The following is a 57,671-nucleotide window of genomic DNA, read 5'->3' as shown; positions in this document are numbered from 1 at the left end:
GGGTTCTCCCCGGGGGACGTCGACGGCGTGTACGGCGAGATGACACAGCGTGCCGTCCGGCGCCTGCAGACGAAGGACGGACTGGTCGTCGACGGTGTGGTCGGCCCCGACACCTGGAGAGCACTGCGGGGATGACCGGTGCCGATCTGCCACCCGAAGCCGCGCGGCTCGCGGAGGGACTGCGTGAGGTGAGGAGCCGCTCGGGCCTGAGCCTGGCCGCGCTCGCCGCCAAGACCACCTACAGCAAGTCCTCGTGGGATCGGTACCTGAACGGCAAGTCCCTGCCGCCCCGCAAGGCGATCGAGGAGCTGTGCGCCCTGAGCGGCACATCCCCGCGGCGCCTCCTGGTCCTGCGGAGCCTCACCGCCCGACACGACGGGAACGCCTCACCGGCCGCGCCGCCCGACGACTCGGAACCCCCGCCCCGCCCGACCATACGGACACTCCTGGGCCGCGGGGCACTGCCGGCGGGCATCGTCCTCGGCTGCCTGGCGGCGGCCGGAGGCCTGACCATCGCGCTCTGGCCCACCTCGGCCCCACCCCGTCCGGGCGTGGGCTGCCACGCCACGTCCTGTGAGGGAAAGAGCGCGGGCAGCACCTTCTGCGCCCGTCATCTCACCACCCTCGATTCCCGGCACGCCCCTTCCGGCGAGCAGGTGGACATCCGCTACAGCCGCCCGTGCGGGGCCGTATGGGTACGGCTGAGCCGCTCGCACGTGGGCGACCGGGTCACGCTGACCACCGGCAACGGCCCGGCACAGCGGGTCCGCGTCATGGACACCTATGACGCGCAGGGCTACCTCTCCACCCCCATGGCCGCCGTCACCGCCGGCCACACCGTCCACGCCTGCGTACACCCCGCCACCGGCCGCACCACGTGCTTCACCGCGCGTGTCCGCTGAGGGCGCGGTGGCCACGGCCGCCTGGCCGGCACGGCGGCCGGCGGGCGCCGTGGGGCGTGCGTCACGGGGCGTGCCTCACGACCGGGCGTGCCTCACGGGGCGTGCCTCACGACCGGGCGTGCGTCACGGCAGGGTGGTGCGTTCGACGGGCCGTGCGTCACGACCGGCTCCGTAGGAATCGGCGACACGGGGACGGACGGATGTGTGGACGGATTGAGGTCGGCACGCTTGTTGCCGTTCGCTTCACTCGTTAACTTCCTTCTCGTATGTGGCACGCGTTCGGCTATCTGAACAACTCCCATCCTGAGGAAGGCACTTCACACATGAAGAAGCCCTTGAGCCGCCGCACCTTCCACCAACTCTCCGCCGCTCCACTGCTCGCCGCGCCGGCCGCGGCCCTCGCAGCGGCTCCCGCGCGGGCCGCGTCGCCGGCTTCGACGCGGTCGGCACGCTCCGCCTCTGTGGAGGCCATGCGCCGAGCGGCCGTCCACATGGACCGGGTCGTCTCCTACCGCGGGGCGTACGTGTGGAACTACCTCCCCGACCTGTCCGTGTCCTGGGGGGAGATGGAGGCGCGGCGCTCGATGTGCTGGGTCCAGCCGCCCGGCACGCCCTCGATGGGCCACAGCATGCTCGACGCCTACCACGCCACCGGCGAGGAGGTCTTCCTCAGGGCGGCCGAGCGCACCGGACTCGCGCTCGTCAAGGCCCAACTCCCCGCCGGCGGCTGGAACTACGTCCATGACTTCGCAGGAGAGGCCTCGCTGCGCGAGTGGTACGCCACGATCGGCGCGAACGGGTGGCGGCTGGAGGAGTTCCAGCATTACTACGGCAATGCGACGTTCGACGACGCGGGCACCTCGACCGCGGCTCAGCTGATGCTGCGCCTCTACGTGGAGCGCCGCGACCCGCGGTTCGGGCGTGCGCTCGAGCGGGCGATCGACTTCGTACTGGCGGCGCAGTTCAAGGGCGGGGTGGCGGACGGCGGCTGGCCGCAGCGCTTCCCCGCGTACTCCGGGTCGGTGAGCCGCACGCCCTGGCCCGAGCATCGTCCGCCGTGGCTGCCCGGGGACGCCCAGCACGGCATGGAGGACGGCGACTACACCCACCATGTGACGTTCAACGACGATGTGCTGGGCGAGAACATCAAGTTCCTCATCATGTGTGTGTCCGCGCTCGGCCGGCGCGACCTGGTCGCGCCGGTGCGGCGGGCCATGGAGTGCCTGCGCCGTATGCAGCAGGCCGCGCCACAGGCGGGGTGGGGGTTGCAGCATCTCTCCCGCGCACAGGGCGGCAGACCCGCCGGGGCCCCGGCGGGGGCGAGGTCGTACGAACCGCGCGCTCTGACGACGCACACCACGCAGACCAACATCCAGCAGCTTTTCCACTACTTCCGGCTGACCGGGGACCGCACGTTCCTGGAGCGTGTCCCCGACGCACTCGACTGGCTGGAGACATGCCGTCTGACGCCCCAGCAGATCGCCGAGAACCCCCTGCTCGCCGGTGACACCCACCCCACCTTCGTGGAACTGGGCACCAACCGGGCGAAGTTCACGCACCGCTTCGGCTCCAACATCCGCAATGGCGCCTACTACTACGACTACGACCACCACGACACGCTCAGCCACTACTCCTCGGGCCGCTCCATCGACGTCGAGGGCATGCGCGCCACACACGCGGAGCTTGCGGCCCTGAGTGATGCGGAGGTGGCGGACCTGCGGGCCCGCTCACCGCTGACACCCGGGGTCAGCGTCCCGTTGCCGGCCTTCTACTCGGTGCGCGACATCCAGCTGTCCGACCTCCTGCGGGGCGCACCGCTCGACCTGCCCGCGGTGTCCGAGGCGGAGGCCGCGGACCTGGTGGCCCGCCTCGGCACGCGCGACTACTGGCTCACGCCGCTCGAAGCGGTCACGAACCCCTACCGTGGCCCCGGCACGACAAGCCCCTACGACGGCGGGGCCTACATGAGCAGAAACGTCGGCGACCTCCGTGACACCTCGCCCTACGACCCGCAGAAGCCGCCGGAGGAGCGCCCCTACATGCCGCGCGAGAGGCCGCTGGGCATCAGTACGTCGGCCTATATCGCGAACACGGGGAAGCTGATCGCCTACCTGCACGGGAACTGACGACCCGCTCCCACCGGCCTGTCCGCCCCGCCCGTCCGACACCGGCCACCGTGCTCGCCGCAGCACCGCGGACCACGCGCGTGCGGTTGGCGGCACGGCCCGGGGCGGGCGCCGCGGGCTGGCCGCCACGTCGTGCGGCCGGCCGCTGCACGGTCGGTCGCGTGCCGGTCGGGACCACCGCATCGCGTGCGCATGGTGCCCGTGCGGGGGAGTGGCGCTCGAGGGAACCGGGGTGGAAGCGCCGGGCACACACTCCGCCCCGCGCCGCCGCCGGCACCACCGACCTCACTCGACCGGCGCCGCACAGACCGGGCCCGGCATCAGCCGCCGGGTGTCGGGGAGGCGACGGGGCTGTGGTGGCCGGCACGGTTCACCGCGCGGATGCCGAAGAACACGTTGTCCTTGGACAGGTCCACCGTGTACCTGGTCACTTGGCCGACCTCGATGACATGCGTCCATTCCGGTGCCGTCGTCTCGCGCCACACCACCTCGTACCCGGCGAGGTCGGGCTCCGTGCCCTGCTCCCAGACCAGTTCGGTGTCGTTGGTCAGGTTGCTGGTGACGATCTTCGCGCCGCGCGGGGTGCCGGGAGCCTGCGCGAGGCTCCACAGCGTCGCGCCGTTGACCCGGGCGACTCGTGCGATGTAGTCGAAGTCGCAGAACTCGGGCAGGTCCCCGTACTGCTTGCCGTTCTCGACGCGTACGTCCTGGTGCTGGTGGGCGAAGTCCTCCGCGGGCTCGGTGAAGCGCGCTGCTGGGTAGGCGCGTTCGAGGAACGGGATGTGGTCACCGCCGCGCAGGTAGCGGTCCCGGCGGTAGATCACGCGGACCCGCACGTCGGTGGCGTCGTTGTCCGCGACGTCGCGGACGAACCGGGCGAGCTGGCGCGTGGGTGAGTCGTTCTCGCCGCCGACCGAGAGCCGCACATCGGCCTGCTCGGGCGTCTCCGAGGTGGGCACGCCCTCCGCGAACAGCCGCACGGTGTGCGGGTCGCGGGTGCCGTCGTCGGCGCGGGAGCTGCCGACGATGTCGTTGGTGAACATCCCCTGGACGTCCGCGCCCGCGGCCTTGAAGGACTCGGCCAGGTGTGTGGCACCGTACAGCCCCTGCTCCTCGCCCGCGACGGCGGCGAAGACGAGCGTCGCGGCGGGCCGCCGCCGTGCCATGACCCTGGCGAGTTCCATGACGACCGCGACCCCGGAGGCGTCGTCGTCCGCGCCCGGCGCATCGCTGGTCGCGTCCATGACGTCCGTGCACCGGGAGTCGTAGTGGCCGGAGACGACGTAGATCCGGTCGGGGTCGGTGGCGCCGCGGAGGGTGGCGACGACGTTCGTGATACGGGTCGCGGTGGGGATGCGGGAGGCGGGTTCCTGCACGTACGACTGGAGCTCGACGGTCATCCGCCCCCCGGAGGCCGCCGCGTAGGCGCTCAGTCGGCCGTGGATCCAGTCGCGCGCGGCGCCGATGCCGCGGTCCGGGTCGTCCTGGGTGGAGAGCGTGTGCCGGGTGCCGAACGCGGCGAGTCTGCGTACGGTCGCCTCGATCCTGTCCCGGTCGATCTCGGCCAGCAGCTCCCGCAGTTCCCGGTCGGGCCGCTGGGCGGTGGCGGCCCGGTCCGCGGTGTCCCTGGCGGGGGCCGCGGCCGCTGGGGTACTCCCCGTGCCAAGGGGCACGCCTGCCGCGACCGCCGCGGCGGCGGTCGACAGCACGGCTCTTCGGGTGGTGGGCGTGGGATCGGACATGGCGGGTCCCTAAGAATGGTTGGCGGTCCGGGAGGACCGGGTGTGGCTGATGTCGGGTTGCCGTTGATGGCTCGAGAGGACTGGCCGCCCGGTCCTCCGGGACGCTCCGACCACTGATTGAGAACTGCGGTCATCGCTGGTTAGGGACCTGTCGGCGGGGTGTTCTTCGGGCCATGCAGTGATGGTCACGAGGGATACGGAGCGAGGGACTTGAGCACGCGGCAGGCGCGGATATGGGTCGGCATCGACGCTGGCAAGGGACACCACTGGGCAGTGGCCCTCGACGCCGACGGCGAGACGCTGTTCTCCACGAAGGTGATCAACGACGAGGCCCAGATCCTCGCCCTCATCGAGACCGCCCGCGAGCGGGCCGACGAGGTCCAGTGGGCGGTGGACATCTCCGGCCGGGCCTCCACACTGCTGCTGGCTCTGCTGGTCGCCCACGGCCAGCAGGTCGTCTACGTGCCGGGCCGCACGGTCAACCGCATGTCCGGCGCCTACCGGGGTGAAGGCAAGACCGACGCCAAGGACGCGAAGGTCATCGCCGACCAGGCCCGCATGCGCCCGAAGGACTTCGCCCCGCTGGACACGCCCCCGGAGCTGGTCACCACCCTCCGGGTCTTGACCAACTACCGTGCTGACCTCATCGCCGACCGGGTCCGGCTGATCAACCGGCTCCGTGACCTGCTGGTGGGCATCTGCCCCGCTCTGGAGCGGGCCTTCGATTACTCCGCGGCCAAGGGCCCGGTGGTCATGCTGACCGAGTACCAGACCCCGGCCGCCCTGCGCCGGATCGGCGTCAAGCGGCTGACGACCTGGCTGGAACGGCGCAAGGTCCGTGGAGCCCAGGCGGTCGCTGACAAGGCGGTAGAGGCCGCCCAGTCCCAGATGACCACGCTGCCCGGCGAGAAGCGGGCCGCGAAGCTGGTCTGCGACCTGGCCCACCAGCTCCTGGCCCTGGACGAGCGGATCAAGGACAACGACCGGGAGATCCGCGAGACCTTCCGCACCGACGACCGCGCGGAGATCATCGAGTCGATGCCCGGTATGGGGCCCATCCTCGGCGCCGAGTTCGTCGCCATCGTCGGTGACCTGTCCGGATACCGTGACGCTGGCCGCCTCGCCTCGCATACCGGCCTTGCCCCGGTCGCCCGCGACTCCGGCCGCCGCAGCGGCAACTACCACCGGCCCAAGCGCTACAACCGGCGCCTGCGGCACATCTTCTACCTGGCGGCCCAGACCGCGATGATGCGGCCCGGCCCCTCCCGTGACTACTACCTCAGGAAGCGGTCCGAAGGGCTGATCCACACCCAGGCCCTGCTCGCGCTCGCCCGCCGCCGGGTCGACGTGCTCTGGGCCATACTGCGTGACAAGAGGCTGTTCACCCCCGCCCCACCGGTCACGCAGGCGGCTTGACTTCGTCATTGAGATTCCTTTCCATGACTGCGACGGATGGCACCTCGGGCCCATAGTCATGTCCAGAACAATCCACGACAAGACCGCGACCACCCCGGCGTCGTGCGATGTCGGATCAGGCCCGCAGTCCCTACCGGTCGACGCCCCCGCTCGCCCCGCCGCGCGGCCTGGCAGCCCGGGCGTGGCGGGACACAGGCCCTGTGCGGCCGTTGATGCCGGCGGGCGCCCACCATGCACGGCAACCCCCGTCCGTGCCGAGCCGGGCCCGCCGGCGGCAAGCAGAGCTACTGTCACCCTCGGAGCTCTTTCTTCTTTCCTTCGTCCTGCGGGCGGCGTGCATCGAAGCGAGGGGTGACGGCTGGTCAGGGAGAGAACGACGGTCGTGGTGGTCGGCGGCGGGCCCGCCGGGCTGACCGTGGCCGGCCTGCTGCGCCGCTGTGAGGTGGACTGCATCGTGCTGGTACGCACCCTGATGGCCACCGTTCTGGAGGAAGGTGGCGACCTGCGCTTCGACGCGGCCGAGGTGGGGCTGCACGACCTGCCCGCCTGGCCAACCTCACCTCCGACAGGGGCAGAGACGGGGGCAGAGGTAGAGACGGAGACGGAGGCGGAAACCGAGGCGGAGACGGGGGCGGAGACAGAGGCAGGCCGCGTGGTCGGCGGACGCGTCATGGGTATCGCGCACCGCGGCCAGAGTGTCGGACGCCGCTTCGGCCACGCGTCGCCCCGTTCCTGCTGCGGCGAGCTCGCCGATCACCTGTTCGACTCGTTCGGTGTCTGGCCGGTCATGCACGGAGCGGCGGATTCAGAACGGAGTCATACGCCCGATCAGGTCGATCGGCTCGTATGTGGGCCTCGAGCAGGGCGTGAACGCGCTCATTCGGCGCCGTTCGGGTGGCCGGGAGGCGAGTCCGTGGTGTTCTCCTTGGGGGGTGCGGGGCGCCGGTAGGAGAGGCCCCCGAGCATGAACAGCAGGGTTGCGACCACGATGGCGATGACGCCCAGTGCGTAGCCGATGGTTTCCAGTGCGATCACAACGCTCTCCGAGATGCCCGGCCAGATTGGTGTCTTTCCTGCATTCTGGACTAATCGCGTCTTATCGGCTAAATGATCTATGCGGCGGGGGCGCTCACCGGCGGCGCCCCGCACGCGGCAGCCGGGTGCTCGGCCTCACAGACCGGAACTGGCCGGCGAATCCGTGCCCGCCCGCGGGGAAGGAGGCGTGCGGGGGCCGGCCGGTGCGGGGGCCGGCCGGCCGCGCCGGCCCCCGCGGTCGTTCAGTGGAACGAGCGGTGCGGACGCGGCAGGTCGGCCCGGGCCGGGCCCTGCCAGCTGCGTTGCGGCGCGAACAGCGTGTCCGCGGACGCCGACCGCGTGGGCGGGACCACAGGCAGGGTGATCCCGCTGCCGGCCAGGTCGACGGAGACGGCTGCGCCGGTGGCACGGTCGGACTGCACGTCGTCGTCGGTGCCGATCAGCACCAGGGCCAGCCGGTGCCCCGCCTTGAAGGTGTAGTCCTGCGGCAGCGTCTCCCACGTCACGCCGTAGGCCTTGCCCGGTGTCAGCGGGGCCGGGCGGCTCAGCGAGAGGCGGTTCTGTGCGTCGATGTAGCCGCGCGCGACCACATTGACGTCCGAGGTCACCGTGTCGGTGACCACCTGCCTGTAGCAGGCGTCGTCCACGGCCGTGCTCTGGCCGTGGCAGTCCTCCGTGCCCAGGGTCTTCACACCTTCACCCGCGCCGAGGTAGTTGATGCGGGTGTCGGTGCCGTAGTCGACGAGCAGCGCACCGAGGTTCGCGGTGGGCTTGTCGAGCCGCACCGAGAGGCTCACCTTCGGCGTCCCGGAGACCCGCAGGTCGTGCGCGAGCGGCGGCGTCGTGTAGGCCAGGCGCCCTGGCACGGTCGTCTCGGGGGCGGCGACCGCGGTGTCCTCGGGCAGCAGGGTGTCCGTGTACGTGCCGGTTCCCGAGCCGGCGCCGAGGCCGAGGGAACCGTCCGCCTGCGGGTGGAACGTCATGGGCGCCGCGCCGGGCGCCGGCCAGTCCTTCTGTGTGGCCCACTGGTCGGGGCCGACCTCGACGTCGGCGCGCGGCTGCCGCATGATGTCGTTGGGAATGCGCCACAGCCAGTGGTCGAACCACTGGTGGAGGGTGTCGACCCAGGCGTCGCGCCGGTAGTCGAACGGATCGACGTGTCCGTACTGGGAGAGCCACACCTTGCGTGGCACGCCCTGCTCCGCGAGCGCGGACCACCAGGTGGAGAACTGGTTCGGCTTGACGTTCAGATCATTGAGGCCCTGCGCCGCGAAGACCGCGGCGTGCACCTTGCGTACGTCGGCGACGGTGCCGTCGCGGTAGTCGCGCTCGGCCCAGAAGGCGTTGTAGTCGCCGGTGGCGTCGTCCTGCCCGGCTGCCAGCTGCTGCTGCACGGCCGCGCACTTCGCGGGCGGATCGGTGTCGACGGTGTCGGCGAGGCCGTCCTCCTCACCCCGCGTCAGGAGCGTGCCGTTCATGCGGCTGTAGTCGTACCAGGAGCTGATGGCCGAGATCGGCACGATGGTCTCCAGGCCCTGCACGCCGGTCGCCGCCACCGCGTTGGCGAGGGTGCCGTCGTAGGACTTGCCGATCATCGCGGTCCGACCGTTCGTCCAGGTCGCCCTGGTCTGCTTGCCGTCGGCGTCGAAGGCCTTGGCGCGCCCGTTCAGCCAGTCGACCACGGCCTTGCCGCCCAGCACGTCGGAGGCACCGCCCGTGGTGGGGCAGCCGTCGGACTTCGTGGTGCCGTCCATGTCCACCTGGAGCACGGCGTAGCCGCGCGGCACGAAGTAGTTGTCGTAGAAGAGGGGGAACTTCGCCGGATTCCCGTCGGCGTCGTACGTCTTGCGCTCGGACTCGTTGCCGCGGCCGAGGTTGTCGTAGTAGGGGCTCTCGTCCATGATGACGGGGACCTTGAGCCCTTCGCCGCTCTCCTTGGGCCGGATGATGTCGACCCGGATCAGGTCCTTCTTTCCGTCGCCGTCCGAGTCCACGCTCGACTGGACGTTGACGTACTCCCTGATGGCGTCCTGGTAGGAGAAGACCGGCTGGGTGCCGTCCGCGGTCACCTTGATGGAGTGTTGCTTCGCCGCCGCGTGCGCGGCCGGCATCCCGGCCGCCGCGAGTGCGGCCGTGATGACGATCGAGCCGAGGACTCTTCGCCGTGACAATATGCGCATGCAGTAGCCTCCTGCCACCCTGGGCTGTTACCGGGAGACTGTACGGGTCACCGACCGGGCACCGCCTCCAACACCCGGAATCCATCCGGGCGAACGACTGATACACGCGGCAACCGGATGGACTGGTTCACGCTGCGGGCATCGGCCGGGAAGATCAGGCGTATCTTCTCAGCATGCGCAGCGCAGGGCCCTGTCGTTCTCGCGATCGGTGCGAAACGATCACGTGGGTCCGAGGGCGGCCGGCGTCCGGTTCCCGGCCGACCCTGAGGGCCAGGCCCACGGCGTCCGCCCCGGACTGAAAGCGGACCGCGTAGGGCGGCACCCCGCCCGTGCCACCGCCGAGGAAGCCCCGTCCCCACGCCGAGCGCCGCCCTGCTCCAGGGTCAGGGGCACCCCGGCTCCGTGCCGGCCAACCATGACGGACGGGGCGGCGTACGCCGACGCGGTGTCGGAGTACGCCGCCCCGGACGGGGGCGTGCTGCCGGAGGCGGCGCGTGCGGTGCTCCCGGCTATTCCGGGTCGCGGTTGAAGACCGCCTTCGACCAGAGGTAGCCCAGCACGGTGAGGACGAGGCACCAGGCGATCGCGAGCCACCCCTCGTTGCCGATCGGGCTGCCGAGCAGCAGCCCGCGCAGGGTCTCGATGGCCGGCGTGAACGGCTGGTACTCGGCGATCGGCTGGAACCAGCCCGGCATCGCGTCGATCGGGACGAAGGCGCTCGAGACGAGCGGCAGGACGATCAGCGGCAGCGCGTTGTTGCTGGCCGCCTCGGCGTTGGGGCTGACCATGCCCATTCCGACCGCGATCCAGGTGAGCGCAAGGGCGACCAGCGCGAGCAGGCCGAACGCCGCCAGCCACTCAAGGGCCGTGGCATCGGTGGAGCGGAAGCCGATGGCCGCGGCGACGGCACCCACGAGGACCACGCTCACGACGGACTGCAGCACGCTGCCGATGACGTGCCCGATGAGTACGGACCCGCGGTGGATCGCCATCGTGCGGAAGCGGGCGATGATGCCCTCGGTCATGTCGTTGGAGACGGACACCGCGGTTCCGACCACGGTGCCTCCGATGGTCATCAGCAGGATGCCCGGGACGAGGTAGGCGAGGTACTCGGAGCGGTCGGCGCCGCCGCTGCCGATGCCCGCGCTCATCACGTCGCCGAAGACGTAGACGAAGAGCAGTAGCAGGACGATGGGCGTGAGCAGGAGGTTCAGGGTGAGGGACGGGTAGCGCCGGGCGTGCAGGAGGTTGCGGCGCAGCATCGTGGACGAGTCGCGCACAGCGAGGGGAAGGGAACTCATCGGGCAGCCTCCTCGGGCTGGCCGGGCCGGGTGGACGGGCCGGGTTGGGCGGAGCCGGTCAGGGCGAGGAACACGTCGTCGAGGTCGGGGGTGTGTACGGTCAGCTCGTCCGCCTCGATGCCGGCCGAGTCCAGCCGGTCCAGGAGGGAACGCAGCTCGCGCTGGCTGCCGTCACCGGGGATCTGCAACGACAGCGCCTCGTCGTCCCTGGTGACCTCGCGCAGCGCGCCGGCGGCGTTCCGGTACGCGGCGGGGTCGGCGAAGCGGAGCCGGACGTGGCCGCCGGGAACGAGCCGCTTCAGCTCCTCGGCGGTGCCCTGGGCGGCGATCTTGCCGTCGTTGAGCACGGCGATACGGTCGGCGAGTTCATCGGCCTCGTCCAGGTACTGGGTGGTGAGGAAGACGGTGACGCCGTCGGAGACCAGTTCGCGGATGATCTGCCACATGGTGTGGCGGGAGCGGGGGTCGAGGCCGGTGGTGGGCTCGTCGAGGAAGATGATCCGCGGGTCGCCGACCAGGGTCATGGCGATGTCGAGGCGGCGCCTCATGCCGCCGGAGTAGGTGGAGGCGGGCCTCTTCGCCGCTTCGATCAGGTCGAAGCGCTCCAGCAGCTCGGCGGCGGTGCGGCGGCCCGCACGCTTGGACAGGTGGTGCAGGTCGGCCATGAGGAGCATGTTCTCCTCGCCGGTGATCAGGCCGTCGACGGCGGAGAACTGCCCGGTGACGCCGATCGCGGCGCGTACCCCGTCCGGTGATGCGGCCACGTCGTGGCCAGCGACCTGGGCCTGGCCGCCGTCGGCGGCGATGAGGGTGGACAGGATCCGCACGGTGGTGGTTTTGCCCGCTCCGTTCGGCCCGAGCAGCGCGAACACGGATCCGGCCGGTATGTGCAGATCGATGCCGTCGAGCACGGTCTTGTCGCCGTACGACTTGCGCAGACCGATGGTGGAGACGGCGGCTGGCGGCTGCGGACCGCCCGGCTGCCTGGACGTGGGCATGACAGATGAACGCATGGAGTCCTGCCGTTCGGAGGTGGAGTGACGGGGAAGTGGGCGAGCGGGCGGGGCCGGTGCTCAGCCGCCGGCGCGGCGCACGTCGATGTTGCCGTAGCGGGTCCGGGCGCGGATCTTGACGGTGTCCTCGGAGTCCCCGGGGGTCTCGGACACGGTCAGCGTGTTGCGCACCTGGCCGTGGTCGGAGCTGACGTCGAGCCAGGCGGCGGTGCCTTCACGGATGCCGACCTCGATGGCCCCATAGGAGGTCTCCAACTGGACGGCGCCGCGAGCGACGTCGGTGACGCGCAGCGTGCCGTGGGCGGTGGTGGCGGCGACCGAGCTCTCCGCACGCCGGATCTCGATGTCGCCGTTGGCGCCGCTCACCCGCAGGTCACCGGTCGCGGCGCCGACCGTCGTGGTGCCGTGGGAGTTCTTCAGGACGGCGGGGCCGTCGACGGTGCCGACGCGCAGGCTGCCGGAGCTGGTGGTGATCTCGGCCAGGCCCTCGATCCGGTCGACGGTGATCGAGCCGTGGGCGGCGGTCAGCTGGAGCGGTCCGGTGGTGTCGAGGCGGACGTCGCCGGAGGAGGTCTTCACCCGGATCTCACCGAGCCGGCCCTCGCCGAGCACCTGGGCCCAGGCGCCGGTCATGTCGATCCGCGAGCCCGTGGGTAGCTCGACCGTCACGTCGACGGTGCCGGTGCGGCCGAACAGGTGGCGCTGCTTGGGCGTCCTGACGGTCAGGACGCCGCTCGCGTACGTGACCTCGGTCTGCTCAGCCGACCGCACGTCCTGGTCCTTCTTCAGGTCGCGGGGCTGCACCTCGACGACCGTGTCGGGGCGGTCGCCCGCGGTGAACCGGATGGAACCGGCGTCCACGTGCGCGGTAACCGAAATCGGTTCGGGAGTGTCGAAAGAAGGCATGGCTGTACCGTCCTCATGGGTCCTGGATCGTCCCCGCTGGTGGGACGTGGTGTGGGTGACGTGGGTAGGCGAACCGCAGCGGGCGAAGTGGGGCAGGCGAAGTGGGGCAGGTGAAGCGGGGTGGGTGAAGCGGGGTGGGGAAGTGGTACGGGTGCGGCTAGCGCACCCAGCCCGTGAAGCTCTGCCCGATGGTGCGGGTCCTCTGCGTCGTGCGCGGCGTGCCACCGCCGTCGACCGCGGCCGACACGGCCCGCACCAGCCACGCGTTGACCGACAGGCCCTCGCGGCTCGCGGCCTCCTCGGCGCGCGCCTTGAGGTGGGCCGGCAGACGCAGATTGACGCGGGCGGTGCCACCTTCGTCGCTGTCGGCGGGCGCCTGCGCCCTGAGCGGTTCGACGGGCGCGGCCGGCTCCGTGGGGCCGCCGTCGGCGGGCGGCGGTGTCACCACGAAGTCGGGGTCGAGCCCGCGTAGCCGTACGTCGACCGAGCCGGGGGCGAGCTCGCGGGTGATCTCGTCCATCGCCGCGGAGAGCACGTTGAGCATGGTCAGTCGAGTCGCCGACTCCAGAGGAGCCGTGAGCCGCTCGGCCAGCTCGCGGGCATCTTCCCCGCCGGCTTCGGCGGCCACCGCGAGTTCGCGGCGGAGGGTGTCGACATACGGGGTGAGGTCCATGGCGTTATAGTGGCACCACAATGGCGCGATGCGCAAGCCCAGATGGCGCCTTATGGGGCACGAGCTGGAGGATGTCCCCCTGACCTGGGCGAACGTCACGGGGGTGGCCCGAGTTATCGCGGTCTCACCCGTACTCAGATGCTCTCCAGGAGCGCCGAATGGTGCCGTTTGGGCGCCATGTGGCACCGGATGGCGCTACGCGATGCCATATCTGGATGCTGCGTAGCGCCATGTGGTGTCACAAGGAGGTCCTCTGGCTCCGCCCCGCGGTCCACCGCTGAGCGGCTGGAGAAGACCGCCGCCCGAGAGGGCTTGCGCGGAGGATGCGGCTCGTCAGTCTTGGTGTGCCTCGGACAGGGCCTCGGTGATCATGCGGGTGGCGAAGTCCGGGTCGTCGGTGAGGCGGTTGATGTGCTCCGCGAGCAGGAAGGCGGTGGCTTCCAGGGGAGTCATCTCTTCGTCGGTCCAGTATCCGTACTGTTTGCGCCACAGGTTGGGGCTCAGGCCGGTGCCTGCGGCGACGACCAGGCCGGCCATGGTGGGAATGACCTCGGGGCGGATGCTCTTGGGCATCATGCGCATCGTGGCCACGAGGTTGGGCACCACGCACGCGATGACGTCCTCGTTGTGGTCCTCGTAGGCCATCCGCAGCCACTGCATGAACATGTAAATGAGTGTGCACGCGCCGTCCAGTACGTCATCGACTCCGCTGGGGCCCAGGGAGGCGGCGAACTGGTCGATCAGCGCCCGTTGTTCGGGGTCGATCCTGGTCTTGCCGTCGTGGACGGCTTTGAGCCGAGAGTCGATCATCATCAGCGCTGCGCTCACATCGCCGGCGAGAGCGTGCTGTGGGTCACAGGGCGATGACACAGGAGTCCTCCTCATGTGGCTGCGGTGGGCAGCGCGGCGTGTCCGTACAGTAGGCCGCCGATGAGGCAGGGGGTGGCGAATGCCATCGATTGTTCCCCGAGGTCTGTCAAGTGCTCTCTTCGAGCGTTGTATCGCGACGGCCCACGATCATTCCTGACAGTTCGCGAGTTCGGCCTGCGGGTCGTCCGCGAGGTCTTCTCGAACCGTGCTGAACGATCAACAGGCCCCGAGGGTCGTCGCCGACGCCGGCGAAGCGTTGGTGACTGCCGGCGCGGCGGGAGCTCAGGCCCGCCGAGCATCGCCGGGGAGGCATCAGCCGCACGGCCGCACTCACTGCCCCGCCTTCTCGCCCGTGGGCCCGGCAGCGAACCAGGTGCCGTCCACGCCCTGACCGTTGAGGTCGCCCGGCTTGGAGTCACCCGAGTAGCGGTAGAGCGGCATGCCACCCACCGTGATCTGGACCGTACCGTCCTCGCGGCGGATGGCCCCGACCTGCTTCTGGTCCACGCCCGCGAGGTAGACGTTGCCGCCTTCCTGGATGGTCACCGGCGGCCACTTGGTGGCGCACTGCCCGTTGCAGGCGGACCGGCCGGAGCCGGGCGTGTCCTTGTCGAAGCGGTACAGCGCCGCCTGGTTGATGTTGATCAGGTGGGGCGAGGCGAGCGGCGGCGAGGTCACCGCGGAGAGCTGGACCCACTTCGGCGGCTGCTCCTGGACCGCGTCGCCGACCACCGTACCGCCGGTGCCCGTCCTGCCCGACTCGGCGGCCGTGTTGTCGACGACCTGCAACGTGGCGTTGCTGGAGGGCTGGCTCGGGGCGCCCGGGGGTGTGCCGGGGGCGGACGAGGCCGGGGCGGGTGCGCTGCTCGACGGAGCCGTCCCGGCGCTGTCGCTCACCGAGATGGTCTTGCCACAGGCGCTGAGACCGACGGATCCGCACAGGACGACGGCGGCCGCCACACAGGCGCGCGCGTGCCGGCGGGCGAAGGAGCTGTTTCGATGGGGCATGAGGAACGTCACGTCTCTTAGACGTGCGCCCGGCCCGCAACCGTTCAAGGCGATCGGGCCCGATTCCGGCCGGCTCTCACCACGGATGCGCCCGACCGCCCGTCCGCGGCGGAACCGGGGACTCCCTGGCACGCCGGCGCAACCGGGGTGAACGAAATCTGCCGGCACCACGTATGGGTCAGGGGAGAGCACCCAACACCACCGCCGACATATGGGGAGTCATGTGTCCGGAGACATCTTCATTCCCGGAGACGAGTTGGACGCGGCGCGCCAGGCCCTCGGGTTCGTGCACGACAACATCGACATCGGGCATCACACGTTCGACTTCGAGAAGGCCTTCGGCCCGGAGCTGGCCGGCCACGGAGCGGCCCAGAACTTCGAGAACAAGTGGCAGGACGGCAAGCAACAGCTCCGCAAGCAGGTCGAGGATCTGAAGAAGGCCATGGACAACATCATGGACAGTTTCACGAAGACGGACAACGACGCCGTGGCCAACCTGGACGACGGCTCGGGAGGCGGCCAGTGAGTTCCGCACAGCGTTTCCTACTGGACGTTCCCGACGCGTGGAAGCAGGTCGACCTGAGCGGCGGCGCCATGGCCGCCGCGCGCGCCGAGGCCCTCGCACGGACCGACGATCCGGCGGCGCGGGCACGGGTGAACGACATGTTCCGCCAGGGGCGCGACCTGCTCAGGTCCGCTCGCAACCACGGTGCCCTGCTGTCGACGGGCACCGTCACGCAGTACGACGACGGCCTGTTCATGGCCTACGCGATGGTGTTCGCCGTGTCGACGCCCGACGGTGTGGAGCTCACCCTGCCCCTGATCTCCGCACAGATGGGGGTGGCGTCGGCGAACGGGAAGGCGCCGAAGGACCGGGCGGTCACCTCGGTGCGGATCGCCGAGGTGGGCAGCGTCGCCCGGGTCACCGGCACCGAGACCACCCGGGTGACCGCGGACATCGACGTGCAGCTGCTCACCATGCACACGATCATGCCGGTGCCGGGAAGGGCCCGCGACTATCTCGTGGTCACCTGCGCGAGCCCCAATCTGCCGCTGAAGGAGACGGTGTACGACCTCTTCGACGCGATCACGGGCACCTTCCGTTTCGTCTCGGAGGACGGGAAGGTGATGAGCGGCGTGAGCTGACGGCCGACGGGGAGAGACACACACCGCGAGGGCGGTCCGGTCGAGCCGGACCGCCCTCGCGGTGTGTGCCGTGCGCGAAGGTGCTCTCAGAGGTCCGTCACGTCCGACAGCGGCACCTGCACCGAGATGAGGGTGCCGTCGCCGAGGTGCAGCACGCCGCGACCGGGCTGGGGCGCGCCGCCGACCAGGCCGCGGGTCAGTTTCACACCGATCACCTCGCCGTCGGCGAGGGACTGCGGTGAGAGCAGCATGCCCGTGCGGTTCCGCTTCACCTGCCCCACCCAGCCCGCGAGGCTCAGCGACAGCGACTCCGCGTTGCCGCCGACCACGAGACCCCAGCCGTTGCCCGCGCCGCCGCGGGCCAGCAGCGTGAGGTCGGCGTCGATCTCACTGCCGATGAACAGCTCGGCGTCGTCGACGACGATGACCGCGTTGTCCTCGGGCACGTTGCCCAGCACCTGCCGGAAGTCCGCCACCGACACATCGGCGTCGGTGATGACCGCGGTGACGCCCGCCCGCCCCTCGAACGACCGCATCGGCGACCTGCGCGGTGCCAGGACCACCAGGCCCGCACCCGCGTCGAGCACCGAACGGGCGGCGCTGAGCAGTGCCGTGCTGCGCCCGGTGCGGGGCGGCCCGGCGATGACGAACGAGGGGACGTCCGCCAGGTCGGGCGCGAGGCCCGTCAGGGTGTCGCCGCCGACCGCCACCAGCGGAAGCATGGGTCCCGTCCGAGGGCGCAGGGCGACGGCCTGGGCGTAACCGATCCGCTCCGGCAGGACGTCGAGCCGCGGGGCGCGACGCTCCGCGGGCACCGCCGCCTCGCGCTGAGTGATCTCCTCGCCGAGTGCCGTGAGGGCCTGGGCCTGCCCGGTGCCGGAGAGGTCGGTGCCGAGCACGGCGAGCTGGACCTCGCAGAGGTCCTGGGTGCGCAGGGCGCGCCCGGGGGCCGGGTCGGTGGGTGCCGACCTGGTGGCGATGCCCACCGAGGAGTAGTCGGCCTTGTCGTTCAGCCGCAGCACGAGCTTGGCCTCGGTGGTGCCCGCGTAGCGGCTGTTGCCGAGGACCCGGTCCCCGGCGAGCACCGCGTGGATGCCGACGCCGGCGCCGTCGCGCAGCAGCCTGATCATGCGCTCCACGTAGCTGCCGTTGTCGAAGGAGGCGTACTCGCGGTCGAAGACCTCGAATCTGTCGACCATGAGCACGATGTGCGGCAGCCGCTCACCAGGCTCGGTCATGCTCCGCAGCTCCGCTAGGTCGGCGGTGCCGCGGGAGCCCAACGCGCCTTGGCGCGCCGTGAGTTCCGCGGAGAGCCGGTCGAGAAGGCGGCCGAGGCGCTCGGTCTGGTTGCGGTCGACGACGGCACCGCAGTGCGGCAGCGACGTCAGCGCGTTCAGGGCTCCGTTGCCGCAGTCGATGCCGTAGAGGTGGACGTCGTCGGCGCCGTGGGCCTGGGCCAGCGCGGCGGCCAGCGTGCGCAGGGCTTGCGATCTGCCGCTGCGGGGCGATCCGATGATGTGCAGGTGCCCGTCCCGGTCGAGGTCGAAGGTGAGGCCCGAGCGGCTCTGCTCGGCCGGCAGGTCGACCATGCCGTACGTGACGGCGGGCAGCCGGGACGCGCGTTCGGAGGACTTCTTGGGCGCGGCGGCGGGCGTCCACTCGAGCACGTCCGGCAGCGGGGGCAGCCAGGGGCTCGGCTGCTGCGGCACCCCGGCGAGGCGGGACGCCTGGGCGATGGCTGTGGTGAGCACCGCCAGGTCGGTGACGACCTGCGCCCCGCCGCTTCCCGACCGGCTCCCCTCGCCGGCGCCCACGAGGGGGCCGCCGAGTTCCTGCCAGGACACCGTGCGGGCACGCACCGGCACCTCGGTGTCGGCGGCCGCCTGGGCGCCGGGGCGTCGCCCGCCGACCCGGCCGGACTGGAACGGCAGCAGCGCCGAGGGACCGAGCCGCGCATACGCACGGCCCGGCGTACCGGGGGAGATGTCCCCGGCGTCCGGGGCGTCGATGATGTCCCGGCTCTCCGAGGTGTCGGTGGTGCGCAGCGCGATCCGCAGGTTGGTGTTGGCGCGGATGTCAGGTGTGACGGCGCCGCTCGGACGCTGCGTCGCGAGGACCAGGTGGATGCCGAGCGACCTGCCGCGCTGGGCGATGTTGACGAGGCCCGAGATGAAGTCGGGCAACTCGCGCGCCATGGACGCGAACTCGTCGATGACCAGCAGCAGCCTGGGCAGCGCCGGGAGTGTGCCGCCGCCGCGGGAGCGCTTGTCGAGGTAGTCCTCGATGTCCTTCGCGGCCGCCTGCGCCAGCAGTGTCTCGCGGCGCCGCAGCTCGGCGCCGAGGGACACCAGGGCGCGTTCGACGAGATGGGTGTCGAGGTCGGTCACCAGGCCCACGGTGTGCGGGAGCTCGGCGCACTCGGCGAACGCGCTGCCTCCCTTGTAGTCCACGAGGACGAACGTCATCTCGTCCGGGCGGTTGACCACGGCGAGGCTCGCCACGAGGGTCTGGAGCAGCTCGGACTTGCCGGACCCGGTGGTACCCGCGATCAGCGAGTGCGGTCCGTCGCGCACCAGGTCCACCGCGAAGTCGCCGTCGTAGCCCGTACCGAGGACGGCCCGGGTGGAGCGGCCGGACAGCGACCAGCCGGCGACGACGGCCTCCGCCGTCGGCGGTTCCACGCCGAGCAGGTCGAGCAGCCGCACCGAGCCCGGCAGCGCGCTCTCGTCGCTGTCCCCCACCCCGCGCAGCGGTGCCAGGGAGCGGCCGAGGTGCTCGTACCAGGCGCGTTCCGGGGAGTCCGTCCGCACCTGTTCGAGCGCGGCGCCGCCTCCGGTGCGGACCTTGGCGAAGGTCGTGGAGCCGGGCTCGGTGACGACGACCGCGCCGCACTCCTCGGGCAGCAGCCGTTCCTCGCGGTCCATGCAGAGGGTGTAGACGCCGACGGCGGGGCCGTCCCGCAGCAGGGAGACGACCCCGGGCAGCGAGCGGGCCCGGCGGGCCTGGTCGAGGACGACGAGGATGTCGGGGAAGCCGACCACACCGCCGCGCACCAGTTCCGGTCCCGCCTGCACCCGGGCGGAGACGATCTGGCCCAGTTCGCCGATGCGGCGGGCGAGGGAGTCGGTCGTGGAACCGACGAGCGCGTACGCGTCCTCACCCGCCGGCTGCGTGTGCGGCAGCCAGCGGGTCCAGGCCCAGTCGCGTTCGCCCTCGGGCCCGGCGAGGACGACGATCCTGAGGTCGGCGGGGCTGTGCAGCGACGCGGCCTGGGCGCTCAGCCAGCTCGCGACGCGGCCTGCGCCGGGGCCGGCGACACCGGTCACCCCGGCCCGCCGCAGCGGCACCGAGACCGGTACCTGGTGCAGCGTCGGCACGGTGGTGCGGCGGTGTTCGTCGCGGGTGGGGTCCTGCACGGACACGGAGGAGGGCAGGTCGGCGGTGCCGACGCGCAGCGCGAGGAAGTCCGGGTCCTGCCAGCGGCGCTCCCACAGCCGCTCGGAGGGCTGGCTCGCCATCTGGAGGAGGGTCGCCGGGTCGGGCAGGGCGAGCCGCAGGTTGAGCTGCTCCGCGACGACCGCGGCCTCGATGTCGTCGCGGATCCGGGCGAGTGTCTTCTCGTACTCCTCCTTCTGCTCCTGGTACTTGAGCATGGCCTGCTTGCGGCCGCCGAACTGGGTGACGAGTGCGGCGATCGGGGAGAGCAGGGCGATGAAGACGAAGGACCAGCGGTGGGTGACGAGGATGGTGACCAACGCGCTGCCCGCGGGCAGCAGCAGGATCGGCAGCAGCGGAATCGGCCGCTTGTCCGGCTTCACGGGTGGCGCGGGCAGCCGGAAGGTTCCCTCGGTCGCCGGGGGCAGGAACCGCGGCGGCCGGTTGAACTCAAGACCGAGGCCGTCCGCGGCGGGGGTCAACGGCGCCCGCGCGGACACCCGTGAGGTGAGCTCCAGCAGCATGTCGCCGACGGCGAGTTGGCTGCCCTCGCGCCAGGGGACAGCCGCGTCGACGGGCTTGCCGTCCAGCTGGGCCTTGACGGTGACGAGCAGCTCCGCGGTGCCGTCGAGACGCACCCGGACCCGGGCGGCGACCGGCGGCGCCTGTCCGGACAGCCTGATACGGCAGGCGCCGTCGCTGCCGATGTCGTAGTCGCCGGGCACCAGGCGGAACACCGTGCCTGCCCCGGGACCCGACACCACCTTCAGTTCGGTCCTGCCCTCGGGCTCGGCCTCCTTCGGCAACGGCGTGCCGAGCCCGAGCGTCATACCGTCGCGCACCCCGGCGGACTGGATGGTGGCTTCGCCGTCGACGGGCTTCGCACCCGTGTAGAGGGCCGGTGCGCCCATGCCGTCGTCGTCGCCCAGGCCGACGGCGCGCGCCAGCTCCGCCGCGAACCGGCCCACCTGCGCGGAGGGCTCGGTGTCGACGACGACGGTGGTGGGTGCCTCCTCCGCCAGCGGGTCACGCACACTGACCTTCAGTCGCACTACTCGCGTCCTTACTTCGGTTGAACAGGTGGGATGACGGGCGAGCCGCTCGAGCGGAGTGGGACGACGGCGCTACGGGCCGGGGACAGCAGCCCGGCCGAGGGCCACGTCACGCGCCGGCGGCCGGTTTGGGAATCCTCCTGTTCGCCGCGTCTTCCTTTTCCTTGTTGAATTGGTCTATGAAGGGTTTTGCCGAGTTGTCACCTGTGAAATTCACGTTGACGTTCTGAAAGCCGGAACCGTGCACGACAGCGTGCTCCACGTCATTCGTGAAGGCTTTCCCGACGTCCGACACGCTCCCGAAGCGGTCGTTCAGGGCCTTGACTAGGTCTCCCTTGTCGATGTCGAGCGAACGTGCGAGGTTGTCGATGTTGTCCGCGCGGTTGTCGAAGCCCTTCGCCTCGTTGCTCACTCCCAGGTGGACGGAGCGGCTCGCGGTGTCCTTCGACGGTCCGTGTGCGTCGATCGTCTGCTGGTCGCTCAGCGGCCTCGCCGTCAGATGGAACTTGTCGATGTTCACCGTCACGTTCGAGGACAGGGGGTCGCCGGGGACTTTCTTCTCGTTGCCTCCGCTGAGCGTTGCGTTGAGATGGACGGCCACCTGCACGTCCTGACCCTGCCTGTTCTTGAGCGTTATCACCTGGGGACGGGAGACGATGTTCTTGCCACCGTTGTTGTGAGTGTCACCGCCGAACGAGAAGCCGCCGAGGGTGCGACGCGGTTCGTTCGGTCCGGCCGTTCCCGTGATCTTGTGCCGGATCTGGTCCTCGGTCAGGGGCCTCACCGCGTTCCCTTGGCCCACAGCCGCCTGGGAGCCGCCAGGGAGCGTCCGGGTGCCGACGCCACCGGAGGGCCCGGCCCCCGAACCCTTCTGCGGGAACGGGAGTTTCTTCGCCCCCAGTCCCGCTCCGAGGGCGCCGCCCGCGAGGCCGAAGGCGCCGGCCTGGGCGATGGAGCCGGCGTCGAGGGGTTTGCCGTCGATGACCTCTGAAGCTGCTTCTTCGCCCGCCTCCTCCGCGCCTTCCTCGACCGATTCCTTGGCGACCTTGGTGACGGGGTTGTTGAGGACGCCCTGGATGGTCTTGGAGTTCTTGATGGTGTCCCCGACTTTGGTGATGCTCCCGGACACCTTGCCGATCACACCGCCCCCCGTGCCCGCGCTGCCCGCGAACTTGGCCGCGCCCGGGAGCGCCTTGGCGGCGCCGCCCAGCGCGGTGGCCGCCTTCCCACCCACCTTGAGGAGCCCGCCACCGGGTATCAGGCCGAGCAGTCCGGTGAGTACATCGCCGAGTGTGAGGGTCCCGCTGGCCGCTCCCACGATTGTGGTGAAGGCGAATAGTGCGCCCCCGAGGATCGCGCCGACGACGGGGAAGAAGATCGAGGTGATCGCGATGAGGGCGCCGAGGAGGATCTGGACGAAGGGGAAGTCCTTGAAGAAGTCGGCGATCTTCTGGAAGATGTTCCGCTCGGGAATGGCCTCGCCGGCCGCCCGGTCCAGCACGTCCGCGCAGGTGCGCTGGGCGGTTTCACGCATGGACTTGGCCTGCTGGGCCAGGTCCTTCGCCGCGCTCAGCTTGTCCTTCGCCTGATCGATCTGGTCCTGCTGCTTCTTGGCATCGCTCTTCTGCTGGTCGGTGGCGTCGTCCGGGAGGGGGGCCACGGACTGTCCCGCCTGGCCGGCGACGTCGAGTGCCTGGTCCATGGCCTTGTCGAGGAGGTCCTGCGCCTCGACGAGCTTGGGGCCGTAGGTGGTGTAGGCGTCAGCCGCGTCGTGGTACGAGCTGACGGTCTTCTGGAGCTTGTCGGGCAGGTCGTCGATGCGCTCGCGGAGCTTGTCCATCGCCTCACCCCGGCCGGTCTCGACCTGCCCGCCCTTCTTCAGGAAGTTCAGGGCCACTTCCGCCTGGTCGCCGATGCTGCGATAACGGTCCCGGACCCGGTTCATTTCGTCGATGTCCCCGGGAGTGGGATCGCTGTCCATCCCGACGACCTCAAAGCCCGATGTGTGCCGACGTGCCACGGGTGCTCCCCGGAGGTTTATGTGCCAACCGCTGTCGCTCCACACACGAGCCACGCCCTCGAACCGTTCACCCGGATTCCGGGAAGAAGCGGACAGACCGCGGCCCCCGGGGGCGGACCGTACGCAACGGTGCGTGCGGCCGTGACCCGGGGGCCGGTAGCAGGGGCCCGGGTGGGCTACGAGAGGTTGGAGCCCAGCTGCTCGTCGGTCTGGCTGAAGGCGTCACCCACGGACTTCACATACTGACCGATGCCCTGGAGACCCTGGTTGACCTGGTCGAATCCCTTCGCGAACTCGTCGAAGAACGGCTGGAACTTCTGCTGGGCCGCGGGCGTCTGATAGCCGTTGGCGAGCAGCTGGCTGATCTTCCCCTTCACCTCGTTGAGCTTGTCCACGCACTGCTGGAAATCGTTGAGCAGCGCCTGCGAAGTGGAAGCCGTCTCGTCCGAGTTGACCTTGTAGTCGGGCATGCCGTTACTCCTTGCTGGCTACGTGATGGGCGGGGCGGTTCCCGGGCGGCGTCACGGTGTACGCGCGGACCGGGAGGCCCGGCAGGACCGGGAGGTCCAGCCCCGCAGGTGTCCACGGTGGCCGACTCGCAGAGCCGCACCACCGTCTCTGCCGGGGGTCCCCGGTTGTTCCCACGGTGTGTCTACGTCCTACACGTAGGGGTCCGGATGGTCGTTCACGTCCTTTTCGAACTCTCTCGCAAGCGGGCCCGTGTGAAGGGTGAGGCACCGCTCGCCGACGCCCCGCGAGGGGCACCGGCGAGCGGTGGCGAACTCGGCATCACGACGTGCAGGGGTGGGATCAGATGAGGGAAGACACCGAGGTCATGCCTCGGCACCGGCCGACGGGCAGGGGCAGGAGGCACGGCCGGCACCGGTTGGTCCGGGCCGTGGCACTCGTGCTGCTGGGCCTGTGGGTCCTGCTGGGCACGAGCCCGTCGGCGCAGGCGGACAACGGGGACGGCATCGTCAAGGTCTTCGTGGTGCAGGACCCCGCCAAGAACGGCGGGCAACTCGCCACGCTCCAGTCGGTGGCGGCGAGCACGTTGGGCGACGCCTCGCGGGCAGGTGAGATCTTCACACTCAACCGCTCCCTCACGCAGCCCGACGGCGCGGCCCTCACCGACCCCGGCCAACCGCTCCACCCGGGTTGGATACTGCGGCTGCCCGACGACGCCTCAGGGCCGGACGTCCAGCTGGCCAAGGACACCTCCAGCCGGCAGCCGACCCCGCCCCCGGCGGACGGCCAGGGCGGCGCGCCGGCCGCACCACCGGCGGCCCAGCAGCAGACGGCAGTGCTGACGCTGCCGCTGCCCGCGGTCATCGCCGGAGCCGGCGCGGTGCTGCTGGCGCTCGTGACGGCAGGCATCGTCGCCAGGCGCCGGGTGAAGAAGGGCTTCGCCGCGCTGCGGCGCGCGGTGCACAGGCTGGGCGAACCCGCCCGGCGGCGGCGCCGGTTGATCGCCCGGCGGTCGGTGGGTGCCCGGTTCGCGGCCGACGTCGAGATCATGCGGCGCGCTTACGGCGCCCTCGCCGAGTTCGCACCGACGCAGCACAAGGCCGAGAGGCCCGTGCACGCCATGCGTCTGGACGGGGCCGGCGTGACGGTCTGGGTCCCGCCGTCGGCCGATACCCTTCAGGAGCCGTGGCAGAACATCGGGGGTACGCGGTGGCGCAGGCCGTCGACCAGGACGCACTGGCTGGAGAGCGGCGGCACGCGAACCGGGACGATGTCGCTGGCCGCCCTCGACGCGGCGTGCTTCGTACGCGTGGGCACGGACGACGACGGTGAGCCGGTGTTCGTGGACCTGAGCAGGCTCGACGGCGTCCTTTCCGTGACCGGCGACCAGGCGGTGGCCCGTGACGTGGTGCAGAACCTCCTGGCCGAGATCGCCCGCGGCAAGCCCCGTACCCCGGTGACGGTGTTGCCGGCCGCCGCCGGCACGCCGCCGGTCAGGGTTCCGGCCGGGCTGCAAGAGATCACCCGGGTCGATCCGGGCGGTGTGCGACCGCCCGCGGTGGCAGATCGCACGGTGGTGGGCGCCGCAGCCCGCCGGCCCGTGAAGGGGCTCGTCGTCATGGCCGGGACGCCGACCGGCCGCGAAGCGGCGGAACTCGCGGCGCTCTGTGGACCCGGTGGTGCGGGCTGGACGGGGCTTGTGTGCGGCGAGGCGAACGGCGCGCACTGGCGTTGGTACACCGATGCCCACGGCAGCGTGGACATCCCCGTACTGGGAACGAGACTCACGGTTCCGGCCTGACGACCCGCTCCCCGACGGCCGGGGCACGCGGGTCGGATCCGCGCCGGCGGGGTGGGGCCACCGGGGCCCGTTCGTCCGGACGGCCGCGGGCACGGGGGCCGGCTGGCCGAGCACACAGACCACCCGGGGATCGTCTCCGGCTGCCGTCCTGCGGATTCTCCCGTCCGCCGCCTCGCGGAGGCAGCGCTCGATCAACCTCACACCGATGAGCGATCAGCGTTGAATCTAAGAGCAATCCATGGGCGATCCGATAGGGTGTGCTCCGGAGGTGAACCGTGCCCAACGATGAAGACGCACTGTTCGACGCGGTCGATGCGCTGCTCGAACAAGTCGCACAGGACCCCCTGCCGCCCCCCGCGGAGCGGAAGCGCCTGCGGGAAGCCGCCGGACTCAGCCAGGGCCAGCTCGCCAAGGCACTGCAGACCCGGCGCGAGTCGGTGGGCAACTGGGAGAGTGGCCGCAGCGAACCACGGCCGCCCAAGCGCGCCGCGTACGCCCGGCTCCTCCAGGGCCTTGCCGCTCGCTTTCCCGCTCCCCCTGCCAGCGGCCCCCAGGCACCGTCACCGAGTCCCCCTTTCGCCGACCCCGTGGCGGCAGCCGGGACGACGTCGATCCCGCCGACATCCGTTCCATCCCCTCCGCCTCCGCGGGTCCCGGAAGACCTCGGGACGCCGGTGGCGACGAAGGTCTCAGCCCACGCCACCACCACCCGGCCGTCGACGTCCACGCGGCGCCCGGGTGCGAAGAGGGCAGAAGGCAAGTTGCCCTCCACGGCGGCCGCGGCCGACGCACGCTTCGAGAACGGCCCGCTGGCCGTGGTCGACGTCGACAGCGACCAGGTGGTGGCGTACTGCGTCGGCGGCCTGGTCCTGGACGTGCCCGCCAAGTCCCTCCCGGCGCTGATCGAGTGGACGCTGGCCGAGGCCGGCCTCGGGCAGGCCCGCCTGCACCGCCACGGCCGCGACGCCGACCCGGTCCTCGTCCTCACCGCAGCCGCGTTGGAGCGCTACGGCCTGCCTGCCACCCTGTCGGAGGAGGAGCGGCGCGCCGGACGGCTCGCGGACGGCCACAAGGCCGTCAGGCAGCTCGTCCGCGCAGACTGGAAGCTGACCCAGCGCGGGTTCGGGCCGTGGGCACGGATCTACCGCCCGGCCGAGGGGCCCAAGCGCAACTGCGTGCAGCTGTGCATCCCTGCCTGGAACGCCCTGGACAGCCGTGAGTGGGACAACAAGGACGACCCGCGGCTGCCGACGATGCACCCGGCGGACCTTGCCCGCTACCTGGGGGCCTACGCGGAGCGGGTGATGACGCCGCGCGGCACCGCGGCGGTCACCGGTTTGGAACTGATGACCGCGCTGCGCCCGCCGACCCGCGCGGAAAAGGACACGGCCACCGGCGAGTTCAAGCAGGCCTTCAACACCGATGCGCTCACCCATGTGTATGACGTGGTGGAGTGCGAGGTCCCTGACGAGCACCCCGTCCTCAAGGGCAGGTTCGCCCGGCACCACCTGCGCACCCCGGCCGAGATGCTGATGGAGGAGCCCTACGACTGGTGCCGGCCGCTGACCGACGAGGAGTGCACGCGCAGGTACCTGGTCGCGATCGACATCAACATGTCGTTCGCCGCGGCCGCGAACAGTCTCACGGTCGGGCTGAACGGGCCGACCCGCCTCACCGGCAATCCGACGTTCGACCCGTCACTGCCCGGCTCGTGGCTGGTCGACCTGAGCCACGTCGACCTCTCGCGCGTGGACGTCGGCGGCCGCACCGTCGACGGTGAGCGGCTCCCCAGCCCGTTCACGCCGAAGGGCGACCGGCCCACCGGCCCGGCCTGGTACGCAACTCCGACCGTCGCCTACGCGGTGGAGCTCGGCTTCGACGTCGCGCCGATCGAGGCGCACGTGCGCACCCGGACCGGCCGCTACCTGGACGGCTGGTACAAGCGGCTGCGGGACGCGTACGTGGCGACGATGGCCGACCTCGGCGTCACCACCGACCTCTCCGGGAGCGAGTTCCTGGCGGCGATGGCCCGCGCCAAGCAGGTCGACCCGACGATGGCGCTGCTGGTGGGCGCGATCAAGGCGACCGCGAAGGGCGGGATCGGCAAGCTGAGGCAGCGCAACCGGGGCCAGGTGCCGTACTACGAGCCGTGGCCGGCGCTCAAGCGGGAGACGTGGCGCCCCGACATCCGGGCCGCCGTGCTGGCGAACCAGCGGATCGGTCTGCACCGCAAGCTGATGAAGACCGCCGCCGCGGCCGACCTCTACCCGGTCGCGATCGGCACCGACGCCATCGTCTACCCCTCGCCCGGCCCGTCCCCGCTGGACGTCCTGCCGTTCACGCCCGACGGCAAGCCGGCGCCCGGCACGTTCCGGCTCGGGGTCTCACCGGGCATGGTCAAGCACCAGGGCACCCAGACCGTCCTGTGGGCCGAGGAACAGTTCGAGGAGCACGGCGGTGTGTTCAACGTCGCCAACCTCATCAAGAACGACCCGGCCACCGGGGAAGGGGAGTAACCGCCGATGGTGGACTCGCTCGCGGACAGCCTGGACCGCGCTCTGGAAGGGGCGTTCACCCGCCCCATCCCCAAGAGCGCCCGGGCGCAGATGAAGTACCTGGTCAAGCAGTTCAAGGGCACCAGACCGGTCGCCCAGGTCCTCGGGGTGTCCCAGCGCACCGTGGAGCGGTACGTTGCGGGCAAGCTGAAGCGGCCCCGCCGCGACCTGCGCGACCGCATGGAGCGTGAGGTCAGGAAGCGGTGGCAGCCGCAGATCCGGGCCAGGGCCAAACAGAAGGCGGCCTCCACCGACGGCCTGGTCGTCTCCACGCGCGCCCGGTTCGGGTTCACCGCCGCGCCGGGCACGACCGACGACGCCAGGATCCGCGACATCACCCAGGCCCTGCCGCCCCTCTACGCCGACCGCCTGTTCACCGCCCGCGAGCAGGGCGCCAGTGAACAGCAACTCCAGACCATCGCCGCCGAGGGCCTCGCACAGATGTACTTCCGCGCCGACAACACCCGCGCGCACGGCCTGAGCGTGGAGTTCACCGACGTGGAACACATCGACATCGAGCTGTAGCCCGGGCTCCAGCACAGAGCAGGGACATCCCGCAGAAGGTGACGAACTCCTCTCCCCTCAGCGAACTCCTTGACCGTGTGTGTCATAACCGCAGGGTCCCCGGCAGGATGGCGTGGACCGCCAAGTCGTACCTGGGGGAGGCCGTCCTCGCCCCGCTCCTGATGCGGCGGGTCCCTCCGCCCCTCCGCCCCTCCGCCCCTCCGCCCCTCCGCGCCCGGGATTCGCCCCCGGCCGTCCCCGCCCGTTTCGGCGGGGATGAGCGGGCCGACCTCCAGGACGCCGTCATCCGAGCGCGCCCTCCCCGAGACCCGCCCGTGCCCGGACGTCCCACGGTTCACCGTGGGATATCGTGGTGCGGAGGGGGCGAGGGACGCCCCGCCGAAGTGACGCCCGCTGAAGTCCTTCCACCTGGCTGTCCGCACCCAATGCCATATGTCACTCGTTCACGTCTTGAGACGTCACCGATCGAGGACAACCAGCTGACCGGCAGGCCCTCTTCTGCGACCCTTCTTGTGACGGCTCGCCGAGGACGCACTCACCTGTCCAGCGAGGCCAGGTAAGGCGCCAGTTTCGCCGGATTCATGATCCACATGATGCGTTCGATGCCCCGTGCCGACACCTCGACGGACAACAGGGCCACGGCGTTCCCGTCGGCCGAGACGAGGACGGCCGGCCGGCCGTTCGCCTCGACCCACCGAAGGTCCGTCCCGGGCCAGAAGCGGGGAGCGAAGGCGGCCAGGTACTTCGCGACACGGGGACGGCCGACGACCGGGATCCTGGATGCCCCGCGCATGCCTCCGCCATCGGAGTAGCTGACCACGTCCGCGGTGAGAATCTCCTCGAGCACGGACAGACTGCCCGTCTGCGCCGCGGTGAGGAACACCTCCAGCAGCCGCCGGTGCGCGGTGGGGCTGACGGCTTCCCCGCGTTCCGCCGACAGACGCTTGCGGGCACGGCTCACCAACTGGCGCGCATGCACCTCGTTCGTCTCCAGCATGTCCGCGATTCGCTTGTACGGGTAGTCGAAGGCCTCCCGCAGAATGTAGGCCGCCCGCTCCACGGGGTTCAGCTTCTCCAGGAGGAAGAGCACCGCCAGGCCGAGTGCCTCGGCCCGCTCCGCACCCAACTGCGGGTCCGCGCTGGTGTCGACCGGCTCCGGAAGCCAGGGCCCGGTGTACGACTCACGGCGCATCCTGGCGGACTGGGCGAGGTTGATCGCCAGGCGGGTGGTGATCGTGACCAGGAACGCCGCCGGTTCGTGAACGCCGGTGCGATCGGTGTTCTGCCACCGCAGCCACGTCTCCTGGACGATGTCCTCGGCTTCAACGGCACTGCCGAGCACGCGGTACGCGATACCGAAGAGCCGGCGACGCACCGCCATGAAGTCTCTCGTCGCCTGGTCGAGGGAGTCCGTGTCGTCCCAGGCGCGCATAGCTGTCCTCCAACTCGGGATCACCCCACTCGGGATCACCATGGTCACTGGCCGTCACAGCGGCACGTTCGCCACCGTGCGCGGGGTGCCCCGGTCACCGCCGGCGGGGACCGGCGAGCCGGCGCACCCGGCTCCCGCGGCCAGCTTCGCATGGAAGCCCCCGGTGGTGCGCGTGCGGCCCCCACGACGGCCGGATCGCGACATGCCCGGCAGCTGCCCAGGCCTCCGTTCCCGGCACATGGGCTGTGACGGTGCGGAAACCCATGGCAGTCCCGGTATCAGGATCCACCACCGTCATGAGGACGTAGAGGGGGCACCGGGTCGAACACGCAGGGGTAGGAGGCGGCGAGACCCGCGCGCTCCACAAGCCCCGTGAGCATCATGGTGTTGCCGTACATGCCGATGACCCGCACGTCGGGGAAGACCTCGGTGCGCAGCAGGTCCCCGGTGTCGGGGTCCATGTGCGTCCCGCCCCAAATGATCGCCTTGACATGGTTGTTGATGACCTCCACCAGCTCGTCGTCACCGGCGAACCGCTCCAGCAGCGGGGGAGTGGCGGCGACGACCTCTATGCGCTGGCTGCGCAGGACACGGCGGCACTGTCCCACGAGGTGGTCCGTGTAGGCGTGGACCTCGTCGGTCCTTCCCGCGGCGACCAGCCTCCTGACCCACCGGGGACCCATGTCGATGGTCAGGCCCGTGCCGCCGAGTCCGGCCGTGGCGCGCTGGAGGACGTCTCCGACGAGATGCGGACCCGTCGGCGCGACGGTCAGCCAGTGGGCGCCGTCCGGCAGGCCGTGGGCCCTCAGCCGACTGCGGACCTGGTCCGCACTGCGCCCCATCGAGTCGGCGAGTTGGATCACGCGCTTGGGCGCCCCGGTGGTGCCGCCGCTGTCGAAGAGGTTCAGCAGCCTGGCGCGGGGGCCGTAGCCCTGGGGGATCAGGTCCGCGACCGGCGCGTCCCGTAGCTCGTCCGTCATGTCGGGCCTCGGCGTGGCCTCACCGCCCGCGTCGCTTCCCTGCCCGCGTCGCTTCCCTGCGGCCCGACCTGGTCCGCACCTGGGCGGGCGGCAACGGCCTGATCAGCGCTCGGTACGTCTGGCATCCACTGGCCGAGATCTGGCAGGACGAGGTGGAGGGTGACCGGTACATGGACGAGCTGGTACCCGAGTCCTTCGCCAAGGACCTGGTGACCGGTTTCGACGTCCCCGCCGAACGGGCCGAGGAGATGGCCGCCCAGGTGGACGGGCCGATGAAGGACAGCATCCTCAAGCTCTACCGTTCCGCACTGACGGTGGGTGCGGAATGGGAACCGGCGCTGGCGAACGTGTCCGCGCCGTCCCTGGTGTTCTGGGGAGCGCTCGACCCTGCCTGCCAGGTCGAGTTCGGTGAACTGCTCGGCGCCGCCGTCCGAGCGTCCCGGGTCGTGAAGCTCCACTGCAACCACTGGACGGTGCTGGAGAAACCGGCCGAGGTCGCCGCCGCACTTGAGACGCACTGGGACCGGCCCCGGCAACCATGACGTGCGAGGGCGGACCACCCACAGCGGCCCCGCGCAAGCGCGAGCCGTCGGCCTGACGCCTCGCGTGCATGGGTGTGTCGGGCAACCCCCCGGAACACGGTCGGACCGGCTCCCGCCGGTCTCAACAGGATCGGACCGGCTCTCACCGGTCGGCAGAACGATCCAGTGTGCCCATGGGCATCTTTCGCCCCGTCCCGCCGCCGTGGCCCGAGGGAGAAGACACATGTCCCAGTCGCCCGGATGACTACTCAGTGCGAGGCGGTGTCGCGCAGTTCCTCACGCGGGCGCCGGCAGAGTGTCGAAAACGGACTCCACTCGACGTGCCAGGTCGAGGAGTTCCCTGTCATGACCATGTGCGCCGTCGATTTCGAGTCCGATGGGCAGGCCGTTTCCGGTCAGACCTATGGGGATGCTGATGCCCGGCAGCCCCGCTCCGCTGGCGGGAACGGTGTTCTTCGCGAGGAACCGCTCATCGACCTCTTCGCCCGCGACTGTGAACCTCGACCGATGTTCGATCATCGGTGCGGGGCAGGGTGTGGTCGGCAGGATCAGCGCATCGAACCCGTTGTGTGTGAATACTGTGCCGAGCCGGTGCTGGAGTTCCGGTCGATCGACGGACAGCGTCGCCTCGTAGGCTTCCTGAGAAATATAGCCCTGCCCGCTCGGCAAGACGAGATGACTCCAGATCTCCTTGAGCTCGGGCTTGAGTCCGCCGTAGATCTCGTCGAATGAGACAGGGAGATTATTCCGGCGCAGAAAGTCCGACACCGATTCCATCGTCTCGCGGAAGAAAAGGTTCCACGCCAACCGATCCGCTAGCTGGGAGAAGTCCTCACCCAAGTCTATTTCAACAACCTCTGCGCCGGCGTCCCGCAGGCGCAGAAGCGCATTCTTGAAGTGCGCCTCGGTATCGGGATCGATCGGCTCCATGTACTGCCTGGGAGCATAGGCGAATTTCGCACCATGCAGATCGGTGCGGTCAGAAGGGGGAGCGGCTGGATCCTTGGTGACGATCTGATCGATCAGCGCGCAGTCCTCGACGCTGCGCGCCAGGATTCCTGTCGTGTCGAGCGTGGGCGAAACCGGCGCGACGCCACCCCTCGCCCACCGTCCCGTCGTCGGCTTGAAGCCGACCACGCCGCACAGTGACGCGGGCACCCTGATGGAGCCAACCGTGTCGCCCCCGAACGCCGCAGGCACGATCCGAGCCGCGACGGATGCGCCGGAGCCACTCGAAGACCCCCCAGGCACGTGCTCGGGGCTGTAGGGGTTCTTCACCTGTCCATAGCGGCTGTTGTCGCCGGTCAGCCCGAAGGACATCTCAACGAGATTGATCTTGCCGAAGACATGGCCACCGGCCTTCTTGACCGCGTCGACGACATCGGCGTCCTCGGTCGGCACGAACGTGTCCAGGGCCTCCACGCCAAGCGTCGTACGGAGACCACGCGTCGCATAGCTGTCCTTCACCCCGATCGGAACGCCCAGAATAGGAGCACTGGAACCCGCAGCGCGCGCCTTGTCCGCGCCCCGGGCCGCGGCGAGCACAGCGGATTCATCTACCGTGATGAAAGAATTCAGAGCCGAATATTCCCGCGCGCGCCGCAGAAGTGCGGCAGAGTATGATTCGGCCGTGATCTCGCCGTTCCGAATCGCGGCGGCCGCAGCCGCCACACCAAGTTCGGCCGGCTCATTCCCCCCTGATACCGACGGTGCGCCAACGGGTATTGCCGTGTCCTTGTCCGTGTCCTTGTCCTTATCCGTCATGAATACCTCTCTTGAACCGAAGCAACGTTGGCAAGCGATCAGCGCATACTTCTGGGGACCGCTCGAAATTGGCTTTACATTACGATTGTGGGATGGCAACGCCGGACCCAATGTCCGTCGCGCGGCACCGCAGCCGTCGCGGTGCTTCGGCGGTCCCCAGGAGAGACAGCGTTTCCGGACCGATGTCCGCCGGCACGCGCCGGCCCGTACCGGCCGCACTGGTCCTTACCGGTCGTCCGCCGCGCCCGCGGAGAGGGCCGAGGGCACGGGAACGTCCAGCACCCCGAGGAGGTTGACGACCTTGCGGTCCAGTTCCAGCCCGATGGCTTCGATGTCCGGGACACCGAAGCTGGCAAATCGGGTGCTGGGCTGGTCGATGGAGAACCGCGTGACGCCCTGCCGATCCCGATGAATCGTCGTTCGCAGCGGGGCATAGAGCATCACCGCCGGATCGTGCCGGTACATGCGTTCGGCGATCGTGTGATTTCCCATCAGATACATAGCGGTAGATCCCGAATGACCTGCGAGCTCCATGAGTCCGACATCGGTGCTCCAGAACCGCATGAATCCGTGCGGTGCGTTCTCCGCGGCAACGGCGAGCACGGTGTCCCAGCTCGCTTGCTCGGCGCGGAGCTGCGCCATCCGGTCAAGGTCCAGTACCGGTACAGCAGCTTCGTACCGAGCCCGGAAGTCCTCGAAGGACGTTCCTGTGTCGAACGACCACCGGACGACCTCATGGGGAACTGCGACGAAGTTCTGAATGGACATGCTTGCGGTCCTTCCTGATGTGCAAGTCTAAGAAAGAGCGGACTGTCCGGCCACGCGAGCCGAAACGAGCGGAAACCAGCGCCCGAATCACCGAGCACAGCCTGCTCCCACGTGGTCACGACCTCATGTGGCCGCCCGACCGGATCCTGACCGACCTTGTCGACCGGCGAGCACCGGTCCCGCCGCCGCGAGGCTCGACGACGGGTGGGTGCCGTGCAGCGGATCAGCCAGGCCTGCGTACGGATGAGGCACGAAGACTCCACGAAGTAAAGTGATCGTTGTACCTGAACCTACCCTACGCTCCTCACAAAGTAAAACGGTCGCTATACTTGACTGGCATGGGAACGAGTGAGGCGACGGCCGGTGCGCGCAGAGGCGGGCGCGGAGCGCGGGAGAGGATCCTGCGCGCCGCGGTCGAGTTGTTCGCGCGTGACGGTATACACGCCACCGGTATGGCGAAGCTGACAGAGGTGGCGCACGTGTCGACTCGCACGCTCTACCAGCACTTCCCGAGCAAGGAAGCGCTGGTCAGCGCATACGTGCAACGTGTCGAATCAGACTCGGAAGGACCCCTGCACGTCGAGACCGCTCTGGAACGCAGCGACCTCAGCGCCCGCGAACGGCTCCTGGAACTGTTCGACGGCTCGCTGCCGCCCGGAAAGGTCGTGCGTGGCTGCCCCCTGCACAACACCGCCGTCGAAACAGCCGGAACGATGCCCGAGGCCGCAGCACTGGTCGAGCGCCACAAAAGGGAGTTCACCGCGCGCGTGATCAAAACGGCCGCTGAGGCAGGCGCGCACGAGCCGGAAACCCTGGGACGGCAACTCGCCGTGCTGTTCGAGGGCGCCTGCGCCCTGTCCACCTCGCTCAACGACAGGCAACCGTTCCAGGACGCCCGAGAACTGGCCACCACGTTGATCGACCAGGCGACAGGACCAACCTGACGGCGCCATGGGCTCACCCCCCGGTCACACCGGTCAGCTGGCCCGACCGATACCGGAAGATGCCACGCACCGTGGCCGTCCGTCGCACTGTGGCCGTTCGGCGCGCCTGTGCACATTCTGGTTTCCCGTCTCCTCAGGTCTGAGGGCTGGACGGGGGGACTGGGTCGGCCTCCGGATGCCGCGCTGTGATCGGCCGCTCGCTTGCTGACCGGCCGCCACCGCAGTGTCGGCCGGGCCGCTTGTCACGCAGCCGCATGCTGCGAGCAAGTTCGACCGGGTGCTGCGACAGTTCGACCGGATCGCGCGCCGGTCTGGGTGTTCGTCCGGCGGTGGGCCGCGGTCGTTCGACGCGGGTGGTGCGCGCAAGCGCCGGGCGTGCAGCGCTTGCCGCCCCCCACTGTGTACCACCGGCTGTGCCGGGACACGGTTGGTCGGCTCGGCTCTGCCGGCGGTTGCCCGGGTGGGTTTCGGTCGGGTCGACTGTCGGGGGCGGCATCGTGTGGAGGTGTCACTGCCGAGTGGGCCGAGTGGGGCCTGTCGGGTGGGGCTTGTCGGGTGGGCGGTTGCCGGTAAGCGGGGGTGTGAGTGGCGGGTCGGACTGGCGTCGGTGGTGGCCTGGCTGCCTCCGGGGATTCTGGGGGTTATGTGGCGAGGAAAGTGAGCAGGGCTTCGTTGACCTCGTCAGCGTGGGTCCACAGCAGGCCGTGGGGTGCGCCGTCGATCTCGACGTAGGTGGCGGAGGGGAGGGCTTTGTGGAACGGTCGCCCGGTGGAGTCGATGGGCAGGATCCTGTCGGCGGTGCCGTGCAGGATCAGGGCTGGGACGTCGATGGCGGGGATGTCCTGGCGGAAGTCGGTGAACCAGGTCAATGGGGCGGCGGCGGCCGCGTGGGCTCCGCCCGCGGCTGCGACGGCGGAGCTGTTGCGGACGGCTTCTTCGCTGATGCGGGTGCCGAGGTTTTCGTCGAGGTTGTAGAAGTCCTGGTAGAACGTCGTGTAGTAGGCATAGCGGTCGGTCTTGACTGCGTCGACGACACTCTGCGCGAACTCCTTGGGTGCGGCGCCGTTCGGGTTGTCTTCCGTCTTGAGGAGGTAAGGCTCCAGCGAGGCGAGGAAGGCCACCTTGGCGATGCGGCGGAGCCGTAGGTGCTCATGTAGCGGGCGACTTCGCCGGTGCCCATGGAGAAGCCCACAAGGACCGTGTGGTGCAGGTCGAGGGTCTTCAGCAGGGTGTGCAGGTCCGCGGTGAAGGTGTCGTAGTCATAGCCGTTGGCGGGCTGGCTGGACTGGCCGAAACCGCGGCGGTCGTAGGTGATGACGCGGCAGCCGGCGTCGAGGAGGGCTGCGGTCTGCTTCTCCCAGGAGTGGCCGTCGAGTGGGAAGCCGTGGATGAGGACGACGGGTTGGCCGGTGCCGTGGTCCTCGTAGTAGAGGTCGATGGAGGTCGAGTTTTCTGTGCCGACGGTGATGAACGCCATGGCTGTCCTTTCGTGACCGGTCGTGTGAGAGCGCGGCCTGAGCGCGCGTTGGTTCGCCGACGCGGGGGATGGGTCCCGAGGCGGTGCGGACGGCCGCCGCGCTCCTGGATGCGGACCGCCGCATGTCCCTGCCGCTTCCCCCGTCCGGCAGTGGTGTGAGTCTGGACCGGTAGCCATGGCCGCCGGATCTCGGGCGTGCCGGGGAGCGTTTCGCCATGCTGTGCAGGGATGCCGGCCAGTGTGTGTCAGGTCGCCGCCGGCGGTATGTCGGGTGTTGGGTGTTGCAGGGTGTTCCGGCTGCCGGCCCGGGTAGGCGGCAGCATTGGCAGCCCGGTTCCGGGCGTGGACTGGGCTGGTGGGCCTAGACGAGTAAGTCCAAAGGGGCCGGGTGCATGAAGCGAGGGTCTCGTTGGTCCGTTTGTGACGACAGACCTCGAAACCCTCGCGACTGCACTGTACGTGAAGATCGACGACTCTCTGGTGGGATCGCGCCGATGGGGCCGTCCGCCGAGGCTGAGTGATGCGGAGTTGTTGACGCTGGCGGTGATGCAGGCCCTGCTCGGGTTCGTCTCCGAAGCCCGCTGGCTGCGTTTCGCCCGCGCCCACCTGGCCGCCGAGTTCCCCTACCTGCCCGGGCAGTCCGGTTACAACAAGCGCCTGCGGGCCGCGAACACACTGATCAGCCGATTCATCCGCACCTTCGCCCGCGACACCGACCTGTGGCACGACGACGTGTGGATCGTGGACTCCACACCCGTCGAGTGCGCCCGCTCACGGCCCACCGTCAAACGCTCCGACCTGGCCGGCTGGGCCGGATACGGCTACTGCCCCTCCCACTCCCGGTTCTTCTGGGGCCTGCGGCTCCACCTGATGTGCACCCCCGGCGGGCTGCCGATCGCCTGGGCCCTGGCCAACCCGAAAGTCGACGAACGCGAGGTGCTGGTCGACATGATCACGGGCGACCAGGATCTGCAGGCCACACACCCGGGGCAGACGATCGTCGGCGACAAGGGCTACGTGTCGAAGGATCTCGACGCCTTCATGGCCGCGCGCGGAATGACCCTACTGCGGCCGAGTTACCGCAACCTCAAGCCCCGCCCCGGCGAACACCTGCTCAAGCCCATCCGCCAGCTCATCGAGTCGGTGAACGACACCCTCAAAGGCCAGCTCGACCTCGAACGCCACAGGGCGAGAACCCCTGCCGGAGTCCTCGCCCGCGTCGGACAACGCATCCTGGCGATGACAGCCGCGATCTGGCACAACCGCAACACAGGCCGACCCATCACACGCTCACTGACCGCCTACGACCACTGAACCAAAGCCTTCGGACTTACTCGTCTAGGCAGTTTCGTTTGGATCAGTGAGTCGTTGGTCCGTGTGTGCCGTTGACTGATGCGCAGTGGGCGCGGATCGAGCCGTTACTTCCGGATCGGAGGCCTCAGCGGGGTGGCCGGTGGCGTGATCACCGTGAGGTGCTCGACGCGATCGCTTACAGGTTCCAGACTGGAACGCAGTGGGTCCACCTGCCCGAGAGGTACGGCAACTGGCGAGGCGTCTACAACCGCCTGCGCATGTGGGCCGTCGATGGGACCTGGGAGCGGGTGTTCATCGCCCTGATGGCCCAAGCCGACGCAGACGAGGACTTGAAGTGGGCCGTCTCGGTCGACTCCACGATCGTGCGGGCTCACCAGCACGCAGCCGGGGCCCGCAAAAGGGGGCCCCGGCCGGCGAGCCGCACGACCATGCCATCGGACGGTCCCGCGGCGGGCTGACCACGAAGATCCACCTCGCCGCCGACGGCAACTGTCGACCGTTGGCCTTCGTCCTCACCGCCGGGCAGGCCGGTGACGCCCCCGCATTCATGGATGTGATGGCCCGCCTGCGCGTACCCCGGCGCCGTGGACGGCCGCGCACCAAGCCGGACGTGGTCCTGGCGGACAAGGCGTACTCCTCCCGCGCGATCCGCCATCACCTTCGTCACCGTGGCATCCGGGCAGTGATTCCCATCCCGGCGGACCAGCAACGACATCGGCTACGTCGAGGCAACCGGGGCGGCAGGCCACCGGCCTTCGACCGGCAGACATACAAGCAGCGCAACACCGTCGAGCGGTGCATCAACCGCCTCAAGCAGTGGCGGGGCATCGCCACCCGCTACGAGAAGACCGCGACCATCTACCTGGCCGGACTCCACATCGCAGGCATCTTCCTGTGGTCCGCCCGATGATCCAAACGAAACTGCCTGGCCGGTGGTTGTGGCTGTTAGGGGCGGGTTGGTGGACTTCGTGCTGTGGGGTGGGGGGGTGAAGTGGCCGGGCCGGCGGTCGGGGGGGCCACGTGGTAGGCCCATGAGCAGGTGCGGCGGCGGGGGTGTGGGAAGGGTCTTTTGAGCGTGGGGGGCTTGTGATGGGTTCGATTGAGTGTGGGGGCCTTGTGATGGGTCCGACTCGGCTGGTTCGTGGGTGTGGTAGGGCGTTATCTCTCGGTTCGGTGTCGCGGTGAGGGTTTGCGTTGTGGGTTCGTTCCGTTCGTATCTTCCTTTGGTCGGTGTGGCGGTTCATGGTGGTGCGGGCTGGGTGGGCTGCCGCGGTGAAGGTGTTCTGGGGTGTGTAGTCGCTCGGTGGTGGGGTCGAAGTCCTTCGCTTTTGTGCGGGTCTTCTTGGAGTTCTGTGCCGGATCCGCGCTGTGGTTGGGGTGGTCGTCGTTGCGGGGTCCGGCCTCCGTCTCACACTTCCGGCTCGTACTCCCGGGTGGAGTTGCTGGGAGCTGTGTGGGCACGGTGGGTGGTTGGCGCTGCGGGCCGACCGGCCGTGGGTTGTCGCTCCTGCGGTCAGAGGTGTAACGTCCAGGGTGTTAGCTTTCTTGAAGAAAGGAAATGTTATGTCTTTGAGGTCGGACTGGTCGGACAGGCCGTGTCCGATTGCTCGCGGTCTCGACGTCCTCGGTGATCCGTGGACGCTGCTGGTCCTTCGCGAGGTGTTTGCCGGCAACGTCCGCTTCGAGGGCCTGCGTGCGGCGCTCGGCTCGTCCGACAACGTGCTCGCGGCCCGGCTCGCGCGTATGACCGGGGCCGGCCTGGTGGCGCGGGTCCCTTACGGGGGTGCGGTGCGCCCGCGGGTCGAGTACCGCCTGACCGGCGCCGGGTGTGATGCCCTGCCCGTGCTTCACGCCTTCGCCAACTGGGGGGCCAGGCACACGGCGGCACCGCAGTGGGCGCGGCCGATGGTGATCACGTGCACCGAGTGCGGCCGGCCGGCGCAGTCCGCGGACTGGTGCACCGGTTGTGATCAGTCGCTGACCGTGGAGCGAACCGAGTGGACCCGGCCCGGCACCGAGGGGCCTCCCCTCCACCTCGCCACTGTCGTGTGAGCTGTATCAGGTCGCAGGGTCCACTGCTGACGGCTGTTGTCCATGTGTGCAAGAGGATCAATGCAGACACGTTGCAAGAGGAGATGTCAAGTGCCTGAAAATATTCGGTCATCGTGGCGTGTGCTGGCGTTGCCTCCTGTGGCTGAGGAGCGCTTGCGTGATCTGTTCGATCCATTGGGTGTGCAACTCGGCGTTCCCGCTGTGCGGGACAGGGCTGGGGTGCTGGCGGCGTTGGAAGACGTCGATATAGTCATAGGTGACTATACGGGGGTGCTCGCGTTCGACGCCGACGCCGTGGTGGCAGCTTCACGTCTCGCCTTTTTGCAGGTTCCTCGGGTCGGACTGGATTCTTTCGACGTGGCGGCCCTTACGGCGGCGGGAGTTCCGGTTGCAAACACGCCCGGGGCGAATACGCGAGCGGTGGCCGAATGGGTGCTTGCGGCCACGCTTGACTTGTCACGCAGCCTTACCTGGGCGGACCGGCGGATGCGTGAAGGCGGGTGGCCGCAGTTCGACACGACCGCACGCGGCGCCGACGAACTGGGTGATCGTCGTGTGGGTGTTCTGGGGATGGGAGCGATCGGCACGGAGGTCAAGCGGCTGTTCGAGGCGCTGGGTTCCCCGGTTGTGTACTGGTCGCGTCGACGTCGGACCGAAGGGACGTTCCTTGAGGTGGAAGAACTTCTTGCCACCTCCGATGTCGTCGTGGTGTGCCTGCCTTTGACGGCTGAGACTCACGGCTTTCTTGATGCGCGGCGAATCGGAATGATGAAGGAAGGTGCTTTTCTGGTGAACGTCGCTCGTGGAGGGATCGCGCCGGATGACGCCGTCCTTGCTGCTCTGGAGAGTGGTCGTTTGAAAGGGGCCGCGCTCGACGTGTACGAGCAGGAACCTTTGAGTGTCGCTCACCCGCTGCGCAGCCACGAGAACGTACTGCTGTCCTGTCACACTGCGGGGGCCACGCGTCAATCCGTGCGAAAGGTCTTCTCCATGACGTTCGAGAACGTCAAGGCTGCCATCGAGGGGAGACCGGTGGCCAACGTGGTCAACGGAATCGATCCTGTCATTGTCAAGCGCCGTTGATCCTGATTCGTCGACGGCGCCATCGGGGAGCGCGAGCGGTTCTCTTGGGCGTGCAAGAGCCCGATGTGGAAAACGTTTGACGGTCCACTCTTGGAAAGTGACATACGGAATTGATATCCGTGCAGAGTCCAGACACCCCCGCAAGTCCAGACATCTCCGCAAGTCCAGAGGTCTCCGTAAGTCCAGAGGTCTCCGTAAGTCCAGAGGTCTCCGTAAGTCCAGAGGTCTCCGTAAGTCCAGAGGTCTCCGTAAGTCCAGAGGTCTCCGTAAGTCCAGAGGTCTCCGTAAGTCCAGAGGTCTCCGTAAGTCCAGAGGTCTCCGTAAGTCCAGAGGTCTCCGTAAGTCCAGACATTCCCGCAGCGGCGACTGCCCGTCCTGGAGATGTCGTCCTTGAGGGGACGCCGTGCTGAGTACCATGCAGGATGTGCCGCTGACGGTGACTCGTATCCTTCACCATGGCATGACGGTCCACGCGGCTTCGCAGATCATCACGTGGACGGGTCACGACCAGCCGCGGCGCCGGAGTTTCGCCGAGGCGGGCGGTCGCGCCGTGCAACTCGCGTCCGCCCTCAGGCAGGACCTCGGCGTCATGCCCGACGACCGTGTGGCGACGCTGATGTGGAACAACGCCGAGCACGTCGAGGCATACCTCGCGATCCCTTCCATGGGCGCGATCCTCCACACTCTTAACCTGCGGTTGCCCGCCGAGCAGCTGGTCTGGATCGCCAACCACGCCGATGATCGCGTCATCATCACCAATGGCTCCCTGCTGCCGCTGCTCGCGCCACTCCTCGCCCGCCTTCCGAGGGTCAGGCACATCATCGTCAGCGGCGCCGGCGACCGGAGTCTGCTGGAGGGGACCGAGGCGGAGGTGCACGAGTACGAGGAGCTCCTGGCCCGTCATTCCCCCGCTTTCGCTGAGTTCGCGTGGCCCGTTCTCGATGAGCGTGCCGCAGCCGCCATGTGCTACACGTCCGGCACCACGGGCGACCCTAAGGGTGTGGTCTATTCCCACCGCTCGGTCTACCTGCACTCGTTGCATGCGAACACGACGGCGGCCTTCGCTTTCACCGACCGGGACCTGACCCTTCTCGTCGTCCCGCAGTTCCACGTGAACGGGTGGGGGGTGCCTCACGCTGCGTTCATGGTCGGCGCGAGCATGCTGATGCCTGACCGGTTCCTGCAGCCCGCGCCGCTTGCCGACATGATCGAGCAGGAACGGCCCACTCACGCCGCCGCGGTCCCGACGATCTGGCAGGGTCTGCTGGCCGAAGTCACCGACAGGCCCCGCGACCTCACATCGATGGCCCGAGTCACCATCGGCGGCTCCGCCTGCCCGCCCGCGCTGATGGCCGCATACGACAAGCTCGGCGTCCGGCTGAGTCATACCTGGGGCATGACGGAGACGTCGCCCCTCGCCACGACGTCCGACCCGCCCGGCGGCCTCACTCCCGAGGAGGAGTGGCCCTACCGGATCACACAGGGCCGCTTTCCCGCCGGTATCGAGGCCAGGCTCGCCGGGCCGAGCGGCGAGATCCTGCCGTGGGACAACGAGTCGACGGGGGAGCTGGAGGTGCGGGGCCCGTGGGTGGCCGGCGCGTACTACGGCGGCGGCGACGGCCTGGAACTCAGGCCCGGGGGCAAGTTCAGCGAGGACGGCTGGCTCAGGACGGGGGATGTCGGCGTCATCAGCCCGGACGGGTACCTCACCCTGACTGACCGGGCCAAGGACGTCATCAAGTCCGGCGGCGAGTGGATCTCCAGCGTCGTCCTGGAGAACGCGCTGATGGGACATCCGGCTGTGGCGGAAGCCGCGGTCGTGGCCGTCCCCGACGACAAGTGGGGCGAGCGGCCGCTTGCGACCATCGTACTCAAGGAGGGTAGATCCGCCGATTACGGCGACCTCAAGGAGTTCCTGAGCGGCCGAGTCGCCAAGTGGCAGGTCCCGGAGCGCTGGGCGGTGGTGCCCGCGGTGCCGAGGACGAGTGTGGGGAAGTTCGACAAGAAAGCCATCAGGAAGCAGTATGCGGACGGCGGGTTGGACGTCACGCGACTGTAGCCACCGGCTCCCGGCCGAGGGCCGGTTCCGACGGCGTGTACGGCGGCGCCGGGAACGACCTGCGACCTCCCGGACGACGAGGCAGGGGCGGCGGCGCGCGGTGTCGTACGGCGTCGGCCGTCGGGGGCCCGGTCGTGTGGCGTCATGATGGTGAGCACGGCCTGAGGGGGCGCGCATGACGGATGGCGGAGCCAAGGGGCGTTAGAGCTCCGGCGGAGCGACTACGACAGATTCAGCACCTCATTGAGAAGATCCGGCGGCGTCGGGCGGCGGGCCTGCCCCCAAGCCGCGGCAGCACCGTCGTCGAACGCAGCTGTACCCCAGCGGTCGGCCGAAGCCGGCATGGCAGCCCGTGCGCTACCGCAGGTGCCGCCGTACATGGGCCCGATCAACGAGGCGCACGTGAGTGAGCCGGGCCTGGTCGTCGTCGACGCCGCGTCCGCCGTCGACGCCACTGCGCCCGCCTTCCAGCAGTTGCTCGCCGACCGGTGGGCAACGAACGACAGCGGAGCACACGGCGCACGACGTCGCCTTCCAGCAGTTGTTCGCCGACCGGTGGGCAACGAACGACAGCGGAGCACACGGCGCACGACGTCGCCTTCCAGCAGTTGTTCGCCGACCGGTGGGCAACGAACGACAGCGGAGCACACGGCGCACGACGTCGCCTTCCAGCAGTTGTTCGCCGACCGGTGGGCAACGAACGACAGCGGAGCACACGATGCACGACGTCGACCAGCACCGTGGTCAGGGGCTGTCGTCGCGATGGAGACGGCTGGGGGCGGTCGGCAGCTCTCAGCGCGATCGGTCTGCGTTTCTGCGATCGATGAGACAGGGCGGGGCGGGGCGGGGCGGGCTGTTCCAGCGCTGCCGCGGGGATTGGTGGGAGTTCCGGCAGCGGCACCACGCCGAGCGCCTGGTCGACGCGCCTCGCCTGTCAGCCGCCCGGTGCGCCGGGGACGTACGCGTAGTCCCGGCAGGTCCGCCGGCAGTAGTGCCGTCTGCGCCCCGTCCGAGGTGCGTCACCGGCCCGCCGCACCACGCACACCGGTCCGCACTAGGCGACGTGCCCGCACTGTTGTCCATGTCCGTGGGTACCCGCTCTCTGAGCCACCACGGCAGCCGGTACCCGGCGTCAGCGCTGAGACGCAACCCACGAGCGTGGTTCCGCGCCGCGGAGGGTCGGGGGTGCGCCACGCCCCGACCGCCGCTGTCCCGGTGCGGCAAGGGAACGGCAGGGGACATGAGCAGCTCCTGACGTACGCCTCGCCGTGCCGGACACGGCGACGTTCTCCAGCAAGGTGCGCCGGCCGGCCTGGCAGAGCAGACAATTTCCTGCCGCCGCCATTTGGTGGCCTCCTGCGGACCCTCCTTGGGTCCCGGGCCTGCCGCCATCTCCTGATCTTTCCAGGTCACCGGCATGGTTGGGCGCCTGGCCTGTCCAGTCACAACCCCTCTGGTTCCCCTTCGACACCTACACCTGGAAAAAAAGGAGAGTGGGGGTGGGTGTCAGTGCTTCAGGAGACCGTCGGGGCCGGGGGCGCTGCGGGGCTTTCCCGCCCGTCCCGGGGCGCGTCCGGGGTGAGGAGCCGGTCGCGGATGGATGGGGGTGAAGGACGGTGGCGGGTAGGGGGATCACGAATCCGGCAGGATCGTCGAACGCGTTGCGCGCGGACGTGCTCCGGGTGCTCGGTGTGCTGAAGGTTGCCACCGTCGACCAGATCCAGCGTATCGCGGCCCCGCACCTGACCTGCCGGCACGTCACGAAGCCGACACCGGCGGCATGCGAAACGCGGCCCGGAGCGCCGCCCGCCTGTTGGTGCTGCGGGCCCTGCGGGAGTCCCGCACCGACGTGGAAGCTGAGCCCTCGATCTCACAGCCGAGCGGCTGTGCCACCTCGGGGACGCCTTCACCGCAGCGGTCGGCCGGGCTCGCGCCACGATGGACCGCTACGCGCACCGCGACGATGCCGAGAGGCCGCACCCCGGTGCGCGAGGACGGCCAGCAGGCGCACCGCCCGCAGGTGCCCGGACAGTGCCGCGGCCGGGAGGCCGGGCACTGAGTGCACCCGATGCCGCGCATCCGGTGATGTGCATCGCACCGGCGATGCCGCGCATCCACTCCACTCGGTGGATGCGATGCCGCGCATCCACTCCACTCGGTGGAGTCCATTCCACCGAGTGGAGTGGAGTCCACCGGCCGGGGAGTGGACGACATCGCCGGGACGATGCCGTGCATCCACCCGGCGGGCACCCGCCGGGTTTCCCCTTGACCGCGGCTTGTGTCAGGGGGAAACGCGCCGCCCCCACCGGCCCGCTCCACCGCACCGAGTCCACTCGATGCGCACCGCTCCCGTGCCGCCGGCCGTTTTCTCTGTCAAGTTGAGCGTGTTGAAGTGAGGTAGCCCGCGGGCAGCTCAGCAGATGACTGGGCTACGGCGTTGGACCGGGTCCACGCCATCGCTTACGGCCTGCGGTAGAGACGATCTGAGGGCTGGGGAGCCCTCTGATCAAAGGTGGTGTGGGTGCTGTCCGTTTTGCTGGCATTGCCGACTTCTGCTGCGTGCGTGAGTCGTCGGGTGATGAGTTGGTCGAGGCGTTCCCACGCGGGGCTGTCGATGCCGAGGTGTCCGGCCAGAAGGTCGATGGTCTCCGGTGGCACGCGGTCGAAGCCGGGGAGATCGGAGAACATCGTCATGCGCAGGGCGAGCCGCGTCGCCGCATGGGCGAGCTGATCGAGTCGGGGATCGTCCGGGCTCCAGTCGATGGCGTCGTCGTAGCCGCGGAGGACGGCAACGTAGTCGTCGTCGTCTAGCAGGGCGGTGCGTGAGGGCAGGATGGTTCGGGTGAGGTCGGGGGCGAGGGCGTAGCTGAGGATGAAGCCGTCGCGGATCGCGTGCTCGTGGCGTTCGGACAGGCCGATGGTACGTAGGTGGTCCATGTACTCGATGGCTTCGGGCGGTAGGCAGAGGCGGTCGGGCTGGTCGAGGTGGCGAAGCCGGGTTCGACGTTGCTGGAGTTGGCGGATGCGGGTGCGTAGTTCGGCATCGATCCGGCCGATCTCTTCCGTGGCCTGGTCGGCGTCGGCGTCCAGCACGTCGCGGATGCGGGCCAGCGGGACGCCGGCTTGGGCGAGGGTGACGATCCGGGTCAGGTCGATGATCGCTTGGGCGTCGTAGCGCCGGTATCCGGAGGCGTCCCGGTCGGGTTCGGGTAGTAGGCCCTTGGCGTGGTAGACGCGGATGGCCTTGGTTGACACGCCGGCATGTTTGGCGAGCTGCCCGATCGTAAGCATCCCTCATCATGGTCCTTGACCTTGCCCCAAGGGCAAGGTTTCAGGCTGGTTTCGTGATCGATCAGGACTTCGATGAAGACACCCTTCGCGCGCTCGCGGACGAAGGCAGCGAGGCCGCGCTGGACCGTCTCGCCGACCTCGCCGATGCCCGCGGCGACCTGGACGTGCTGTCCGAGCTGCTCGACGAGGGCAGCGAGCGTGCCGGGCGACTGCTGACCCGCCGTGCCGTCGAGCGGGGTGATCTGCGCGAGCTGCAACGGCTGTGTGACGCAGGCAGCAAGGATGCCGAGACGGAGCTGGAACGGCTCCTTTGCGACGGGCGCCGGTCGTGACCAGTGACGTGCCCGGACCGGCGCTGATATCGCCGCGGGCCGGTGCGGCCGCACCCGCGATCGTCGCGACAGACCTGAGCAAGGCGTTCGGGAAGAACGTCGCCCTCGATGGCGTCTCGCTCACAGTGCCACGAGGGTCGGTGTTCGCCCTCCTTGGCCCGAACGGGTCCGGGAAGACCACTTTGGTGCAGGTGCTCTCCACCCTCCGCCTTCCGGACGCCGGAAGTGCTGAGGTGCTCGGCCACGATCTGCGCATGGCACCGGCCAAGGTGCGGGCCCAGATCGGGGTGACGGGCCAGTTCTGTGCCGTGGACAGCATGCTCACCGGACTGGAGAACCTGCTGCTGGTGGCCAAGCTCTACCACCTCGCCCGTGACGAGGGCGAAGCCCGGGCGCGTAACCTGCTGGAACGCTTCGACCTCAGCGAGGCCGCGACCCAGCCCCCGGCGACCTACTCCGGTGGGATGCGGCGGCGGCTCGACATCGCCATGACCCTGATGGGGGATCCGGCGCTGATCTTCCTGGACGAGCCGACCACCGGGCTCGACCCGCGCAGCCGGCAGACGATGTGGCAGATCGTCCGCGAGCTCGTCGCCGAGGGCGTGACCGTGTTCCTCACCACGCAATATCTTCAGGAAGCTGACGAGCTCGCCGACCAGATCGCCCTGCTCGACCACGGCCGCGTCGTCGCCCATGGCACTCCCGCCGAACTCAAACAACTCGCACCAGGCGCGCACATCACCCTGCGCTTTGCGACATCCGCCGACCTCCACGCCGCGGCCCTCTCGGTCCCAGGCAGCATCCCGGACGGGGACGCGTTCATGTTGCGGTGCCCGATGGCAGTCGACGGCGGGGCGATCAAACGAGTCCTCGACCGGGTTCCCGACGGACTGCCCATCGAGGACATCACCGTGCACACACCAGACCTGGACGACGTGTTCTTCGCCCTCACCGGTACCGCCCCGCGGACCGGTACCGAGAACACCACGCAGGCCGAGAGCCACCGATGACGATCGCTACCGCCACCCAAGACTCCTCCGCCATGGTCGGCCGGGAACTGCGACATCTGCGCCGTTACCCGCTGTTCCTGGTCGCCTCCGTCGCCCTCCCGGTGCTCATGTTCGTGCTGTTCGTCTACGTCTTCGGCAACTACGTGGGAGCCGGCCTTTCCGGGTCCGGCAGCACGCTCAGCTACGTGGACTTCCTCACCCCCGGCATCCTCGTCATGACCGTCGCCGCCGGAGCCCTGCCCTCCGCGGTCAGCGTGTCCACCGACATGTCCGAAGGCATCATCGACCGGTTCCGCACCATGCCCATCGCCCGCAGCGCTGTCCTTCTCGGACACGTCGTCGGCGGCATCATCCGCACCGTCCTCGCGGCCGTTCTGCTCACTCTGGTCGCCTTGCTCGTCGGGTTCCGGCCCGCCGGCAACCCCCTCGCCTGGCTCGCCGCCGCCGGCCTCGTCCTCGCCTTCGCCTTCGCGCTCACCTGGCTCGCCGTTGCCATCGGCCTCGCAGCCAAGACCCCCACAGGCGCCAACAGCATGACCCAGATCATCTCCACCGTCCTGCCGTTCCTATCCAGCGCGTTCGTGCCGACCGAGTCCATGGCCGCCGGAATCCGCTGGTTTGCCGAATTCCAACCCTTCACCCCCGTCGTGGGCAGTGTCCGGGCGCTGTTGACCGGCTCCCCGGCCGGCAACAATGTGATCTTCGCTCTCGTCTGGTGTGCTGCCATCGCCACCGTTGGCTGCGCGTGGGGTCTCCGCTCCTTCCGCACCAAGACCGCATGACAAGGCCCGCGGGTCGAATAAGCGCTCTCATGCTGGTATGGGTGTGACCGCCTTCCCCGACGAGCTGGTGCAGACGCAAGCCGCCTTCAATGCCACCTACAAACGCGCTCGCCGCACCTCGCCCCCCGCGACACCACCGCCCTGCGCCGCCGCCTGCTGCGCCTGTCCGTCCGGCTGCGGTGGCACCCCTACTGGGAGACCGCGCCCTCGGTGCCCGCCGGGCGCGCTCCGAGCTGCGCCCGGCTGGCCCGTGCCCGGGGAGGGGGAGATGTCCGGGCCGCGTGACCAGATGCCTCAGTCGACCAGGAGCACGGGGCTGCGGCGAAGGTTGCGCCTATGGGGGTGCGCGACCCGAAAGGACCGCTCCTGTGTCCGCACAGGTCACCACGCGGGTTCGCCGTGGTCGGCCCGCAGACATCACCGTTGTGGCCGCTTGGTCATGTCTCTGGCTGGAGTGGAAGGAAGGGACGGGCGGGATGGGCGGTGCGGCCGCGGTAGGGGGCGGGGGCCGTCACTGGTTGGGGGCGGGGGGCGTCACTCAGCCGGTTGCGCGTCAGGCCGTGCCGCTGCGCAGTGCCGCCGTCAGTGCGGCGATGTCGGGTGGGGAACGTCGGCGGGGGAGAGGTCGGGCCGGGCGCGATGCCAGCGCGCGGGATGACGCCACCGGCCGGAGGGGTCACGGGCGACATCGACGCCGACTTCCACCACCAGCTCGGGTTCCACCAACGTGACGTCCAGCTGCTGTCGGCTGTCCCACCCGGCGGAGAACGACCAGCCCGTCCACGGATGCCCGTGCCGCCCCGCGGTGAGCAGGCCGGCGACCGCCGCGCCTGCCTGGCGGGCGAGGGTCGTGGTGCGGCCGACGTACTGAAGGCGGCCTTCGGCGTCGTACCTGCCGAGCAGCAGCGTCCGCGGAGCGGCCAGCGAGCCGGTGACCGCGCCGACGATCGCCTCACTCGTCTTGCGGACCTTGTACTTCTCCCAGCCCCGCACCGATGGCCGGTAGGTGTCGGTGAGCCTTTTGAAGACCACGCCCTCCATCCCCACCGACGCCCACGACAGCCACGCGCGCACGGTCTCCGGGTCGGTGGTCGACGGGCACAGCGCCCACGGCGCCGTGAGCCGGCGGGCAGCGAACACGGTCTCCAGCGCGGCCCGCCGCCTGCGGTACGGCCACCCGGTCGTGTCCGTCCCGGACAACCTGAGCAGATCGAATGCCACGAAGTGGGCCGGCCACTCCTGCGCCGCCCGCATCGCCCCCACGCCGCGCCGGGCAAGCCGGTTCTGCAACCGCTCGAACGCGAGGCGACCTGCGGCGTCCCATACGACCAGCTCGCCGTCCATCGCCGTCGCATCCGGCAGCTGCACGGCCCCGGCCACGACGTCCAAAAACGCCGGCCCCATGTCCGTGCCGCGCCTGGAGCGCAGCACCACCCGGCCCGCGTCGACGCAGACGGCCACCCGGAACCCGTCCCACTTCGGCTCGGCCGCCCAGCCCGGCCGCAGCGTGGGTGTGGGTACGGGGGTGCTCAGCATCGGCTCCGGCAGCGTCCACGTCACACCGGATCCCTTCCACTGCGCGACGACGAACTACTCGCCGTGCCGCTGGTGGGCTACGGTGCCGTGTGCCGCCCGGCGCGTCGCGTGGTCTGCCGCGCGCGGTCCGGTACTGTCCCCCTGCCAGGCCAGGGACGGTCTGGAGGCGAGCGATCCGCCCGGGCGGAGTCGCAGATGTCTCAAGGGTGGGATGCCCGCTCCCGCAACACACGTTTCTCGGTGTCCGTGCATGCATTCCTCCACGGCTGCCGCCCCGGGGGCAGCCGGAGCAGGAACCCCGTGCCGCACACGACCGACAAGCGGATCAGCAAGGAACTCGCGCGGCTTTTGTACCTGGGACGACTCCCGGCGAAGGACGGCCGCGGCCCCCCTCTGGATCCCACCGACCGCGGGCAGCCAGCCTTCCAAGCCCTTCTCTTCGAGTGCCTGATGAGCGACTATGAGCACCCGCATCCCCAGCAACAGCCGCGAAGAGCGCGATGGCCAGCATCATCTGCCGTAGCGCGAGAGGACTACTGGTGCCCGAGCTGGAAACGGGAGTTTGCCTGTGATCTGGGAAGGGGCCGTTCGTGGGGATCGGGTCCGTGAAGCGGCCTGAACGTGTTGCTGTCATCGGAGTGGGCGTCATCGGGGCGAGTGTGGGCTGGAACCTGTCCCGGCAGGGCGCCGAGGTGGTCTTCATCGACGCAGGCCAGCCGGGCGCAGGTGTCACCAACTGGTCTTTCTCGTGGGTCAACGCGAGCAACAAGACCGCGCGCAGGTCCTACGTCGTCCTGAACGTCGCGGGCATGGCAGCTCACCGTGAGCTTGCCGGGGCCATCGGGCCGGACTCGTGGTGGTATCCCAGCGGCCACTTGCGCTGGGCAGACGATCCCGCAGCGGAGGCGAAGTTCCTGAGAACAGCGGAACTGCTGGCCAGCTGGGACTACCGGGTCGAGATGTACACGGGGGCCGAGGTCCGCAGCCGCTTCGAACCGGCTCTCACGATGCCCGACGATGTACCGGTCCTGTTCTACCCCGACGAAGCCTGGGTGCACGGACGCCATCTTGTCGGCCGCCTGGTCGGCCAGGCCGTCGCATCCAGCGCCGAGCTCCGGTCCGGCAACGCGGTATGCGACATCGGCACCGGTGCCGATGGAAGCATCCGGTCAGTTGCTCTGTCCGATGGGAGCCGTCTCGACGTCGACATCGTCGTGAACGCGGCGGGCCCCGGCGCCTCCCATGTCGCAGGGCTCCTCCCACGGCGCTTGCCGATGCGCCGGGAACCCGGCGTCGTCGCCCGGATCGACTGTGCTCAGGTCCCCGTTCAGCGGGCCATGCACGCGCCTCACATCGAGATTCGTCCTGCCGGAGACACCTCGGTCGTCCTCCACAGCCGCGAGATCGACGCACTCATCGACACAGGCGAAGATCCAGGCCAACTCGCACAGCTGCTCCACGAATCGGCGCGCCACGTCGTCCCCGAGCTCGGAAACTCCCGCATCGCGAAGACACGAGTCGTCGACCGGCCCGTCCCTGCCGACGGATGGCCCTCGGTGGGAGCGGTGCCGTCCGTGCCGGGCTACTACGAGGCCGTTTCCCACAGCGGGATCACGCTTGGGCCGGTGATCGGGCGACTGCTGGCTTCGGAGATCCTCAGCGGGAAGAGAGACGAGCTGCTCGCGGACTTCCGCCCCGAGCGGTTCCCCTCCTGACAGCCCGGGCGGGCGCCACCACGCCTCAAGTAGGCGGGTGCGCCCCGCGCGATCCCGGGCACCGTCGGTGTGACGACGATGAGATGGACGGTGGTCGGGCAGCCGCCGCCATCACGGTCGCGGCGGCGCTCCCCCCGTGCAGGGGCAGTGGTGGCACGGCACCGACCGCGCCACCGCCGGCACCTCAGCGCTCGGCCTGCTCGCGCAGGAAACGGCGCTCCTTGATCCATCGACGCGCCTGCCACCAGCGCGCGGTGTAGGCGAGGCCTTCCCGGCAGACGTCCGCCTCCACGCCCCTCGTGATCACGTGCACCTTGGTCCCGAGCACATGATCAGACGAAGGCCGCCTCGGCATCCGGCGAACGCCCAGGCCGGTGACCCAGTTCGAGGCACATTTCGACATCGGATGCCGCGGCGCCGACGACTGGGGAGAAGCCAGCCAGCGAACCCGTCGAGGCCCTACGCTCCCATAGCACCTTGCACGAATCGCCGAAGGTGCGCACGCACGGCGCCAGGCCGCTCCAACCAGGGCTCGTGCCCCGCGTCCTCGATCCGAGTCAGCGGAAGAGCGAGCCGGAGCGCAAGTGAATCAAGAGCCGACACAGGGCGAGGATCGTCGACACCACCAAGGAGCTCCGTCCGCGCGGGAAGGCACGCACGTAGCTCGGCAAGGTGTTCGTCTAGCGGATCCGCGCGTCGCTCCTTGCCCAGTTCGCCGTTCATGGACCAGTTGACCGGGCGACGCCGCCGGGCACCCTGGGCAGCCCAGTGCCACCCGCGTTCGGGATCGGCATGGTCGGTGAACCAGGCGAGAGTGAGCAGCTCGACTTCCTGCTCCTCGGTACGGTGCGGCAACTCTTCCAATTCGCGGAGCCGCTCCTGCTGCACTGTGGACATGCGGCGCTGGCGCTCCGCTCGGTCCCCGGTACGCCCATCACCGACGAACGGCCCACACATCAGCAGCATGGCGGCAACCCGGTCAGAGTGCCTCAGACAGAACCGGCTCGCCAGATCGGTGCCGTAGGAGTGCCCAATCAGCACGGCCTGGGGCACGTCCCACGCGTCGAGCAACTCGGCGAGATCGTCGACATGCCGAGCGAAGGAATGGCGCCCCCGCCACGGGGATCGGCCCGTGCCACGCTGGTCGTACCGGTACACAGGCGCGAGGTCCGCGATCATGAGGGCGACATCACCCAGATAGTCCGGCAGCCCCGGACCGCCATGGAGCAGGACCACAGCCGGCTGCCGAGACGTGTCCCCCAGCGCCATCCAGCGCAACCGCGCTCCGTCGCTCATCGACACGTGGCCCCGTGCCTCCATCAAAGTCACCGTGGAGAACCTACCGGTGTCACTGAGGCACCGCCAAAGGTTAAAGAACTTCCCAATGACGATGTCAAGCCGCTGGCGTTACGGTCGGTAGAACCTCGTAGCACTTTCCGTCTCGAAGCATTGCCCACAAGACGTTGGCTCGTCGACGGGCCAGAGCGAGCAGGGCCTGCTTGTGCCCCTTCCCCTCGTTCCGCTTGCGCCCGTAGTAAGCCTTGGAGGCGGAGCAGGTTCTCAGGCTGGACATGGCGGAGAGGTAGAAGGCCCGGAGCAGACCTCGGTGGTAGCGGCGCGGGCGGCGCATGTTGCCGCTGACGCGGCCGGAGTCCCGCGGCACTGGTGAGAGGCCGGCGAAGGACGCCAGGCGATCGGCCGTGCCGAACGCCTCCAGGTCGCCACCGGTGGCGGCGATGAACTCGGCGCCGAGGAGGGTGCCCATGCCGGGCATGCTCCGGATCACCAACGCGTGTCGGTGCTCGTTGAACCGGGCTTCGATGAGCGCGTCGAGTTCGGCGATCTCCTCGTCCAGGGCCAGCACGCCCTTGGCGATCCGGGCCACCATGGCGGCCGCGAGGGTCTCGCCCGGCAGTGCGGTGTGCTGGGCCCTGGCCGCCTCGACGGCCGTCTCGGCGAGCGCCGCCGCGTTCTTCACCTTGCGGTTCTTCAGCCAGGTTCCGATCCGCCTGGCCCCGCTGCGGCGGATCGCTGCCGGCGCTTGGTAGCCGGTCAGCAGCACGACCGGACCCTTCTTACTCAAGGCCAACACGCGCTCCAACGCGGGGAAGAACTCCAGCAGTTGTGCCCTCAACCGGTTGGTCTGACGGGTCCGGTCGTTGACTAGGTCCAGGCGGCGGGCGGTCAGGGTGCGCAGGTCGACGGCTATCTCGTCGCCGGGCCGCAGGGGGCCAAGGTCCTGTCGCATGCGTGCCTGGTCGGCGATGACGAACGCGTCCTTCTCGTCCGTCTTGCCCTGGCCGCGGTAGGCCGTCGAGGCCTGGTGCACGGCGAGGCCGGTGATGTAGACCATCGGCTGCTGGTGGCTGAGCAGGAGGCCGATGAGCAGGGCGGCGCCGCCGTGGTTGATGTCCACCGCCCACAGGGCGTCCTCAGAGAGCGTGAGCACGTCTGCGATGAGCTCCAGCAGGGCCGGTTCGTCATTGAACACTCGGCGTGAAAGGAGGCGCTCGCCTCGCTCGTCGACCACCACGCAGTGATGGTGTTCCTTGCCGATGTCCACTCCGGCCCAGATCTGAGGCACGGGTCACCTCCGCCAGCTCGTCGTCACAGACTGTCCCGCAGACGACCTCGCCGACGTTGTCCTACACAGCGATCGAGTCGCGTATCCCAATTAGCGGTCGAGTCGTCGCGGGGCTCCGGGCGGCCAAGTTCTTTGAGCCATCCAACGGCGACAAGCTCACAGCCATACCCAGAACCCCTGGGCCCGCCGATCTTACGAAGGACCAGCTCAGACCCACGCTTGGAAGGTAGGACAAGCTCAGCGCCAACGGTCTGCGTTTCTGCGATCGATGAAACAGGTGGCTGGGGCGGGCCGGGCTGGGGCTGCTCCAGCGCTGCCGCGGGGATCGGTGGGAGTTCCGGCAGCGGCACCACGCCGAGCGCCTGGTCGACCGCCTCGTCTATCAGCCGCTCGGTGCGCCGGGACACATACGCGTAGTCCCGGCAGGTCCGCCGGCAGTAGCGCGGCCTGCGCCCCGTCTTCGGCTGCGTCACCGGCCCGCCGCACCACGCACACCGGTCCGCCCCCGGCGACGTGCCCGCACTGCTGTCCATGCCCGTGGACCGTACCCGCCCCCGCAGCCACCACAGCAGCCGGTACCCAGCGTCACCGCCCGCCCGCCGCACCGTTTCGCTGGAAGTTGCGCAGGGGTCACATCTACTGCGCCAACTCCCACGCCATCTCCTACGCCATCTACCGAGCCATCTACTGAGCCATCTACTGAGCTGCTCTCCGTGACCGCCCGCGTTGTCGCAGGCCAGGGCCCGTGGTGGGCGTGGTCGGGGTGCTGACATCCCCTCTGCTGCCGCTACTCCACGACGAAATGAAGAAAAAAAGGGAGGGTGGGGTGGGTGTGGTCGGCGCGGCGGCATCGGGGATCGGGCGCGGCGGGTGCTCTGCGGCGCGCGGCCTGGCGGCCGGCGCGATGGCGGTGAGCGCCCGCCGCGGCGGGAAGGTGGGAGCGTCGCGGGCCGGGCGGCGTGGTGTGCGACTCGCGGGACGCCGGGATCACGGGTGCGGCCTGCGCTGCCCAGTCGAGTCCGAGGGCGGCGAGCGCGGTGAGTTTGTCGGTGGTGAGTTTGGCGCGCCTGGTCTTCGTGTTGGACAGGAACACCCCGAGCTTGACCTCGGTGCCTTCCGGAAGCTGCTCTACGTGGGCCCTGGGGACGGTCACGGAGCGGGTGCGGGCCTTGTACTGCTCCAGGGCCGCCACGCCTCGCTCGAAGGCCCCAGACGCTGCCTTGGGGGCTTTGGCGGGCGGTTCCTGCTCCGGTGGCAGCGGCACGACGCCGAGCTGCTCCAGGAGCTCGCGCTGTTCGTCCATCAGCCCGGCCCAGACCGTGTGCTGCCGTTGGCGGGCCAGCCACTTGCCGACGTCCATCCTGTGCACGGTGACGCCGGGCAGGACATCGGCCCGGCCCTCTTCGTCGCGTACCAGCTCCCGCAGCGCGGCGTAGTGCCGTTGCCATTCCGCTGGCCACGCCGGGTTCCAGTGCTCGTCCACGGCCTCCAGCGCGGCCTTCCACTCGGGGTGGCCATCCAGCGCACCGGGACGCCGCAGATTGGACAGCCATTGCTCCACCGGCCGGTCCAGCATCGTCGCGGACCGGGGCGCGCACAGCGTCCGGTGCTGCTCGTAGTACGCCTTGGCGGCTTCCAGGTTCTCCTGGAGCCGCTCATCCGCTACCGACCACACCATGCCGAGCCGTTCCAGCCGCTGTGCGCGCTGCCCGCTCATCTCCCCGGCCGCGTGGACCACAACAGCTCCCTCGCCGCTGATACGCGATGGGAAACGCGCGTACGTCCTCAGGCCCAGCCTCAGTCTGTCGGCCTGACCCGCCGTGCCACCCGCGGTGTCCGAGAGGCCGAGGCTGAGGCCGGGGGAAGCTCAGGTGTGAGAAGGGCAACACCGTACAAGTGATCGCGAACGGGCTGGATTCCGTCTTCCGTTTGTGACGGGTCGCGTCGGCGGGGCCGGCGCCTGTCACTCGGACCGGAGCTGCACGGTGCTCCAGCCGGGCACATGGCGCCTCGTTCTTCCCCGCGTGCGGTGCCAGAGTCCAACTCATGCCCATAAAGGGGATTCAATGACTCAGTTCGAGAGTGTCGACGTGAACGTTCAGGGCGGTGACCTGCCCGGGTCCTACGCCTTGCACGCCAGGTCCATGTTCGATGGGTTCACGATGTCAGGTCCGGCGACCGTGCATGTGGAGGACGGCCAGATCCTCTTCGTGGACCGGACGGGAGCGATACCGTCCGGCAAGCATGTCGTCGACCTGGGCCCCGACGTGTGCCTCTTGCCAGGACTGGTGGAGGCCCATATGCATCTTGCTTTCGACGCGGGCCCGCAGGCCGTCGAGTCGCTCAAGGCCGTCGATGACGAGCAGCTCCTGGTCCAGATGCGCGAGGCGGCCCACAGCGCGGTACTCGCGGGCATCACCACGGTGCGGGACCTCGGCGACCGGAACTTCTTGTCGCTGACCCTGGCGGAGGAGTTCAGGAAGGCGCCGGAACGAGGGCCGGAGATCCTCGCCGCGGGTCCGCCCATCACCACCCCCGGCGGGCACTGTTACTTCATGGGCGGGGAGACACAGGGAACGGACGCACTGATCGTCGCGGTGCGGGAACGCCACCACCGCGGATGCGCGGTCGTGAAGATCATGGCCAGCGGCGGCAACATGACCGCGGGATCCGATCCCGGCTCGTCGCAGTACACCAGGGACGAGATCCGTACCGTTGTCGAGGAGGCGCACCGGCTGGGTCTGCCCGTGGCAGCGCACGCGCACGGGATGGAAGCCATCATCGACGCGGTGAGCGTCGGCGTGGACACCGTTGAGCACGTGTCGTTTTTTGAGCGCGAGCTCAAGGAACTGGATCACGACGTGCTGCGCGGTATCGCCGCGAGCGACACATATCTCAGCCTGACGTTCGGCATGCCGGTGAGCGTCGACGCCCTTCCGGAAGCGGGCCGGAAAACCATCGCGAGGGCGCGGGAGATCAGCCAGTACCTGATAGGTATCGGTGCCAAAGTCGTGATCGGATCGGACGCCGGCGTCCATTCCGTCAAGCCGCACAATGTGCTGCCGTACGCCGCCCTGGATCTTGTGGAGTGCGGATTGTCTCCGCTCCGGTCGCTGCAAACGCTCACCAGTCAGGCTGCCAGGGCGTGCCGGGTCGAAGGGCGCAAGGGCCGTATCCAGGCCGGCGCGGACGCCGACTTCCTGGCGGTTCACGGCGATCCGCTGGAAGACCTGAACAGGCTGCGGGACGTCCGGGCGGTCTTCCGCTCCGGGCTCCGGGTCCGCTGAGGTGCGCCGGGAGGCGCTTTGCCCGCACGGGCAGCGCCTCCCGGTTACGCCCGGCAGTCCTGACGTGTGAGCGGTCATCGTGCCGGTGCCCGGCGGTCCGCTGGCGCGACCCGACGGAACAGACTAAGCATCAGATGCCGGGAATAAACATCGGGAGAAAACGACCTCTTACGCCGCCGCCCGTCGTGGAAGGCGGCACGACCTGGTGCACTCACCAGTCGTCGGGCGCGCTGCCCACCCACGCGATCGGCTGCCCCGCGCTGTTGCGGCCCCAGTGCGGTTCCTCCATCGAGGTCTCGTGACCGTCGTCCAGGACACAGACGCGTCCCCAGCGGCCGTGCTTGCCCGGGCATTGCGACCTGACGTGAAAAGGAGTTGATTGTAGGACAGCTTCCAATTGCGGTGCTGTGCGGAAGATGAAGGTTTTGTGGCCCTTCGGAGCCGCCCTACGGGGGGAGGCTTCAAACCACCTCATGCTGCGTTGGCTTAAGACCGTCGTGGTGAGCGATGAGGAAAAGGCGTCGTGAGAGGCGTCAGGTGGGGAT

General features: G+C 69.5%; 46 protein-coding genes and 2 pseudogenes (1 of these 48 running past the window's edge). 24 read left to right on the top strand and 24 right to left on the bottom strand.

Going from position 1 to position 57,671, the window contains the following annotated elements; translation table 11 throughout:
• The 3 genes from ACSMXW_RS00240 to ACSMXW_RS00230 form a co-directional block, all read left to right on the top strand.
• Positions 1 to 135: the 3' portion of a peptidoglycan-binding protein gene (locus ACSMXW_RS00240; protein WP_485802980.1), read on the top strand. 588 nt of this gene lie to the left of the window's left edge; 135 of the gene's 723 nt are visible here — the last part of the coding sequence; its start codon lies off the left edge, out of view; it ends in the stop codon at positions 133 to 135.
• Complete coding sequence (locus ACSMXW_RS00235) at positions 132 to 902, top strand: helix-turn-helix domain-containing protein (protein WP_485802978.1); 771 nt, start codon at positions 132 to 134, stop codon at positions 900 to 902. The genes ACSMXW_RS00240 and ACSMXW_RS00235 overlap by 4 nt, the downstream gene beginning before the upstream one ends.
• A gap of 323 nt (positions 903 to 1,225) precedes the next feature.
• The gene (locus ACSMXW_RS00230; protein ID WP_485802976.1) at positions 1,226 to 3,028 is read left to right on the top strand and encodes a pectate lyase; all 1,803 of its coding nucleotides are present in this window, start codon (positions 1,226 to 1,228) and stop codon (positions 3,026 to 3,028) included.
• Positions 3,029 to 3,348: 320 nt separating this feature from the next.
• Here ACSMXW_RS00230 and ACSMXW_RS00225 read toward each other — a convergent pair whose 3' ends face one another.
• On the bottom strand, positions 3,349 to 4,770 hold the full coding sequence (locus tag ACSMXW_RS00225; RefSeq protein WP_485802975.1) for a M20/M25/M40 family metallo-hydrolase: 1,422 nt from the start codon (positions 4,768 to 4,770) through the stop codon (positions 3,349 to 3,351).
• Between the two features lie 210 nt (positions 4,771 to 4,980).
• On the opposite strand from ACSMXW_RS00225, the gene ACSMXW_RS00220 reads away from it, so the two are divergent.
• Positions 4,981 to 6,186 carry an IS110 family RNA-guided transposase gene (locus ACSMXW_RS00220; protein WP_485802973.1) on the top strand — a complete coding sequence of 402 codons (1,206 nt, stop codon included), beginning with the start codon at positions 4,981 to 4,983 and terminating at the stop codon, positions 6,184 to 6,186.
• Between the two features lie 382 nt (positions 6,187 to 6,568).
• Positions 6,569 to 7,135, top strand: coding sequence for a hypothetical protein (locus ACSMXW_RS00215; protein ID WP_485802971.1), 567 nt, complete (start codon positions 6,569 to 6,571; stop codon positions 7,133 to 7,135).
• Here the strand turns inward: ACSMXW_RS00215 and ACSMXW_RS00210 are convergent.
• From ACSMXW_RS00210 to ACSMXW_RS00175, 8 genes are all read right to left on the bottom strand, one after another.
• Complete coding sequence (locus tag ACSMXW_RS00210; protein WP_485808586.1) at positions 7,063 to 7,221, bottom strand: hypothetical protein; 159 nt, start codon at positions 7,219 to 7,221, stop codon at positions 7,063 to 7,065. The two genes, ACSMXW_RS00215 and ACSMXW_RS00210, sit on opposite strands and share 73 nt — an antisense overlap.
• Before the next feature lie 242 nt (positions 7,222 to 7,463).
• On the bottom strand, positions 7,464 to 9,401 hold the full coding sequence (locus tag ACSMXW_RS00205; RefSeq protein WP_485802969.1) for a Xaa-Pro dipeptidyl-peptidase: 1,938 nt from the start codon (positions 9,399 to 9,401) through the stop codon (positions 7,464 to 7,466).
• Between the two features lie 509 nt (positions 9,402 to 9,910).
• Complete coding sequence (locus ACSMXW_RS00200; protein ID WP_485802967.1) at positions 9,911 to 10,702, bottom strand: ABC transporter permease; 792 nt, start codon at positions 10,700 to 10,702, stop codon at positions 9,911 to 9,913.
• A complete protein-coding gene (locus ACSMXW_RS00195) occupies positions 10,699 to 11,700 on the bottom strand; it encodes an ATP-binding cassette domain-containing protein (RefSeq protein ID WP_485808538.1) in 1,002 nt (333 codons plus the stop codon). The genes ACSMXW_RS00200 and ACSMXW_RS00195 overlap by 4 nt, the downstream gene beginning before the upstream one ends.
• 75 nt (positions 11,701 to 11,775) lie before the next feature.
• The gene (locus tag ACSMXW_RS00190) at positions 11,776 to 12,621 is read right to left on the bottom strand and encodes a DUF4097 family beta strand repeat-containing protein (RefSeq protein WP_485802966.1); all 846 of its coding nucleotides are present in this window, start codon (positions 12,619 to 12,621) and stop codon (positions 11,776 to 11,778) included.
• A 157-nt stretch (positions 12,622 to 12,778) separates the two neighbouring features.
• On the bottom strand, positions 12,779 to 13,294 hold the full coding sequence (locus ACSMXW_RS00185; RefSeq protein WP_485802964.1) for a toxin-antitoxin system HicB family antitoxin: 516 nt from the start codon (positions 13,292 to 13,294) through the stop codon (positions 12,779 to 12,781).
• Between the two features lie 333 nt (positions 13,295 to 13,627).
• Positions 13,628 to 14,164: a hypothetical protein gene (locus ACSMXW_RS00180; protein WP_485802962.1), complete on the bottom strand. Its 537-nt coding sequence runs from the start codon at positions 14,162 to 14,164 to the stop codon at positions 13,628 to 13,630.
• 330 nt (positions 14,165 to 14,494) lie between these two features.
• Complete coding sequence (locus ACSMXW_RS00175; RefSeq protein ID WP_485802960.1) at positions 14,495 to 15,172, bottom strand: hypothetical protein; 678 nt, start codon at positions 15,170 to 15,172, stop codon at positions 14,495 to 14,497.
• 223 nt (positions 15,173 to 15,395) lie between these two features.
• Between ACSMXW_RS00175 and ACSMXW_RS00170 the strand changes: the two genes are divergently transcribed.
• Positions 15,396 to 15,698 (top strand): hypothetical protein, encoded by a 303-nt coding sequence (locus ACSMXW_RS00170; RefSeq protein ID WP_485802958.1) that lies wholly within the window; start codon positions 15,396 to 15,398, stop codon positions 15,696 to 15,698.
• Positions 15,695 to 16,318, top strand: a complete 624-nt coding sequence (locus tag ACSMXW_RS00165) for a hypothetical protein (RefSeq protein WP_485802956.1) — start codon at positions 15,695 to 15,697, stop codon at positions 16,316 to 16,318. Before ACSMXW_RS00170 ends, ACSMXW_RS00165 begins: the two co-directional genes overlap by 4 nt.
• Positions 16,319 to 16,404: 86 nt before the next feature.
• On the opposite strand, the gene ACSMXW_RS00160 is transcribed toward ACSMXW_RS00165, so the two are convergent.
• The 3 genes from ACSMXW_RS00160 to ACSMXW_RS00150 all read right to left on the bottom strand — a co-directional run bounded on the left by ACSMXW_RS00160 (position 16,405) and on the right by ACSMXW_RS00150 (position 23,295).
• Positions 16,405 to 20,805: a type VII secretion EssC family protein gene (locus ACSMXW_RS00160; protein WP_485802954.1), complete on the bottom strand. Its 4,401-nt coding sequence runs from the start codon at positions 20,803 to 20,805 to the stop codon at positions 16,405 to 16,407.
• 109 nt (positions 20,806 to 20,914) lie between these two features.
• Complete coding sequence (locus ACSMXW_RS00155; protein ID WP_485802952.1) at positions 20,915 to 22,786, bottom strand: hypothetical protein; 1,872 nt, start codon at positions 22,784 to 22,786, stop codon at positions 20,915 to 20,917.
• A gap of 215 nt (positions 22,787 to 23,001) precedes the next feature.
• Complete coding sequence (locus ACSMXW_RS00150; RefSeq protein ID WP_485802950.1) at positions 23,002 to 23,295, bottom strand: WXG100 family type VII secretion target; 294 nt, start codon at positions 23,293 to 23,295, stop codon at positions 23,002 to 23,004.
• Positions 23,296 to 23,723: 428 nt separating this feature from the next.
• On the opposite strand from ACSMXW_RS00150, the gene ACSMXW_RS00145 reads away from it, so the two are divergent.
• From ACSMXW_RS00145 to tpg, 3 genes are all read left to right on the top strand, one after another.
• Entirely contained in the window at positions 23,724 to 25,094 is a 1,371-nt protein-coding gene (locus ACSMXW_RS00145; protein WP_485802948.1) for a hypothetical protein, read from the top strand.
• Positions 25,095 to 25,369: 275 nt separating this feature from the next.
• Complete coding sequence (gene tap / locus ACSMXW_RS00140) at positions 25,370 to 27,610, top strand: telomere-associated protein Tap (protein WP_485802946.1); 2,241 nt, start codon at positions 25,370 to 25,372, stop codon at positions 27,608 to 27,610.
• 6 nt (positions 27,611 to 27,616) lie between these two features.
• Positions 27,617 to 28,174, top strand: a complete 558-nt coding sequence (gene tpg / locus ACSMXW_RS00135) for a telomere-protecting terminal protein Tpg (protein WP_485802944.1) — start codon at positions 27,617 to 27,619, stop codon at positions 28,172 to 28,174.
• Between the two features lie 535 nt (positions 28,175 to 28,709).
• Here tpg and ACSMXW_RS00130 read toward each other — a convergent pair.
• Together ACSMXW_RS00130 and ACSMXW_RS00125 are read right to left on the bottom strand one after the other, a co-directional pair.
• The gene (locus ACSMXW_RS00130) at positions 28,710 to 29,606 is read right to left on the bottom strand and encodes an RNA polymerase sigma-70 factor (protein WP_485802942.1); all 897 of its coding nucleotides are present in this window, start codon (positions 29,604 to 29,606) and stop codon (positions 28,710 to 28,712) included.
• A 278-nt stretch (positions 29,607 to 29,884) separates the two neighbouring features.
• Entirely contained in the window at positions 29,885 to 30,586 is a 702-nt protein-coding gene (locus ACSMXW_RS00125) for a hypothetical protein (protein WP_485802941.1), read from the bottom strand.
• A gap of 170 nt (positions 30,587 to 30,756) precedes the next feature.
• Between ACSMXW_RS00125 and ACSMXW_RS00120 the strand changes: the two genes are divergently transcribed.
• Positions 30,757 to 31,128: an alpha/beta fold hydrolase gene (locus tag ACSMXW_RS00120; RefSeq protein WP_485802939.1), complete on the top strand. Its 372-nt coding sequence runs from the start codon at positions 30,757 to 30,759 to the stop codon at positions 31,126 to 31,128.
• Between the two features lie 276 nt (positions 31,129 to 31,404).
• On the opposite strand, the gene ACSMXW_RS00115 is transcribed toward ACSMXW_RS00120, so the two are convergent.
• Positions 31,405 to 32,892: an amidase family protein gene (locus ACSMXW_RS00115; RefSeq protein ID WP_485802938.1), complete on the bottom strand. Its 1,488-nt coding sequence runs from the start codon at positions 32,890 to 32,892 to the stop codon at positions 31,405 to 31,407.
• Positions 32,893 to 33,117: 225 nt separating this feature from the next.
• Complete coding sequence (locus ACSMXW_RS00110) at positions 33,118 to 33,660, bottom strand: DUF302 domain-containing protein (RefSeq protein ID WP_485802936.1); 543 nt, start codon at positions 33,658 to 33,660, stop codon at positions 33,118 to 33,120.
• A 338-nt stretch (positions 33,661 to 33,998) separates the two neighbouring features.
• Here ACSMXW_RS00110 and ACSMXW_RS00105 point away from each other — a divergent pair, with 338 nt between their 5' ends.
• Entirely contained in the window at positions 33,999 to 34,604 is a 606-nt protein-coding gene (locus tag ACSMXW_RS00105) for a TetR/AcrR family transcriptional regulator (protein WP_485802934.1), read from the top strand.
• A gap of 641 nt (positions 34,605 to 35,245) precedes the next feature.
• Here the strand turns inward: ACSMXW_RS00105 and ACSMXW_RS00100 are convergent.
• Both ACSMXW_RS00100 and ACSMXW_RS00095 read right to left on the bottom strand, forming a co-directional pair.
• Positions 35,246 to 35,725: an alpha/beta hydrolase gene (locus ACSMXW_RS00100; protein ID WP_485802932.1), complete on the bottom strand. Its 480-nt coding sequence runs from the start codon at positions 35,723 to 35,725 to the stop codon at positions 35,246 to 35,248.
• Positions 35,725 to 36,081 (bottom strand): annotated as a pseudogene (locus tag ACSMXW_RS00095) (alpha/beta fold hydrolase); the annotation flags it as partial. The gene ACSMXW_RS00100 and the pseudogene ACSMXW_RS00095, both read right to left, overlap by 1 nt.
• Positions 36,082 to 36,501: 420 nt before the next feature.
• On the opposite strand from ACSMXW_RS00095, the gene ACSMXW_RS00090 reads away from it, so the two are divergent.
• The 7 genes and pseudogenes from ACSMXW_RS00090 (at position 36,502) to ACSMXW_RS00060 (ending at position 44,648) form a co-directional block, all read left to right on the top strand.
• Positions 36,502 to 37,395 carry an IS982 family transposase gene (locus tag ACSMXW_RS00090; RefSeq protein ID WP_485799882.1) on the top strand — a complete coding sequence of 298 codons (894 nt, stop codon included), beginning with the start codon at positions 36,502 to 36,504 and terminating at the stop codon, positions 37,393 to 37,395.
• A 65-nt stretch (positions 37,396 to 37,460) separates the two neighbouring features.
• Positions 37,461 to 38,305 (top strand): annotated as a pseudogene (locus tag ACSMXW_RS00085) (IS5 family transposase).
• A gap of 653 nt (positions 38,306 to 38,958) precedes the next feature.
• Entirely contained in the window at positions 38,959 to 39,447 is a 489-nt protein-coding gene (locus ACSMXW_RS00080; protein ID WP_485802895.1) for a winged helix-turn-helix transcriptional regulator, read from the top strand.
• A gap of 90 nt (positions 39,448 to 39,537) precedes the next feature.
• Positions 39,538 to 40,530, top strand: a complete 993-nt coding sequence (locus tag ACSMXW_RS00075; RefSeq protein ID WP_485802897.1) for an NAD(P)-dependent oxidoreductase — start codon at positions 39,538 to 39,540, stop codon at positions 40,528 to 40,530.
• Between the two features lie 403 nt (positions 40,531 to 40,933).
• Complete coding sequence (locus tag ACSMXW_RS00070) at positions 40,934 to 42,589, top strand: long-chain fatty acid--CoA ligase (protein WP_485802899.1); 1,656 nt, start codon at positions 40,934 to 40,936, stop codon at positions 42,587 to 42,589.
• Positions 42,590 to 42,931: 342 nt separating this feature from the next.
• Positions 42,932 to 44,287: a DUF6207 family protein gene (locus ACSMXW_RS00065; RefSeq protein WP_485808537.1), complete on the top strand. Its 1,356-nt coding sequence runs from the start codon at positions 42,932 to 42,934 to the stop codon at positions 44,285 to 44,287.
• An 82-nt stretch (positions 44,288 to 44,369) separates the two neighbouring features.
• Positions 44,370 to 44,648 (top strand): hypothetical protein, encoded by a 279-nt coding sequence (locus tag ACSMXW_RS00060; RefSeq protein WP_485802901.1) that lies wholly within the window; start codon positions 44,370 to 44,372, stop codon positions 44,646 to 44,648.
• A 401-nt stretch (positions 44,649 to 45,049) separates the two neighbouring features.
• Here the strand turns inward: ACSMXW_RS00060 and ACSMXW_RS00055 are convergent, their stop codons facing one another.
• The gene (locus ACSMXW_RS00055; protein ID WP_485802902.1) at positions 45,050 to 45,880 is read right to left on the bottom strand and encodes a MerR family transcriptional regulator; all 831 of its coding nucleotides are present in this window, start codon (positions 45,878 to 45,880) and stop codon (positions 45,050 to 45,052) included.
• Positions 45,881 to 45,933: 53 nt separating this feature from the next.
• Between ACSMXW_RS00055 and ACSMXW_RS00050 the strand changes: the two genes are divergently transcribed.
• From ACSMXW_RS00050 to ACSMXW_RS00040, 3 genes are read left to right on the top strand one after another with little or no spacing between them, the layout of a single operon-like run.
• The gene (locus tag ACSMXW_RS00050) at positions 45,934 to 46,212 is read left to right on the top strand and encodes a hypothetical protein (protein WP_485802904.1); all 279 of its coding nucleotides are present in this window, start codon (positions 45,934 to 45,936) and stop codon (positions 46,210 to 46,212) included.
• On the top strand, positions 46,209 to 47,222 hold the full coding sequence (locus tag ACSMXW_RS00045; RefSeq protein WP_485802906.1) for an ATP-binding cassette domain-containing protein: 1,014 nt from the start codon (positions 46,209 to 46,211) through the stop codon (positions 47,220 to 47,222). The genes ACSMXW_RS00050 and ACSMXW_RS00045 overlap by 4 nt, the downstream gene beginning before the upstream one ends.
• Entirely contained in the window at positions 47,219 to 48,004 is a 786-nt protein-coding gene (locus tag ACSMXW_RS00040; RefSeq protein WP_485802908.1) for an ABC transporter permease, read from the top strand. Before ACSMXW_RS00045 ends, ACSMXW_RS00040 begins: the two co-directional genes overlap by 4 nt.
• 582 nt (positions 48,005 to 48,586) lie before the next feature.
• Here the strand turns inward: ACSMXW_RS00040 and ACSMXW_RS00035 are convergent.
• Positions 48,587 to 49,564 (bottom strand): ATP-dependent DNA ligase, encoded by a 978-nt coding sequence (locus tag ACSMXW_RS00035; RefSeq protein ID WP_485802909.1) that lies wholly within the window; start codon positions 49,562 to 49,564, stop codon positions 48,587 to 48,589.
• 566 nt (positions 49,565 to 50,130) lie between these two features.
• On the opposite strand from ACSMXW_RS00035, the gene ACSMXW_RS00030 reads away from it, so the two are divergent.
• On the top strand, positions 50,131 to 51,255 hold the full coding sequence (locus tag ACSMXW_RS00030; RefSeq protein ID WP_485802910.1) for an NAD(P)/FAD-dependent oxidoreductase: 1,125 nt from the start codon (positions 50,131 to 50,133) through the stop codon (positions 51,253 to 51,255).
• Between the two features lie 184 nt (positions 51,256 to 51,439).
• Here ACSMXW_RS00030 and ACSMXW_RS00025 read toward each other — a convergent pair whose 3' ends face one another.
• From ACSMXW_RS00025 to ACSMXW_RS00010, 4 genes are all read right to left on the bottom strand, one after another.
• Positions 51,440 to 51,562: a hypothetical protein gene (locus ACSMXW_RS00025; protein WP_485802911.1), complete on the bottom strand. Its 123-nt coding sequence runs from the start codon at positions 51,560 to 51,562 to the stop codon at positions 51,440 to 51,442.
• 152 nt (positions 51,563 to 51,714) lie between these two features.
• Positions 51,715 to 52,575 carry an alpha/beta fold hydrolase gene (locus tag ACSMXW_RS00020; RefSeq protein ID WP_485808534.1) on the bottom strand — a complete coding sequence of 287 codons (861 nt, stop codon included), beginning with the start codon at positions 52,573 to 52,575 and terminating at the stop codon, positions 51,715 to 51,717.
• A 73-nt stretch (positions 52,576 to 52,648) separates the two neighbouring features.
• On the bottom strand, positions 52,649 to 53,839 hold the full coding sequence (locus tag ACSMXW_RS00015) for an IS110 family RNA-guided transposase (RefSeq protein ID WP_485797820.1): 1,191 nt from the start codon (positions 53,837 to 53,839) through the stop codon (positions 52,649 to 52,651).
• A gap of 787 nt (positions 53,840 to 54,626) precedes the next feature.
• On the bottom strand, positions 54,627 to 55,577 hold the full coding sequence (locus tag ACSMXW_RS00010; RefSeq protein WP_485802913.1) for a helicase associated domain-containing protein: 951 nt from the start codon (positions 55,575 to 55,577) through the stop codon (positions 54,627 to 54,629).
• Positions 55,578 to 56,025: 448 nt separating this feature from the next.
• Between ACSMXW_RS00010 and ACSMXW_RS00005 the strand changes: the two genes are divergently transcribed.
• Positions 56,026 to 57,126, top strand: a complete 1,101-nt coding sequence (locus tag ACSMXW_RS00005) for an amidohydrolase family protein (protein WP_485802915.1) — start codon at positions 56,026 to 56,028, stop codon at positions 57,124 to 57,126.
• Positions 57,127 to 57,671: the final 545 nt, after the last annotated feature.

This window comes from Streptomyces sp. DSM 116793, from assembly GCF_057320905.1.
Note: the sequence above shows the minus strand (reverse complement) of the source record. Positions and strands in the feature narration are given on the sequence as shown.

What these genes read in the sequence shown, in the direction of transcription:
- ACSMXW_RS00230 (WP_485802976.1), top strand. Translation starts at nt 1,226, where the DNA reads ATGAAGAAGCCCTTGAGCCGCCGCACCTTCCACCAACTCTCCGCCGCT.
- ACSMXW_RS00235 (WP_485802978.1), top strand. Translation starts at nt 132, where the DNA reads ATGACCGGTGCCGATCTGCCACCCGAAGCCGCGCGGCTCGCGGAGGGA.
- ACSMXW_RS00130 (WP_485802942.1), bottom strand. Translation starts at nt 29,606, where the DNA reads ATGCGCGCCTGGGACGACACGGACTCCCTCGACCAGGCGACGAGAGAC.
- ACSMXW_RS00185 (WP_485802964.1), bottom strand. Translation starts at nt 13,294, where the DNA reads ATGGACCTCACCCCGTATGTCGACACCCTCCGCCGCGAACTCGCGGTG.
- ACSMXW_RS00060 (WP_485802901.1), top strand. Translation starts at nt 44,370, where the DNA reads ATGCGAAACGCGGCCCGGAGCGCCGCCCGCCTGTTGGTGCTGCGGGCC.
- ACSMXW_RS00080 (WP_485802895.1), top strand. Translation starts at nt 38,959, where the DNA reads ATGTCTTTGAGGTCGGACTGGTCGGACAGGCCGTGTCCGATTGCTCGC.
- ACSMXW_RS00205 (WP_485802969.1), bottom strand. Translation starts at nt 9,401, where the DNA reads ATGCGCATATTGTCACGGCGAAGAGTCCTCGGCTCGATCGTCATCACG.
- ACSMXW_RS00175 (WP_485802960.1), bottom strand. Translation starts at nt 15,172, where the DNA reads ATGCCCCATCGAAACAGCTCCTTCGCCCGCCGGCACGCGCGCGCCTGT.
- ACSMXW_RS00195 (WP_485808538.1), bottom strand. Translation starts at nt 11,700, where the DNA reads ATGCCCACGTCCAGGCAGCCGGGCGGTCCGCAGCCGCCAGCCGCCGTC.
- ACSMXW_RS00225 (WP_485802975.1), bottom strand. Translation starts at nt 4,770, where the DNA reads ATGTCCGATCCCACGCCCACCACCCGAAGAGCCGTGCTGTCGACCGCC.
- ACSMXW_RS00065 (WP_485808537.1), top strand. Translation starts at nt 42,932, where the DNA reads ATGGCAGCCCGTGCGCTACCGCAGGTGCCGCCGTACATGGGCCCGATC.
- ACSMXW_RS00155 (WP_485802952.1), bottom strand. Translation starts at nt 22,786, where the DNA reads ATGGACAGCGATCCCACTCCCGGGGACATCGACGAAATGAACCGGGTC.
- ACSMXW_RS00110 (WP_485802936.1), bottom strand. Translation starts at nt 33,660, where the DNA reads ATGTCCATTCAGAACTTCGTCGCAGTTCCCCATGAGGTCGTCCGGTGG.
- ACSMXW_RS00120 (WP_485802939.1), top strand. Translation starts at nt 30,757, where the DNA reads ATGGACGAGCTGGTACCCGAGTCCTTCGCCAAGGACCTGGTGACCGGT.
- ACSMXW_RS00190 (WP_485802966.1), bottom strand. Translation starts at nt 12,621, where the DNA reads ATGCCTTCTTTCGACACTCCCGAACCGATTTCGGTTACCGCGCACGTG.
- ACSMXW_RS00020 (WP_485808534.1), bottom strand. Translation starts at nt 52,575, where the DNA reads ATGGAGGCACGGGGCCACGTGTCGATGAGCGACGGAGCGCGGTTGCGC.
- ACSMXW_RS00040 (WP_485802908.1), top strand. Translation starts at nt 47,219, where the DNA reads ATGACGATCGCTACCGCCACCCAAGACTCCTCCGCCATGGTCGGCCGG.
- ACSMXW_RS00055 (WP_485802902.1), bottom strand. Translation starts at nt 45,880, where the DNA reads ATGCTTACGATCGGGCAGCTCGCCAAACATGCCGGCGTGTCAACCAAG.
- tpg (WP_485802944.1), top strand. Translation starts at nt 27,617, where the DNA reads ATGGTGGACTCGCTCGCGGACAGCCTGGACCGCGCTCTGGAAGGGGCG.
- ACSMXW_RS00200 (WP_485802967.1), bottom strand. Translation starts at nt 10,702, where the DNA reads ATGAGTTCCCTTCCCCTCGCTGTGCGCGACTCGTCCACGATGCTGCGC.
- ACSMXW_RS00115 (WP_485802938.1), bottom strand. Translation starts at nt 32,892, where the DNA reads ATGACGGATAAGGACAAGGACACGGACAAGGACACGGCAATACCCGTT.
- ACSMXW_RS00105 (WP_485802934.1), top strand. Translation starts at nt 33,999, where the DNA reads ATGGGAACGAGTGAGGCGACGGCCGGTGCGCGCAGAGGCGGGCGCGGA.
- ACSMXW_RS00150 (WP_485802950.1), bottom strand. Translation starts at nt 23,295, where the DNA reads ATGCCCGACTACAAGGTCAACTCGGACGAGACGGCTTCCACTTCGCAG.
- ACSMXW_RS00125 (WP_485802941.1), bottom strand. Translation starts at nt 30,586, where the DNA reads ATGACGGACGAGCTACGGGACGCGCCGGTCGCGGACCTGATCCCCCAG.